The sequence below is a fragment of the Cuneatibacter caecimuris genome, from assembly GCF_004216775.1.
GTDB classification, from domain to species: domain Bacteria; phylum Bacillota; class Clostridia; order Lachnospirales; family Lachnospiraceae; genus Cuneatibacter; species Cuneatibacter caecimuris.
This window is the reverse complement of the sequence record NZ_SGXF01000004.1, coordinates 1-57,671: the sequence shown is the minus strand read 5'-3', so window position 1 is coordinate 57,671 and position 57,671 is coordinate 1. Positions and strand designations below refer to the sequence as shown.

Here is a 57,671-nt window from a genome sequence, read left to right as displayed (position 1 = left end):
TCCAGGAGAATATCCTGTATTAAAAGCTATACTGGTTATTACACATTTGGATTCAGTATGTCCATAATAAGAATAAACACTTCCATGATAGTTCTTAAAATTTCCGTTAAATTGAACACTACATCCAAAATGATATCCTTTGTAGGAGGGTAAATAAGTTGTACCGGTAACATCTGTGGCAACCCAAGTATCTTGAAGCTCATATCCAATTCCATGGATACCATCTCCATGAGTCCATGTACTATTATAGACTTGATATTTACTGGTTTTATCACTCATATATGAGGTTCCACCTATTGCATTACAACCAGCGCTAGAACCATATGTATTACTGAATGATAGACCAACAACGTCCCTGTTTCCAACATTTTGTTCTTTTCCTTCTGTAACAAATAACATATTAGGTTTTGGAATTCCAGCCGTGCTATTCCATGTTCCTCCTCCACCTACGATCCAAGTATCATTTTGTGCTAGATAACTTACTGTAGGAATTGACATGGAGACATCACTTGGGTTAGAATACATCTGAATTTCTGGATTACTTTCTGATTCCAACAAAAAGCAGCCATATGATTCTAATTCGTTTTTACACTCCTCTTCGCTTAATTCACCAGAACCTATTTTTGCAAGCAACTCAAGCAAATATCCATCATATGGCTCTTGTTTAAAAGTCCGTACTTTAGCTACTGCTTTTGCATGGTTTACAAGGGCTATTTTCTCTGCTACAGTTTCAGGTATATCAACATTTCCAGCAAAAACTCCTTGAGAAATGGAAATACACATAAATACGGCTATCAGCATAAAAGAAATTGTACGATATTTTTTCATAACTAAGTCTCCTTTCTAATGGGGCGCCTTTTCTTAGTTTAATTACTGCAAATATAGTTATCCATTGGACTCCTCCCCCTTTACCTGTAAATTAAATAATTGATTGTTAATTTTATTATATCAGCCAAAAATAAAAAGTCAATATACTATATAGCTAACAATATTCAATATTTATTATAAAACAAACAGACAAAATTCGACACAAATCAACAATATATTTGACTGAAAGAACTATGCTCTATTTTTTGATACCACTACTTTTTTTATTCTATAGATTTTTCCCCTCCATCAGATAAAATAAAACTATCAAAATGACAGGAGAAGGGCAATGAAAATTGAGCAGATGAGAATAAACCATATGACGCGGCCTCTGGGTTTTTGGTTCCGCACGCTGACGGCCTCCTATAAAGTGGAAAACAGAGAAGGCCGTTATCAGGACAGCGCCCGGATTCAGATATCCACAGACGAGAACTTCAGTGAAATCATCTGGGACACCGGCCGCAGCTCCCGGGTAAAGGGGACGGGAACCAGAATAGATCTGGAACTGAGCCCCCGTACCAGATATTTCTGGAGAGTGCAGGTTTGGGACGATCTGGGAAATACGGAAATGAGCCGGAGCGAATGGTTTGAGACCGGCCTGATGGAGCAGGGATTTCAGGGGATCAGCATTACGCCGTGTTTGGACGGGCAGGTGCAGCCGGTTTTCGAAAAAGATTTCCGGTTAGAGAGGAAACCCTCTTCAGCAAGGCTTTACATGACCTGCCTGGGCGTATATGAAGTCCGTATTAACGGAAAAAGATGCGGGAATGAAGCGCTGGCGCCGGGGCTGACCGTTTATGACCAATACGTCCAGTACCAGACGTATGATGTGGGGGAATTTTTGCAGGAGGGGGAAAACCTCATCCAGGTCGCGGCGGGGGACGGATGGTATAAGGGCAGGTACGGCTGCTGTCTGGGAGAAACCGGCCGCCGGAAGAACAAGTTTGAATGCCTGGCTGACCTGTACGCAGACGGAAGCTGCATTCTGAGTACCGATACTGGCTGGAGAGTCAGAAAAAGCCGGATTCTGAGCTCTGACATCTATGACGGAGAAATTCAGGACGGCTGTTTTGAGGATAGCGCCTGTTTTGCTGCTGAGCAGGGACATCTGGATTCCAGAAGGGTGAAAGAACGGCTGAGCGTGCCGGTCAGAGTGATGGAAAGGATTTATCCGGAAAAGATCATATGCTCCCCGGCCGGAGAGACCATTCTGGACATGGGTCAGAACATGGCAGGATATGTGCGGTTTTTCTGCCGGGAACCGGAAGGCAGCAGAATTGTTCTGGAACATGGGGAAGTGCTGCAGGACGGCTGCTTTTATCAAAAAAATTACAGGACCGCAAAAGCCAGGTTTGAATATATTTCAGACGGAAAGCCAGGATGGGTTCACGCCAGACTCAGCTTTTTTGGCTTCCGGTATGTGCGGATTACAGGAATAAACAGCCCCAGGCCGGAGGATTTTACCGGCGAAGTGCTGTACAGCGATCTTCCTTCCACAGGAAAAATTGCCACAGGGCATCCTTTGCTGAACCGTTTCCTGGAAAATGTGCTGTGGAGCCAGAAAGGAAATTTCCTGGATATTCCCACAGACTGCCCGCAGAGGGACGAGCGGCTGGGATGGACGGGGGACGCGCAGATTTTTGCGGAAACAGCCTGTCTGAATATGGAATGCTATCCGTTTTTCCGGAAATATCTTCATGATATCGCGCAGGAGCAGGAAAAAACAGGGGGACTGGTCCCCCAGATCGTGCCCGCTGTAGGACAGAGCGCCCGGACATCCGCGGGCTGGGGAGACGCGGCGGTGATCATCCCCTGGAGGCTCTATGAAATCTACGGAGATCCTTCTATTTTAGAAGAACAATATGAGAGCATGAAAGCATGGATCGGATATATTGACAGGGAGAATCAAAAGTTCGGGACAAACCCCTGCCTGTGGCAGAACGGCTTTCACTATGGGGACTGGCTGGCCCTGGACGGAGGGTTTGAGCACATGCCCACAGGCGGAACCCAGGTCTACTACATTTCCTCCGCGTTTTTCTTTTATTCCACTCTGCTGGTAGGGAAGACGGCCGGCGTACTGGGGGAAAAAGAGGACCAGAGGCATTATTTAGAAAAGGCTGAGAACATCAGAAAGGCCATTCTGAGAGAATACTTTACGCCCGCAGGAGAAACTGCTGTCCATACCCAGACAGCCGCAGTGCTGGGCCTGGTGTTTGGGATCGTAAGGGAAAAAGAGCAGCAGGAAAGGCTCAAAAGCCAGCTGGTGAGCCGGATTAGACAGGACGGATATAAGCTGAAAACAGGATTTGCGGGCACGCCATTTTTGCTGGAGGCTCTTTCAATCTGCGGAAGAGACGATATCGCATATGAAATTTTTTTGAATGAAGAATACCCCGGCTGGCTGTTCCCGGTGAAGCTGGGGGCCACTACTGTATGGGAGCGCTGGGATGCTCTGGGGAAAGATGGGAAAATACAAAAAAACAGCATGAACTCTCTGAACCATTATGCAAATGGAAGCGTAGCAGCCTGGCTCTACCGCCATGGGGCCGGAATACAGGCGCTGGAAGGAGGGGAAGGGTTTACAAAAGTCAGGATATCCCCTGTCCCCTGCAGAAAGCTGGGAAAATTATCGGCGGAACTGGATACTGCCGCCGGAAGGTACAGGATCAGCTGGGAAATCCTTACAGAAGGAGAGCGTGATGAATTAAAGCTGGACCTGGAAATTCCCTTTGGGGCCTGCGCCCGGCTGGAACTGCCTTATGCAGAAGAGAACAAAACAGGTTCAGAACTGCTGCCCGGAGGGGAGTACCATTACCGTTATGTGCTTCGCCAGGGCTGGAGCCCCTGCTATTCTATGGAGGAGCCCATCCGGGTGCTGGTACGCCGGCCGGAGATCAGAGAATATCTTTATAAAAAAGTCCCGATATTAAAAAAACTGGACGGAGATGAAATACAGCAGATGACCCTGGAAGAAATGAGCAAACTGCCCTTCCTCTTGGGAATGGGGACGCAGCTGGGACTTGGGAAAGAAACTCTGTGGGAGATCGAAAACTTTATCGGCCTAATTGAAAAATAAAAACAGGGCATCGGTCATATTGCATAATTATTTCTTTTTTTCGATATTGCCATTGTGGATATTCTATGGACTTTTTTGTCGAAAATGATAAGATGGGAGCATAAAATACACGAGGAGGTAACATTATGAAAAAATTTGCAGCAATTACACTGACTGCAGCGTTGGTAGCCAGTCTGGCCGGTTGTTCATCCTCCGGCACGCCAGGCACAACTGCGGCGGAGGGTGGAGCGAAAACCACTGAAGCCGCCAAGGAAACAAAAGGTAATGAAACGCAGGGAGAACAGCCCTCAGGGAAATGGGATTTTTCAGGCATTACACTGAATGTAGCCCACAGTACCACCGGCGACGTTTCAGACGCATTCGATGCTCAGTTTGCAGCGTTTGAAGAACTGACAGGAGCCAAGATTGAAGTAGAGCATCTGTCCAGCAATGCGGATGAATCCGAAAACACCCTTCAGGTGCGCGCGGCTACCGGGAATCTGCCGGATCTGTGGCAGACCTCCATCGGAGCCAAACTGCAGAACATTTCACCTCAGGACAATATCTATGATCTGTCCGGGCAGGAATGGCTTTCCAACATCGTGGACAGCTACAGGGAAATCGTAACAGACAAGGAAACAGGGGCTGTATACGTGGTTCCCTCCACTACATCCAATGTAGCGGGCGTGTTCTATAACAAGAAGGTGTATGAGGACATGGGGCTGGAAATCCCGGAGACCTGGGAAGAGTTCCTGGCAAACTGCGAGAAGATCAAGACCGGATCTGAAATTGATCCCTGCGCGTCTCCTTACAACACTCCGTCAGGCGTACAGATCCTGTTCCTGGCACAGTACTATTACGTACAGAATGAAAATCCTGATTTCGCAAAGCAGTATACCGCGAAGGAGCTGGAGCTGCATGAATCCGAGGCTTACATGAGGGGCCTGACTAAGATGTACGATCTCTGGGAAAAAGGATATCAGTGCGAAGATCCCCTGTCTCTGACCTTTGAAGACGCATCGGTTCAGCTGGCAAACGGAGAAGCCGCCATGCTGGTGTGCCGCACCAATGTAATGGCCACAGTGGAAGAACTGGCTCCGGAGGGAATCGATAACATCGGGTTCTTCCCTCTTCCTGACAAAGACAATAAGTCACTGGGCGTAGCCACCTGGATGCCTCCGGGATGGGCGCTCAACAAAAATGTACCCGCAGAAAAAGAAGAATGCGCTCTGGCGCTGATGGAATTCCTGACCACAGGTGAATCCATTGATGCGTACTGCACAAAAACCACGCCTACCGGCGCTTTCATGCTGAACGGAGTCGATCTGCCTGACAATGTATCCACAGCTGTAATCGAAGCGCAGAGCTGGGTGGATAAAGCTTCTTCGCCGGTAATGGAATACTTCAGCGACATTAAGGGTTCCAACATGGCGACAATTCTTCAGATGGTAGGAACCGGCGACTATACACCGGATCAGGCAATTACAGAAATTGAACAGGATAACGCGATTGATGCGCAGCAGAAAGGAATCGCAGGCTGGTAATCAGGGCTGTTCCTGAATATTCTGTAAAATCTGGGCAGTCCGGCTTTCAGGCCGGGCTGCCTTTCTATCAGAGAGGACGAAACGCATGAATAAAAAAAGATATCCGATGTGGCTGGCAGTTCCCGGCCTGCTCATCTATATTACGATATTTGTGATTCCTACCTTTGCGTCATTTTATTTTTCAATGACCACCTGGAATTTAAAATCATCAGTATTTACCGGATTTGAGAATTTTATTTCCTTTTTCACCATGACCAGCACCCGTTCCGCGCTGATCAATACGGCGATATACGCAACCGTGACCTGTTCCGCTAAAGTGATCCTGGGGCTGCTGATCGCGCAGTATGTGTGCAGCGGAATCCGCACCGGCAATTACCTGAAGATTGTGGTGTTCTTCCCCACATTGCTTGGCAATGTAGTGATCGGAACAGCTTTTCAAAGCGTCTTGGACCCCGGAGGAATCGTCAATCAGGCTCTGACCGGGGCGGGGCTCCCGGTGGTCCGGTTCCTGACAGATAAGACCATTGCGCTGGCCACCTGCTGCGCCATAGATATCTGGAAAGGCCTGGGAACTGCGGTGATTATTTTTGTGGCGGGCCTGAGCGCTATCCCCCGGGATTATTATGAGGCTTCAGCAATCGACGGAGCCACAGGCAGAAAGAATTTTACAAGAATTACCCTGCCGCTGATTATCCCCACCATCAATACAGTTCTCACCCTGTCCCTGATCGGAGGCCTGAGAGATTACGACCTGATCTATACCCTGACAGGCGGAGGCCCCGGATATTCCACAGAAGTGATTGGCTCTGTTGTGTATAAACTATTCTCCAGAGGAAGCTATGGATTGGCTACGGCAGGAAACGTGATTTTGTTCGTCATTGTTTCTATTATCGTATTTCCATTAAATTCCTTTGTCAGCAAGTGGGAGGAGCGGTTATAATGGTAAGAAAAAGAAGTCTGCTGAGTAAAATCGTGGAAGTCATCATTGTGCTTGCCACGCTCGTAACACACTGGATCATATTTTATTTTGCGATCCTTACCTCTGGAAAAGAGAAGGCAGAGGCGGCCCAACTGACTCTGGACCTGCCGGAGAAATGGAACTTTATTGAAAACTATACATATGTATTTCAGTACCAGAACGGCGCGATTCTGAAGGCTTTTAAAAACAGCCTGATTCTCACGGTATCCTCGATTCTTATCCTGGTTTTAGTGGCGTCTGCCACGGCTTATGTCCTTCAGCGCAGAACAGGCGGGATAGGAGCCATATCCAACAAATTGATTCTGGCGGGGCTCATTGTTCCTGCGGCGATCATCCCTACCTATTGGATGCTGGACAGGCTTCATATTGCCAATACCCTGCCGGGGCTGATTGTAGTAGAGGTGGCGACTTTGTTTCCTTTTGCAACGATGCTGTATAAAGGATATGTGTCCACCATTCCGGGAGAGATTGATGAGGCTGCCATCATAGACGGCTGCGGGCCGTTCGCTCTCTTTGCCAGGGTGATTTTCCCAATGGTCAAGCCGATCACTGCAACTGTTGTGATTCTGCGTTCCATTGTAGTGTATAATGATTTCCAGAACCCTCAGTATTATATGTCGGGTTCCGGTTCGCAGACAGTCCAGCTGTTCGTGTTCTCCCTGAAATCCGCCTGGACAACGGACTATGGACACCTGTTTGCGGCGGCAATTATTGTTTCATTGCCGATTATCATTTTGTATTTGTTTTTAAATAAAAAAATTCTGGAGGGGATGACGGCCGGAGCAGTAAAGGGATGATTATATGAAGCATGGAAGCTTTACCAGAAAACTGATCCTTTCATATCTGGTGCTGGCGGTGATACCGCTGCTGGTGCTGTTGGTTATTGTTGTGGTAAACACTACAAAAAGTACGGAGAAATCTTCCCAGGCCAAACTGGATTCCGCAGCTGCCCTGGCAGAGGCGCAGTTTAATTCACTGAAAGACACGATGGAATTCATTTCACTGGATGTGATCTGCAGGGACGGCTTTATTCAGATGGCCAAGGGGCTGACTTATAAAAACAATACCTCCTATGAAGAAAACAAATACTATCAGGGCCTTACAGCTTCCATCTGTACCTACTCCAATGTCATGTCCAACTACAACCTGGCCTATTTTAACCAGGAAGGACACTTTATCACTAACGAAAAATATAACAATAAATATTCCTTCCAATTCAGGCTGGGGCAGGAGCAGATAGACAGGCTGGAATGGAAGGAGGAGGCGGATCATAACAGCGGCGCCACAATTCTTCTTCCTGTGTCGGGAGACGCCGTCCCTGAATTTGGTATGGAGGCGCTGACACTGGTGAGGGCGGTGCGGGACCCGGGGAAAGTAGTGGGGTATCTGGCCGTGCAGATCCGGCTGGAGGACCTGAACTATATCTTCGGGATTGATGAGCTCAGTGATTCTGAAATCATGGTGCAGAGCGGAAACCGGGTTATTTATGCCACAGAAGGTTTTCCAAAACAGAAATATCTGCAGGAAGGGATGCGGGAGCTGAAAAAAGACTATCTGGTGGCTTCCGTTCTGAATCCGGGGAGCAAAATTACAGTGACGCTGGCCTCACCCATGAGCCTGGTTTATGAAATCGTGATCGGGACCATCTTTACATTCCTTCTGGAAGGGATTCTGCTTCTGGCGCTCACTGTGGGAGGCATTCTGGTATTTTCCAGGCAGTTGTCTATGCCGCTGGTAGCGTTGAAGAAAGAAATGCAGTCCACTACGCTGGAAAATTTGAAATCCGTGACCAGCAGAAAGCCCTTTGAACGATACGAAGAAACAAGATATTTATATGAAGAATTTGTACGGATGCGAAACCGCCTGGACACCATGATACAGAATGAAATAACCTTAAAAACCCTGCATGTTAGGGAATTGCTTCATTCTCTGCAGGGGCAGATCAATCCCCATTTTCTGTACAATACCCTGAATATTATCGGCATCATGGGCTCTGAAAACGGGGATGACCGGGTGTACGACGCCTGCCTGAAGCTTTCGGGGCTGCTCCGGTACTTTATTTCAGACAGGAACAGCACCACTGCCACAGTACGGGAAGAAATGGAGAATACAAGGATTTACCTGGAACTCATGAAGCTGAGGTTTGAGGACCGCATTACCTATGAGCTGGGATGTGAGGAAAAAGTTCTGGAACAGCCGGTGCTGAGGCTGGTGATGCAGCCTTTTGTAGAAAATATTTTTGAGCATGCTTTTGATACGGGACATGTTTCTATTGATGTCAGGATCAGGGGATACGAGGAAACAGGCCGCTGGGTAATCTCTATTGAAGACAATGGCGCGGGCATGGATCCTGAGGTCCTTTCCAGCCTTCAGGAAGAACTGCGCCTGGCCTGGGATAATACGCTGGAGGACGGAAGCGGCGTACGGGACGGAATAGGCGTGGGAAATACCATTTTGCGGCTGAAACTATTTTACAACGGGGACTTTGACTATATAATAGAAAATAAGCCCTCGGGAGGTTTCCGTGTGGTGTTGTCTGCAGTGATGAAGGAATGTGACGAAGAGAATGAGAGAGATCAAGGTACTGATTACTGAGGACGAACCTCCCATCGGCAGGTTTGTGAAGAAGATTACAGAAGGAATACCGGGCTTTTCTGTCTGCGGCGTTTGCTGCAGCGGAGAGGAAGGGCTGGAGCTGATTGAAAAAGAGCGTCCTGACGTGCTGATTACAGATATCAGGATGCCAGGTATGACCGGGCTGGAGCTGATCCGCAGAGCCAGAGCCCGGAACAGAGGAATGTATTTCCTGGTGATCAGCGGGTATAAAATGTTTGAGTACGCAAAAGAGGCCATTGAGCTGGAGACCACCGCCTATATTTTAAAACCTATCCACCCGGAAGAACTGAGGGAGAACCTGCTTTCTATCAGGACGGCCTGCCAGAAACGCAATGCGAGGCGGCAGCAGGAGGAACTGCAGATCGCATTTCGGAAAAGGGATGAGGCGGCCTTTTCCCGGGCGCTCTCCTGCAGGAACATACGCTTGCTGGCAGTGTATTACGGAAACGACCAGGAGGAAATTTGCCTTGTTGGTCCGGGAGTAAAACAGGGGATTCTCTGGCTGGTCTACAAAAACTGGGTCTTTTTTCTGCAGGATAGAGAAGAGGAAGACGGAGCGTTGGAGATTGTTTCCAGGAAAATTATGGCCCGGCCCGCAAGGAGGCGCACCTGCGCCTGCATCCTGATCCCGGAGGTGAATGGGGAGGACGGGCAGATCGAAGCCCTGCGCAGGCTGTACCGGGATGCTTTGAGACGTATGATAATCCCGGGGAAAACAGTACAGGCAGTTCTTCCGGCAAGTTATATGTGCTCTGAGGAAACAGTAATTCCCGATGAAACGCTGAAAAATCAGCTCAGGATTGATGTTCAGGCAAGGGACAAAAAAAGTTTCCAGAAGCATTTTTTTGAACTGTTCGCTGTCTGGGAGCAGAGCCAGGCGGATATTGCCCACATACGGAGCTGGATGCATGAACTTACAGTCCAGCTGATAAAAAATAACATATTAAAGGCAGAGAGCATCCCATATAATGAGGGGCTGGACGAGATCATCTGGCAGGGGGACTGCTTTACCGAAATACGGGACAGCCTGTGGAAAGAAATGGAAGAAGTCTTTTTGGAAGTACATATGGAGACGGAAACATTGAGGAAGAATGAAAAGCAATTATTTGATCAGATCTGCAGCCTGATGGAGAAAAACCCGGAAAAAAATAACTCTTTGCAGGAGATCTGTGAAAGATTCCATGTGAGCCAGCCTTATGTGCGGAAGATTTTCAGGATTTATACGGGGAAGACCTATAAGGAATATCAGTTAGAGCGGAAAATCCAGATGGCACGCAGCCTGATGGACGGAAACCCTTCCCTGCTGGTGCGCGAGGTGGCCGAGAAAATCGGTTTTGAGCAGCTGTATTTCGGAACCGTTTTCAGCAAGTATACAGGAATGACACCATCCCAGTACAAAGCCAGGAGGATGGCGGAAAAAAACGATGAATGAGGAGATGGAAGAATGCTGTACGAGAAAAACAGAGAAAAGACGCTGTCGGACGAGTTGTTCAAAAACCCCACCTGCGAATACCGGGGTACGCCATTTTGGGCGTGGAATGGGAAGCTGGACAAAGAGACGCTGCTGGAACAGATCGGGATCATGAAAAAAATGGGCATGGGCGGTTTTCACATGCATGTGCGTACAGGAATGGACAGCCCATATCTCAATGAAGAGTTTATGGACTTCATTAAAACCTGCGTGGAAAAGGCCAAGGAAGAGGACATGCTCGCCTGGCTCTATGATGAAGACAGATGGCCGTCAGGAGCGGCGGGAGGAATTGTGACCCGGGATAAACCGGAATATGCCGCAAAAAATCTGATGATCACCACGAGGCCATATGAAAACGGAAAAAAGCAGGAGAACCAGGGCTCTGTAGCGGGAAGAGGCCGGGGCGGCATGCGTCAGAACAACGGAGAGCTGCTGGCGGTCTATGACGTATCTCTGAATTCGGACGGCACGCTGAAGACATGGAAAATGATTGGGGAAGGGGACGAAGCAGAGGGAACCAAGTGGTACGCTTATCTGGAACACGGGATAGCCGATCCCTGGTTTAATGATGCTCCGTATGTGGACACCCTGTCTGACGATGCCATGAAATCTTTTATCGAAACCACCCATGAGGCGTATAAAAAGGCGGTGGGAGAGGATTTTGGAAAAACGGTTCCTGCTATCTTTACGGATGAACCGCAGTATAATAATAAAAATACCCTGAGCTTTGCGGGCGAGGAAAAAGATTTGTTTCTCCCCTGGACGGCGGATATCGAAGAAACTTTTTCCAGGGAATATGGGATGGATCTGCTGGCTGGCATTCCGGAGCTGTTGTGGGAGCTGCCGGAGGGAAAAGTATCAGAGCTGAGATATGACTACCACAACCATGTGGCGGACCGGTTTGCCAGAGCCTACTGCAGGCAGATCGGGGATTGGTGCAGGGAGAACGGAATCGCCCTGACAGGCCATGTGCTTGGGGAGGAGGAACTGAGAACCCAGACCCAGGTTCTGGGCGAGGCCATGCGGTGCTACCGGCATTTCGGGATACCGGGAATTGATATTCTCTGCGACCGGCATGAATATACCACGGCAAAACAAGCGCAGTCTATTGTTCATCAGATGGGGGCGGAGGCCATGCTGTCAGAGCTCTACGGCGTGACAGGTTGGGACTGCGATTTCAGGACTTATAAGCTCCAGGGGGACTGGCAGGCGGCGCTGGGCGTTACCGTCAGGGTGCCTCATCTGTTCTGGATGACCATGAAGGGAGAAGCAAAGAGAGATTACCCCGCGTCCATAGGATATCAGTCCCCCTGGTATGACCAGTTCTCTATGATTGAAGACCATTTTGCCAGACTGAATACAGCCATGACCAGAGGCGTACCTGCCGTCAGGGTGGCAGTGGTACACCCGATTGAGAGTTATTGGCTGCACTGGGGGCCTTCAGAGCAGACGGCTGCGGTGCGGGAACATATGGAAGAACAGTTTCATGAACTGGCTGAGACCTTGTTGTTCCATGGAATAGACTTTGATTATATCTCCGAAAACGAACTGCCCCATTTCTGTGACCGGGGCGGAAATCCTTTGCAGGTCGGGGAGATGGAGTATGACGTGGTGATTGTCTGCGGGTGCCAGACCTTGCGCGGCACCACCCTCCACCGGCTGAAAGAATTCCGGGCAGAGGGCGGAGAACTGCTGTTTATCGGAGAATGCCCTGAGCTTGTGGATGCAAAGCCTTCTGACGCAGTCAGAGACCTTTATGAGAACAGCAGCAGGGTGAGCTTCTCGGAAACCGCGGTGCTGGAGGCGCTGGAACCCTGGAGGTTCCTGGATATCCGCAGAGAAGACGGCAGCAGGGAAGACCGGATTCTGCACCAGATGAGGAAAGACGGAGAGTATCTGTGGCTTTTTGCAGCTACCGGAAAAAATCCCGTCTGCCAGGATGTGGACGACGCAGGTTATGTGCGCTTCCTGCTAAAAGGCTCCTGGAAGCTGACATTGTATGATACCCTTACCGGAGAGATCCGTCCGGTACAGGCATCTTACCAGAATGGAAATACTGTACTGGAACGGCGGTGGTATCACCATGAAAGTATGCTGCTGCGTCTGGAACCAGGCTGCGACCAGGGTTCCTTTGCAGACAAAAGCGAGGCTGCGGGGCCTGAGGATCTGATATTCGGCACTGTGCCGGTGGAACTGGAAGAGCCCAATATGCTGCTGCTGGATATAGCGGAGTACGCGCTCAACGGCGGAGAATTTATGCCGGAAGAAGAAATTCTCAGGATTGATAACCTGGCCAGGCAGGAGCTTGGAATACCTCTGCGCAGAAAAGAAGTGACGCAGCCATACTGCATCGCGCCGGAGGCCCCCAGGGATACGCTTACGCTGCGGTTTAGGATTTTCAGTGAAATCGCAGTGGAAAAACCGGAATTGGCCCTGGAAGATCTGGATGATACAGAAATCTGGCTGAACCTGATTCCTGTGAAAAAACAGCGCACAGGATGGTTTGTGGACCAATGTATTGAAAAAACAGCGCTGCCGCCTCTGGAGAAAGGCGTCAACCTGTTGGAGGTGAAGGTGCCGGTGGGAACCAGGACGAACCTTGAAAATTTCTATCTGCTGGGGGATTTTGGCGTAAATATAAACGGCACCAGAAAAACTATTATCCCTCCGGTGCGCCGGCTTGGATTTGGCAGTATTACCTGTCAGGGACTTCCTTTTTATACCGGCAACCTGCTTTATAAGTTCAGGGTCCGCGCCACGGGACAGCTGAAGATCAGGATTCCCAGATACAGGGGCGGCCTGCTGAAAGTTTTTGTGGACGGAGAGGACTGGGGCAATGTGGCCTTCTCCCCCTATCAGGCGGATCTGTCAGGAGTGGAGCCAGGGGAACATGAGATTGCGATAAGGCTTTACGGCACCAGGCAGAACGGATTTGCCCAGCTTCATCATACTCCTGGAATCTGGTTTTATCAGAGTCCCAACTCCTACAGGAGCACCGGCAGCAGGTGGTGCTATGAATATCAGCTGAAGGATGCCGGAATTTTGAGAAGCCCGGAGATCTACGGGGGATTTGTGATCAACGAGGATCAATCCACCAGAGAAGCAGTCCTTGGCAGTTCCTTTGGCATTGAGGATATCCTGCTGCTCTGATAAACACAGAATGTCTGAGGGAATATATGGAAAACTTGCGTGATCATTATTTGGTAAAAGAAGATTTTGGCGGATTTGCCATCGGAGAATTCCCTTATGATCCGGAGCATTCCGCCATGGGAGAATATCATTTTTATCCAGTGAAGGGCGATCGCGGGATCTGGTATGACCCGGTATGCAATTATGAATACCGGGGCCCTTCCTGGATTATCACAGAAGCAGAAGGAAAGCATTATATGGAACAAATGAGGGTGGATACAGACCACCCTCATACTATGTACCCTATGCTGGAAACAGGGGAGACGGATTGGAAGGATTATACGGCTGAAGCGCTGGTCCGGCCGCTGCATACAGGCGGAATGGCCGGGATAGGTGTGTGCGCGGCAAATTCCCTGAATATGGTTCTGGTCGTGCTGGAGGAGCAGAATCTCAGGGTATATGATCTGCATAAAGAAAAGAAAGAATTACTGGACAGCGCGCCATTCGTTTTTCATTGCGATACTTTTTACCGGATTTGTGCAGAAATCTGCGGGGACAGAATGCAGGTGCAGATTGACGGCCGCCTGATTCTGGAAATCTGTAATCCAAAACTCGGCAGAGGCGGCCGGTTTGCCCTGACAGCTACCAGGCCGGCCATGTTCGGAGAAGCAAGCCTGAGGGTTTCGGAGCAGACATGGCAGGAAATCACCCGCGCAAAAGAGGCAGCGCAAAAACGCCTGGAAGAAAAGAGGGCCGCTTTTCCTGGGATGAAACTGTGGAAAACCCTGGACCTGAAAAATTTTGGCTGCGGAAGGCAGGTGCGGCTGGGACATCTCACCGGGACAGAGGAATGGCATCTTGTGTTTGCCCAGTGCCAGAAGAGAGTATTCCAGGATGCGTATGCGTCTGTCAGCTGTCTGACAGCAGTATCTCTGGACGGCGAAGTGCTGTGGCAGAGGGGAGAACCCTCTGATAATCCTGATATGGGGCTGCTGTCTGCGGATGTTCCCCTTCAGGTCTGCGATATTGACGGGGACGGCGTGGATGAGGTGATTACTGCAAAAAATTTTGAACTGCTGATCCTGGACGGAAAGACAGGAGAAGTGAAGAAAAAAGCGCCTGCTCCGTACTCCACTGAGGATGGAAGCGAACTGCTGGGTATTCCAAACGGAAGATATGCTTTCGACCGGCTGAATCCTGACGGGATCCGGATCTGCAATATCTCCGGAAAAAAGAGGCCCTCAGATATCCTGCTGAAAGACCGTTACAGCCGTCTCTATGCCTATGATGAAAATTTAAACTTTCTTTGGAAATTCCAGAACGGAAAAAACACAGGACATTTTCCCTACACCCAGGATTTCAACGGGGACGGCAGAGATGAAATCTTCTGCGGCTACAACATGATCAGCGCGGACGGTGAACTGATCTGGACTTTGCCGGTACAGGCAGATCACACGGATGAAATTGCGGCCGGAAAGTTCAGAAAGGGAAGCGGCAGGGGATACCTGGCTCTGGCCAGCGGGACGGATGGATTCATTATTTCAGACCTTCAGGGGAATATTGTGTTCCGGGAAGGGATCGGGCATGCCCAGCGGATCAGCATTGGGAACTACACCCCGGAACGGAGAGAATTTGGAATCTGCCTGGTGAACTACTGGGGACATCAGGGAATCATCTATATGTATGATACGAACGGGAATACCCTGTGGGAGAAAGAGACAGGACAAAACGGCCAGCTGCTGACACCGGTAAACTGGACCGGAGACGGGAGGGATCTGATTCTGACCAATGCGCAGCCCGGACAGGGAGGACTTCTGGACGGAGAGGGAGACCTTGTGGTGCCCTTTCCGGAAGACGGGCATCCTATGCTCTGCGCGGAGGCGGCCAACCTGACAGGAGACGGCCGGGATGAGCTGATGGTATGGGATCACCGCCGTATGTATATTTACACCCAGGACAGAGACTCCGGAAGCAGTGTTCAGGTTCCGGTAAAATATCCCCATTATAATGGTTCTAATTACAGAGGGGAATATTCCTATCCTGACGGATGGTATCTGGATATTGCGGAGGAGCTATAGAAGGAAAAAATTTTCGGCAAGGAGGAAATATGTTCAAAATAAGAAAGGTCAAAGCATTTCTTACAGCCCCGGATGGAATTGATCTCCTGGTGGTAAAGGTGGAAACGGATGAACCCGGGTTATATGGTTGGGGATGCGCAACCTTTACTCAGCGCTGCCTGGCGGTGAAAACAGTAATTGACGAGTATTTGTCCCCTCTTTTAGAAGGCCGTGATCCCCAGCAGATCGAAGAAATATGGCAGCTGTGCAACGTGAACGCCTACTGGAGGAACGGGCCGGTTCTGAACAATGCCATGGCAGGGGTGGATATGGCCCTTTGGGATATCAAAGGAAAGATAGCCGGCATGCCCGTTTATCAGCTGTTTGGCGGCAAATGCCGCGAAGCGGCAGCCGCTTATGTGCACACAAATTCCCCTGTAAAGGAAGTCCTGTTAGAAAAGGTCAGAAAGAAAATGGAGGAGGGATACCGGTATATACGCTGCCAGGCAGGTTTCTACGGAGGCACTGAGGCGGGGGTGAAGCCGGAAAATGCCCCCCAGGGAGATTACTACGATCCTAAGAAATATATCAGAAAGACCGTGGAAATGCTGGACTATATCAGAACCAATACAGACAGCGGGCTGGAGATCATCCATGACGTCCACGAGCGGCTGTATCCTTCTGACGCCCTTGCGCTGGCTAAAGAAGTGGAAGGGCTTCATCTGTACTTTCTGGAAGACCCGGTTTCTCCGGAGCAGAGCGCCTGGCTGCGCAGGTGCCGGCAGCAGTGCGTAACACCCATTGGACTGGGAGAGCTGCTGAACAATCCGGCGGAGTGGAAAGATCTGATCTGCGACAGGCTGATTGATTTTATCAGGATTCACATCAGCCAGGCGGGCGGTCTGACTCCGGCGCGGAAAATAGCCGAATTTGCATCTTTATTTCAGGTGAGGACCGCCTGGCACGGACCGGGGGACGTATCCCCCGTGGGACATGCGGCCAATCTCCACCTGAATCTCAGCAGCCCTAATTTTGGCGTACAGGAATGGACGGAATTTTCCCCGGCCATGTACCAGGTATTTGAAGGGATTCCGGAAGTGAGGAACGGATATATCTATGCCAATGAACGGCCGGGGCTTGGGATCGAGTTTCATGAAAACGCGGCGAAAGCCTATCCTCCGGTGGGCGGCGTGGTGGAATGGACCCAGGCCCGTCTGCCGGACGGAACGATATTTATGCGGCAGCATTGTAAAAAATGTGAAGAGTGTGGTAGTGCCGGCCACAGGAGGAATGAAAGGGATAGAGACCGCTATAGCGGCAGGAATTACCGTAGGCCGCGAGGACTCTGCTCTGGAGGCCCTGTCCTGTGCGCCGCCGGATACCCGGAAAAGGGTAAATACATTTTTGAATGCCTGTCCTGTAGTCGTGAAACTGTCGGACTCAGGAAGAATATTTGATATTTTAATAAAAATGAGGGCAGGAGGACATACTTCGGAAGTACGGATTGTGGACACTCATACCAATGTGGTGCTTCTGAAGAGGGATCAGGAGGAAATTCTGAAACGAGAATTGGCGGAACCGGCTTCAGGAGACCAGGAGGACCCTGTAACTCTGGAAGTCCGGAAAGTGATTGATTACGCCAGAACCTGCAGGCTGGAAGACGTTGCAGAGACGATCGAGAATCAAATTATGTGCAATACCGCTCTTTCCAGAGAAGGAATGGCAGGAGGCTGGGGGGCGGAAATCGGGAAAAAACTGCTGCTTGGAGAAGAGAACCCCAGCGTCCAGATGCGTGCCATGGCGGCTGCGGCTGCAGGGTCCGACGCCCGGATGAGCGGCTGTGAGATGCCTGCAGTGATCAATTCAGGCAGTGGGAATCAGGGGCTTACAATTACCATGCCGGTGGTGGAATACGCAAAAGAGCTGGAATCCAGCCATGAGGAGCTGATCCGCGCGCTGGTGCTGGCAAATCTCACTGCGGTGCGGATCAAACAGTCCATCGGATACCTGTCCGCTTACTGCGGAGCTGTCTGCGCGGGCTGCGGTGCGGCGGCAGGGGTAGCATACCTTCATGGCGCGGATGATACGGTGATAGAACATACTATTGTGAACGGACTGGCGATTCTGTCAGGAACAATCTGCGACGGCGCCAAACCATCCTGCGCGGCTAAAATTGCCATGGCGGTTAACGCTGGGCTTTTGGGTTTCCATATGGCTCAGAAAGGAAAAGAGTTTGTCCACGGTGAAGGAATCATTAAAAAAGGGATTGAAAATACCATTGAAGAGGTGGGCACCCTGAGCCGGGACGGCATGAATTATACCAATAAGGTGATTTTAGATATTATGGTGAAGGATTGAAAAGGGCATAATACTGTTATGAGAGAAGGGGCCATCTATTTCCCGATAGCCCCCAGCTCTTTTTCAAATATTTTGTGTGATCTTATTGCAGCCTACCGTGTATCATTCGGAATTGTATTCTAAACTATTTTCTTGATTTTTCACCTCCAAAGAAGATATAGTACAATGAAAATGGAAGCCTTTTATGTACCCAAAAAAAGCGCAAAAAATTAACCGGAAGGAAATAATGATGATCCCGGCTTGCTTTTTGTGCTTCCAGCAAAATTTTTAAGAATATATGTTGCGAAACAAGTAAGACTGTGGTATTTTATAATAAAATAAAATGTGAGATTCATGTGAAGCTGAACGAGCGCCGGGAGCTGACGATCACGTTCCATTATCCCGAGGAAGGCGGGAACAGCGGACAGGCTCAATATCTCTCTTTCGCCCTAAAGGCAGACGCGGTACAGACCAAAAACAATCCGTATCAATTGTTTGACTGAAAATCCGGTGTCGACGGCAATGAGCTGATGACATAAAGCTGCAAGGCAGACCCAATGTGCAAGGAGGAAGATATATGGCAAACTGCACAACTGGCAAAATCCACCACGGGGGGGGTGCGTAACAACCCAACTTTAGGCAATTTGCCGAACTCCATGAAGAAGTGGGGAAGAACTAACACTTAACAGCGCCCTCTGAGTTTTGGCGGCATTTCTTTGGAGCGCGCTTATCACCGAAAAAAGCCGACAAAATTATATAAGGAGGCTAGAACAATGACACAAAGCAAACATACCAAGCGCGCACTGCTGGCAAGTGTTTTGTCAGTTGTCGTGTGCGCGGCCATGCTGGTGGGAAGCACCTTTGCATGGTTCACCGATTCTGTCACCAGCGCAGGCAACATCATCAAGTCGGGTAATTTGGACGTCACCATGGAATGGGCGGACGGAACAAAGGCGCTCAATACGTCAGAGTGGAAGGACGCATCCAAGGAGGCAATTTTCAACTATGACCTGTGGGAGCCGGGCTATACCGAGGTGCGCCATGTCAAAATCAGCAACTTGGGCAGTCTGTCGCTCAAATATGAGATTCGGATTGTACCGACCGGCGATGTCGGGGAGCTGGCTGACGTGATCGACGTGTACTACATAAAAGACGGTCAGCAGATTAGCGACCGCACTCAGCTTAACGATACAAATAAAATCGGCACTTTGACACAAATTCTTGCAAAGCCCTATGCCGCAAAGGGTCATATCCCTGCGGGCGATAATGCGGCGGATGTTGCGACCATCGCTTTTAAAATGCGGGAAACAGCGGACAACGAATATCAGGGTCTCTCCATCGGCAGCGATTTTGCCATTCAGCTTGTTGCGACTCAGTACACAGCTGAAAGCGACAGCTTTGGCTCAGATTATGACACGGACGCTGATTTTGCAGCTACTTACAGAGTGTCCCCTGGTAATATCGGGGAGTATCTCAGTGGTCAGCACGGCAGTATGTCAGACACTAAGCTGATCCTTGCTCCGGGTAATTACGGAAAGCTTGAAATCGGAACGGTTACCGCTGAATCGAAAGACGATACCGTATATATCTGCCCGAATGGAAATGGCCATGATGGAACATCGCTGACCTTTACCGATATAGATGAGTTCAAGGCGCATGTTGAACCCGATAAGTGGCACGGCCGCAGCACCTATATCAGGACAATTGAGAATCTGACCATTGCCGCAGAAGACGGTGTAAATGTTGAAGGCTTGTCGATTGTTTCCGGACATATGTATGACACCCAAGACCCGATTAATACTAGGCAAGGCGGATACTATTTAACGCAAAAACTGAGCAATATTAACTTTGTGAATATCAGCTTTACCGGGAATGTAGATATCGAAACCTCTCAGCTGGATACTGTGATTGACGGCGTAACATTTGACGGTTGCTCTTTTACAACCAAGGGTACAGCTTCAGCCAACGGTCAGGCACTGCGTTATTACAATGAGGCCAATAACGGGAATGTCAAAAATCTTACGGTTAAAAACTGCACCTTTAAAAACTGCTATCAGGGAATATATACATCGCATATCAACGGTATCTCCGTTACTGGCTGTACCTTTAATACAATAGGTCACAATGCGATTGCAGTTCAGTCCCAGTCGGTGACTGACCATAAAGCGGTTGTGATTGAAAACAATAGCTTTGAAGACATCAAAGACCGTATTATCCGGTTTAACGGTGTGGGCGCTGATACACAGTTTACCATTAAGAATAACACCGCAGTTAATTCTGGTGATCTGTGCAAAGAGGTTATCAAAGCGACTTCTCTTGCAGATGGTATTACCTATGACATTAGCGGAAATAATTGGGGCGAGGGAAGAAAAGTTGACAATGCTCAATTTCAAGACAGCACTGCCGGATGAAAATGAATTCCCGAATCCGTTCGATTAAAATTTGAACCGGTACACAAAGCCGTTCTCTCTTCGGAGAGGCGGCAATCAAAGGGCATGAGCCTTTGTTCATGCCTTTTGATTGCCGATAAAATAACTAAAACGAAAGGAGGCGGTTGTTTTGAAACAATGGCTGAAATCTGCCATATATAATCCAAAACACGCTAAGCTAACTGATAAAAATATTTTACAGTTACTTTTACTCTCTTTTGCAGGGATTATCATCTGTATGGTCTGCCTTACGGGAATGACTTGGGCTTGGTTTTCTGTGAGCATTCAAACCACGCCGCAGACAATCAAGGCGGCCAGCTTTACTATATCCGCTGCGCTCACTGACGAGGGCGGCGAGCCGGCGGCCCCCGGCCAGATGCTGAATGCCGGACAAGCCTACAATGTCACACTGACTGCGGACGGCACCGCGCCAAGTGGCGGATATTGTGAGGTGGAAGGCGGCGCTGCACCTCTTTATACGGATTCGCTGTGCCCTGGCGATAGGCTGACCTTTATCCTGATTCCCGAAAAGGATGGAGTATATACCTTTACCGGCGTGTGGGGGGAGTATTCCGGTAAGGCAGATATAACTGAAGGCTGTACTATCGGCCAGAAACGTGCCGATCCCCCAGAAAACCAAATTACAGTCGCTCCCACCATGCCAGCGGCTACCGCTGATCCAACGCCAGTGAGTAAACCAGCCGAGGAAGAAACAACGTCGCTGCCCGCCGAATCACATGGGGGAATTTCCGGTCAGGATCCAGAGGAAATCCCTGAAGCCAGTGAAACTCCAGCAAAGGGACAGGAAATCGAACAAGAAGGATAAATATTTCTCCTGGACAAGCAGCGGGCCTGCCTTGCGTTTCTGCCCGAGGATGATACGGCAATCATAAACGCCCTGTTCTATCAGGGGCAGACTGAGCGTGAGCTGGTCCAGCAGTATGGCGTATTCCATTAGCAACTCTCTCGCTTTTTCTGTGAAAAACACATAAAACAGCGTCCTGACAGATATTCGGCCAGGGCGCTGTTTTTTACGTAGAACTCCTGACAACAATATCCGTATTCAGAACAATTTTACGGCTGACAGCCGGAATCCCTTCCAGCTGATCGATGAGCAGGTTGCAGCTCTGCCAGCCCAACTGATGCATGGGCTGGTTCACAGTGGAGATCGCCGGAACTGTCATATTGCAGAGGCTGACATTATCAAAGCCCATTACGGCGATATCTCCCGGCACAGACAGCCCCAGCCGACCGGCAGCCTTGATGGCGGCGCTGGCATATACGTCAGAAACACAGAATACAGCGTCCGGACGGTCGCTGGCGGACAGCATGTTGATGGCGGCGGAATAAGCCATTTCATAATCAATGCTGGCGATATGGGCAATCCAGCCGGGCCGGGCCGAAACGCCGGCCTCTTCCAGAGCGTCCATATAAGCTCTCTCCCGCAGCTGGGCATAGCTGTGGTGAAGTTTGGCGTTAATCATAGCGATCTGTGTCCTTCCAATAGAAAGGAGATAGGAAATAGCGCTTTTTGCGGCGGCATAGTCGTCGATGATCACGCAGGGGGTGTCGTCAGAAACATTATATTGAGAACACATCACAACGGAATACCGCATTTTAATAGCGTCCATAGTTTCCTGGTCAGGGAGGGTATGGGTAAAGATGATCCCCCGAAACATGGAGCTGTTCATAAGAAAATCATAGGAGCGGGGATTTTTCGGCTCCTCAATTTGCTGCAGCAACAGCTGATAACCACGTTTCCTGGCGGCTCCCTGCATTCCCTTTATGCAAGATCCGTTAAATGGGTTTGTAAAATCAGGGAAGGTAGCCAGAAGCAGCTTGCTGCTGTTTTGCTTTACCTGGTAATTCAGCTCCTTCATCGTCTGCAGCACCCGGTTCCTGGTCTCTGGTTTAACGCTGCCGGGCTGATTAATAGCTCTTGAGGCTGTGGCGGTAGACACATTTGCTTTCAGAGCGGCGAAACTGGCGAAACAGGTGATAGAGTATTCTGTTTCATTAAAGCCGGGTGAAAAGGTATTGATCGAAGCCTGGGACGGTTCGGAAGATTTTGTGCAGGAATTTGTCAAAGCGGCCTATCGCGCGGGGGGTTATCCCTATGTATCGCTTCAGAACGCGCAGGTGAACCGGAGCTTTATCTTGGGCGCTTCAGAGGCGTCTATGGAGGCCTGGTATGAATATGAAGCGGTCCGGATGAAGGATATGGACGCCTATATAGCAATCAGGAAACAGGACAATATCAATGAATATGCTGATGTCCCTGCAGAAAAGATGGCGTTGTATAACAAATACCACGGAAAGCTGCATTATGGACACAGGCTGCCCCATACGAAATGGTGCGTGCTGCGTTACCCTAATCCATCCATGGCCCAGCTTTCAGGAATGAGCACAGAGGCATTTGAAGATTATTACTTTAACGCCAACTGCCTGGACTACAAAAAGATGAATGAAATTGCGGAGGCGCTGTGCAGGCGCTGTTCCGTGGCGGATCAGGTGAGGATCACCGGCCCGGGCACAGACTTGACGTTCTCAGTGAAAGGGATGAAGGATGAAAAATCCTACTGCGGAATTTTCAACCGCCCCTGCGGAGAGATGGGCACCAGCGTAGTGCAGGGAACTGCAAATGGAAAGATCCGCTACAATATTCCTTCCAGCTTTCAGGGGTTTGTGTTTACCGGCGTGGAGCTGACACTGAAGGATGGCGTGGTGGTGAATGCTGTTTCGAATAATACGGAGCTGATGAACCGGATTTTAGATACAGACGAAGGGGCCAGGAGAATCGGTGAATTTGCGATAGGCTTTAACCCATGATCACAAAACCGATCACAGATACCCTGTTTGACGAGAAAATGGCGATGTCCCTGCATTTCACCCCCGGTAACGGCGGCGACAATAAATCGGCGATTCACTGGGATCTGGTGACCTCCCACGCACCGGAGCTTGGCGGAGGGGAGATCTGGTTTGATGGTGAACTGATCCGTAAGGACGGAAGATTTGTACCGGAATACCTGCAGTGCATGAATCCTGAAAACCTGACCCGGGAGCTGATAACGGAGGACTGATCATGAATCAGATGTATTTTAACCGGCTGACAGAGGAAATCAACCGGCAGGGGCTGGACGCAATGCTGATCGCGCCTTCTGCGGATATGCAGTTTCTGCTGGGCCGCGTGCCCAGTTCAGACTGGAGGACGGAAGAGGCGTTCAGTGCTGGCTGTACGAGCAGGAAGCGAAGGAGGTTTGCGATGAGTGATGAGAAGATATTGCTGAGTGCGAACCATGTGAAGAAATATTTTAAGGGGCGCGGAAAAAACGTAGTGAAGGCTGTGGACGATGTGAGCCTGACCCTGCATAAGGGTGAAACCTTAGGCCTTGTTGGGGAATCGGGCTGCGGGAAATCTACCCTGGGACGCACGCTGCTGCGCCTGATCGAACCAACAGAAGGAGAGATCATCTATAACGGGCAGGATTTGTCCAAGCTTTCGAATAAAGAGATGCGCCTGATGCGGCAGCATATGCAGATGGTGTTTCAGAATCCATACTCATCTCTCAACCCCCGCATGTCGGTTCTGGAAGCTGTCAGAGCCCCCCTGGATATATTTAAGATCGGGACCAAGGACGAAAGATTTGAAAAATGCCGGGAAATGCTGCGGTATGTGGGTTTTGAGGAGTATCAGATTTACCGTTATCCCCATGAATTTTCAGGCGGACAGAGGCAGCGTATCGTGATCGCAAGAGCATTGATTTCAGACCCGGACTTCATCGTCTGCGACGAACCGGTATCCGCGCTGGATGTATCGGTACGTGCCCAGGTGCTGAATCTGATGAGAGAGATCAACCTGGACCGTGGGCTGGCCTACCTGTTCATTTCCCATGACCTGAGCGTGGTAAAGCACGTCAGTGACAGAATCGCAGTGATGTATCTGGGGAATCTGGTAGAATTGGCAGACTGTGACGAGCTGTACAGGAATCCCCAACATCCTTATACACAGGCTTTGCTATCCTCTATTCCGATTCCGGACCCGGATGTGAAGATCAACCGGATTCCTCTGGAAGGGGATCTGCCAAGCCCTATGAATCCGCCCAGCGGATGCCGTTTCCATACCCGCTGCAGATACGCAACAGACCGGTGCAAAACGGAGCGGCCGGAGTTTAAATTTGATGCTGGCGGACATGGCGTAGCCTGCCACCTGTGTGAGGGCGGCGGAGAGGAGCAGAAATGAATGATAAAGAGTTGTCCGCTGCGGTAGCGCAGTGGGCCAGAGACCACCGGGAAGAGATGGTGCAGGACCTGATTTCTATTGTCAACCGTAAATCCATCAGCGAGCCGGGAGAAGGCGGTTTTGCCTTCGGAACGGATTGTAAGGACTGTGCTGACGCCATGGCGGAAATGGGCCGGAAATATGGTTTTGATATTGAAAACGACGATTACTATACCCTGAGCGTTCTGGCTCCGGGCGGCAGTAAAAAGGAGAAGGAAATAGGCATCCTGGGGCATCTGGATGTGGTGCCGGAAGGCACCGGCTGGCGGTTTGAGCCCTATCAGGCAGTGGAAAAGGACGGATTTGTTATTGGCCGGGGCAGCAGCGATAACAAAGGGGCGGTGATCATGTCCCTCTATGTCATGCGCTGCATGCGGGATCTGGGCGTCAGCCTGGACCATACCCTGCGCCTGATCTGCGGTTTTAATGAAGAGGCAGGCATGCAGGATGTGGAGCATTATCTGAAAGTCCGCGAAGCGCCGGAATTCACCATTGTCTGTGACGGCGGATGGGCTATGATTATCGGAGAAAAAGGCCTGCTGACTGCAAACCTGAATCAGAAGGTGAGCACCGGCAACCTGATCGCCATGGAAGGCGGCGTAGCCTCAAATTCTGTCCCTGATACCGCCTGGGCAAAGCTGGTGGACGCCGACAGGGAATCGGTTGCGAAACTGGCGGCAGAGCATCCTGACGATGTACAGGTGATCCGGGAAGGTAGTGCCGTGATGATCGTAGCCAGAGGAATTGCCGCTCATGCCGCATTTCCTGAGGGAAGCGACAGCGCTATCGGCAAGCTGAACCGGCTGCTAACGGAATACGATTTGGTGACAGGAGACGGGGCAGAGGCGGTCCGGAACCTGGCAGAAATATTTACAGATAACTACGGCACAGGGTTGGGAATTGACTTCACGGACGATATATCAGGGCGGACCACCTGCGTGGGAGGCATGATTTCGCTGAAAGACGGGGTGCTGAGCCAGAACATCAACGTGCGTTACGCCATTCGTCAGAAAAGCGAAGAACTGCTGGAAAACCTGAAGGAGGTATGCGAAGGGCGAGGAATCGTTATAGAAGATCTGGAATACAGCGCCCCCCGGTATACAGACCCTGACGCGCCGGTGATAAAAATGCTTCTGGATACTTGCCATGAGTTTCTGGGAGAAGAATACGAACCTTATACCATGGGGGGAGGCACACATGCCAGAAAGTTCCCCAACGCGCTGCCCTACGGGCCCGGCGGGATAAAAGCAGAAAATCCCTTCGGCCATCCCCATGGCGCAGACGAGGCTGTGCATATCGACAGCCTGATACGTTCCATGAGCGTATACGCAGTAGCTCTGGTACGGCTGGACACGATGCTGTAAGTGCCCCGCCGGTACAAATAGAGACACCTTAATATCCCCGGAGAGGGACCACAAAAGGAGGAGAAATATGAGGAACAAAAAAGTAGCGAAAATTGCGGCGCTCCTGTTGGCGGCAGCTATGGTAGCAGGCTGTGGAAACGGCGGAAATGCGGGCACAACTGCAGCCGGAACCACCACAGGAACTACGGCAGGCTCCCAAGAGACCAAGGGAGGAGATGAGACGAAGGTGCCTTCCAAAGAAGGCGAAGAGAAGATCGTGACCCTTGCCGGTACAGGCCCCTGGGAAGCGCTTCACCCGTTCCTGTCCAACAGAGACACCCATGTGGCGTTCCTGTATCCCATGTATGAGTCCTGGGTTACCACAACAGCCAGCGGAGAGATCAAGCACCGTTTGTTTGAGAGCTGGGAGCAGTCTGAAGACGGTTCCACGCTGACCTGTAAACTGAATGAGAAGGCCACCTGGTCTGACGGCGAGCCGATTACGGCCCACGACGTGGAGTTCACCATGCAGCTGGCTTCCGACCCCAAACTGGACCCGGCAGGCGGCCGTCGGGTAGTGAACAATTTTACAGGCACTGACGATCAGGGCGTTCGGATTGAAGGCGAAGAACTGGGGGTAAAAGCGCTGGATGATCATACGGTAGAACTGAAATTTAAAGAAGATAAGACTTCCACCGTGCTGGCAGAGTTTTACAATCTGCGCTATACTTACACACTGCCGAAACACTGTCTGGAGGATATCCCGGTAGAAAAGGTGCTGACCGACAAGTTCTGGGAAAACCCTGTTACATCCGGCGCTTTTACTCTGGATAATATCATTTCCGGAGAAAGAATGGAATATGTGGCAAGAGAAGACTACTATCTGGGAAAACCTCAGATGGACCGTCTGATCATCCGCGTGATTCCTGCAAACAACATCCTGTCCGCTATGCTGGCGGGCGAGGTGGACGGCACGGTATACGGCTCCCTGATGTCCTACAGCGATTATCTGCTGGCGAAGGATAACGCGGATCTGGTATGTACTGAAAAGCCTGGCTTCGGCAACTCTCATATCTTGCTGAACAACGAGAAACTGGATCAGAATATGCGTCTGGCCATTGACCATGCCATCAATAAAGAGAGTATAATCAACGACGTTCTGTATGGATATGCAAGACCGGCCATCAGCGCAATCGTTCCTGAAAATCCTTACCGCAACGAAAATGTAGAAGGAAATCCTTATGATCCTGAAAAGGCAAAAGAGTATCTGGCACAGTCCAGCTATGATACCAGCAAGCCCCTGACCTTTATCATGAGTTCCGCAAATACCCTGGGCCAGACTATTGCCGTTCTGGTACAGCAGCAGCTGGCAGCCATTGGCCTGCAGATGAACATCGAGACGTATGACGCGGCGACGATCAACTCCAAACTGTTTGACGGCGAGTTCGATCTGGGCCTGATGGGCTCGGCGTCCACTCCTTTTGAACCCTCCGAAAGCCGTTTCTACTTCCAGCTGGCTCCCAATGGCTGGAACCGCATCACAGATGAAAAGTGGCTGGATGTGTATGCAGAAGGTCTGAAGGGCCTGACAACAGAGGAAAGAAAGCCTGCTTACGACAAACTGCAGGAAATGCTTGTAGAAGAAGTACCGATGGTATTCCTGTACCATGCTGACATGCTGTTTGTAAACAGCAAAAAGATCAGCGGCATGCCTTATGACGACTTCTCTCTCAAGGGCTGGGCGTACGAAACCTGGACCGTTGAATAAAACGTTCTGACTTGTGCTTACAGCGGGGTCCCGGAGAAAGAGGCCTCGCTGTAAGGCCAAATGAGACTGACAACCGCAGAAAAAGGAGATTCTACCATGGAAACAATGACAAAAATGGAACGTGTAAAAGCGGTTCTGGAAGGAAAACCTGTAGACCGCCCGCCGTTTATCGCCTGGGGGCCTCATCTTAACCTGGAAGACAAACATATCGGTGATTTTACAAAGGCTGTGATCGCTTATGAGAACCAGCATGATTTTGATATTCTGAAAGTGATGCAGAACGGCCTGTACAACACAGAAGATTACGGACAGGTGATCGACGAGACCACAGACAGTGAAGACGCGTGCTTTAAAAAGACCCGTATCGCTGCGTTCACTAAAATCGAGGACCTGCAGAATGTAAAAACTACGGATGTGACCCAGGGCGCCATTGCCCGCGAGACGGAGATGATCAGGATTCTCTGCGATTACTATAAGGACACCGTGCCGGTGCTGCCCACCATATTTGGACCTTACCGCATGCTGTGCCAGCTGACCAGCTATGGAAATAAGGCCCAGCAGCCCGCGTTTCTGGACGGCGGTATGATGAAATTTGCCAGAGAAAACGAGGAATTGTATTTTCATGTGATGGACGTGCTGACACAGCAGGTGGTCAATATCATGGATGCATTCCTGAAGGTTGGAGCCGCCGGTTTCTTCTACTGCCCCGGAGGCACATATTTTGACAACATCGCGGAGGAAGATTATCTGAAATATATCCGTCCCTGGGATGAGGTGGCCCTGAAAGCCATTGAGGGCCGCGCATGGTTCACCATGCTGCACATCTGCAGCGCCAAGGTCTGCTTCATGGATCACATGCTGGATCTGCCCGCCCAGGCCCTGAACTGGGAAGACGCCTCTCCGGATAACCCTTCCCTGGAAGAGATCCGCGCGAAATGCGATAAGGTGCTGATGGGCGGAGTGGACCGCCACTCTGATTTCTACGGCGGAAATCGTGATAAAGTAAAAGCTGCTCTGAAAGAGAAGACAGTTGAGGCAATGCGCCAGGCGGGTCCGAAATTTATCGCGGCAGTAGGCTGCGAGAGCCCCAGAGAGATCACCCACCGCTTTGTGGTATGGCGTGAGGTAATGGCGGAGCTGGCTGAATAATTCATTTTCTAAAATACCTTCCCCTATGCATAAAGAAGATACAGGAACCGGCGGGGACGCAAGGATAGCGCGCTCCGCCGGTTTTGAAAACTGGAAGCAGACACCTTGCAGGGTGAGCAGGAGAAAAACATGAAGAAGACATTGGTAATCGGAGGTTTTGGAAATATTGGACTGGGCGTGACAAAAGCGCTTGTAAACGAGGGATATGACGTAACTGTAACAACACTTCCTATGGAGGGCGAAAACCCTGTGCCGGGTACAAAATGGGTCCAGGCGGACCGGAAGGACGCGGAAGGGTTCAGGAGCGCGGTAGGCGGCGGTTACGAGTATGTGATAGATTTTGCCTGTTTTACACTGGAGGACGCCGAACAGGATTACGAGCTGTTTTCCGCGGATGTAAAACATATGATTGCAGTTTCCACCGGCGCTTCCTATGGCGCGCTGCTGGGAAGGGAGATTCCCATCAGAGAGCATATGGTCCAGCGGCCCACCTGGGGCTATGGCGTGACGAAAAAGGCAATGGAAGAATTCTTTTTTGATAAATTCAGAAAAGAAGGGTTTCCTATCACTATTTTCCGGCCTACAGTAACCTATGGCAGGGCCGGAACACTGGTGAGACAGATCGGCATGGACAACAGCTGGGTGGACCGAATTAGGAAGGGAAAGCCTATTGTAACAGGAAATCCCTATATTCTAAGAAATTTCCTGTATGTGGATGATGCCCCGGGGGCTTTTCTGGGAGCGCTCAGGCATGAATGGTGCAAAGGCCAGGCCTATAACCTGGGAGCCATGAGAGGCTGGGACTGGGGAGCTTATCATACCGCCATGATGGAGATTTTGGGCAGAGAAGTGGAGATGGTGGAGGTCCCTTTAAAAACCCTGCAGTCCAGCCCGCATTTTGAAGTATCTCCTATGATAACCACAAATTTTATCTACAATGGGCTGTATGCAGGAGACAAGATCGCCAGGGATATTCCTGAGTTCTGCCCCTGCACAGACCTGAAGACCGGCCTGACAAAGGCGCTGGAATATCTGGAGGAACGAAATCTGATTCCGGACAGTGATGAAATGACATGGGAGGATGAGCTCATTGAAGCGCAGCGCCAGTCTGTCATCTATCTGTCCGGCCTGAAAAAATAAAAAAGGAGGCGCGGTATGAAAGTTGGATCTATGACAGTTCCTCTGCAGGGAATGCCCCTGAGAGATGCGCTGGCATACTTGAAAAATATCGGAGTGGAGGCAGTGGAGGTGGGCGCCGGAGGGTTTCCGGGAAAACATCACTGCGATCCCAAGGAGCTGCTGAAGGACAAGTCCAGGCTGCGGGAGTTTTCCCGTACCTTTGAGGAAGCCGGAATTGAGCTGAATACCCTGAGCTGCCACGGCAACCCTATCCATCCCAATAAAGAAGTAGCCGCCAGGGCACATGAAGAATTTACAGATACCTGCCGGCTGGCCTGTGAGCTGGGCGTAAAAAAAGTAGTAACTTTTTCCGGCTGCGCCGGCGATTCCCCCGCTTCCCAATACCCGAACTGGGTGACCTGCCCCTGGCCGGATGATTTTCTGAAAGTGCTGGATTACCAGTGGAACGACTGTCTGCTTCCCTATTGGGAAAAGGCAGGGGCGCTGGCAAGAGAAAACGGCGTGAAGGTAGCTTTTGAAATGCATCCTGGTTTTCAGGTATATAATACAGCCTCCATGCTGCGTTTTCGGGAAGCGTTGGGAGATACCTTCGGCGCAAACTTTGATCCGTCCCATCTGATCTGGCAGGGTAATGATATAGTTGCTTCAATCCGCGAATTGAAGGGGGCCATCTATCATTTTCATGCCAAGGATACAAAGATCGATGCGATCAACACTGCACAGAAGGGCGTTCTGGATACTGTACCTTACGGCGAGGAGTCAAACCGGTCCTGGATTTTCCGTACAGTAGGGTACGGAAACGGGCAGGACTTCTGGAAGGATGTGATTTCTGAGCTGCGCATGGCCGGCTATGATGATATTATCAGCATTGAGCATGAAGACAGCCTGATGTCCGTGGAAGAAGGCTTGAAGAAGGCTGTGGCGATGATACGTGAAGTAATTATTTCTGAGAAGCCCGCGGATATGTGGTGGGCGTGAGGACAGGAGGAAAAAAGATGAAGATCGGGTATGCGATGTATTCTGCAAGAGAACTGACCACAGATCCTGAGTCCATGAGAAAGGTGCTCTCAGAGATCGCAAAGATGGGCTACCAGGGTGTGGAGTTCTTTCTGTATCATGATACAGAGCCTGGCGAGCTGAAAAAAATGCTGGAAGAGTTTGGCCTGGAGGCGATTGGCACCCATGTGCATAAGCCCAGGTGGGACGCGGATGCCCAGGGCGAAATAGATTATGCGGTAAAAGCCGGCATTCCTTATCTGGTGTATCCGTATGTGGACGCATCCCTGCGGACAGAAGAATATTACCGCGCCCTGCCCGCAATATTAAAGGATCTGGCCGCTCAGTGCCGGGAAAAGGGTATTCAGCTGCAGTACCATAATCATGACTTTGAATTTGAGAAAATAGACGGCATGGCTGTGATGGACTACCTTCTGGAGCAGGAAAAATCCTTCACATTCGAACTGGATACCTTCTGGTGCCGTTATGCGGGCATAGACGCGATGGGCTACATGGAGAAGCTGGGGAGCCGCGTTCCCATGATCCATATCAAGGATTATCTGGGAGCCGGAAAAGACGGCGTGGAATTCACCGCCATTGGCACCGGGAAGCTGGACAATACACAAGTGATTCTGAAGGCCAGGGAAATGAATAAGGACTGGCTGATCGTGGAGCTGGACAACAGCCCGCTGCACCCGCTGGAAAGCGCGCGGATCAGCATTGAGGCGATCAGGAAAGTACTGGGCCTGACGGGAGTGGGAGACTAAAAAAAGCTTGTCAATCAGAGGATAATTGTATATAATCAATAGGCAGGGGCTGTTGCAAAGCGAAGAAGTTTTTGCAGCGCCCTTTTCCTGTAATTTAATGAAACAAGCTGCGGGGAAGGTTTCAGAGCATATGATATATCAAACGTCCTGTGGGAGGAACGCTATGGGGAAAAAGGGAAATCTGAAACGTCAGCTTCGTTTTCTGGGGTATGATAACGTGAGCCTGGACCGGTTTATGGTGCGGGTGGGACGTTCTCTGGATGAGGTAAAGAAGGAACTGGGAACGCCGGGAGGCGGAAAAGGGAACGGAAAATCCGGCAGAAAGTGACCGGGCAGGAGAATTTATGGAAGAAATGATATTATCTCTGAGGGGGATAAGAAAAAGCTTTGGGGATGCTGAGGTATTAAAAGGGATCAGCTTGGATGTGAAGCAGGGTGAATTTATTACGCTGCTGGGTTCCTCCGGCTGCGGCAAGACCACCACGCTGCGGATCATAGCGGGTCTGGAGCAGCCGGATGAGGGCCGGGTGATTCTGGAAGGGAAGGACGTCACCAGGGAAGAACCCCATAAGCGGGATGTGAACACAGTGTTTCAGAGCTATGCGCTGTTTCCCCATATGGATGTGGCTTCCAATGTGGCGTATGGCCTGAAAATCAGAAAGGTTCCCAAAGAGGAGCAGAAGAAGCGTGTGAAGGAAGTTCTGCAGCTGGTGCAGCTGGAGGGTTTTGGAAAGAGAAAACCTTCTGAGCTGTCCGGCGGACAGAGGCAGAGAGTTGCGATTGCAAGGGCGATTGTAAACAATCCCCGGGTTCTGCTTTTGGATGAGCCCTTGGGCGCTTTGGATCTCCAGCTGCGCCGCCAGATGCAGCTGGAGCTGAAAAGGCTGCAGAAAAAACTGGGGATCACATTTATTTACATCACCCATGACCAGGAAGAGGCAATTAATATGTCTGACCGGATTGTGGTGATGAATGCGGGCTCTTTTGAACAGGTTGGTACCCCGGATGAAGTGTATCACCATCCCCGCACCAGCTTTGTGGCAAAATTTGTAGGAAGCGCCAATATTATTCATGAAGAAGGAAAAACCCTGGCAGTGCGCAGTGAGAACCTGCTCTTCGCAAAGCAGGGCGCATCTGACAAATATTGCGTCCGAAATGGGGCTGTCAAGGAAAAATCCTTTGCGGGAGGCCTTCTCCGGGTGGTATTTGTGCTGGAGGACGGTACGGAGCTGACAGCCAGCCGTCACGGAATTGACACGGATGTAAGAGAAGGGGAACAGGTTAAAATCGGCTGGCTCCCTGAGCACGCGGTGGAGGTAGAGGACGACCTCCCGGAAGAGGGGACGGGAAACCCGGGGACGGGCGGGAGAATGCCCCGGGAGAAGCTGGAAGCTGCGGAGCTGAAGGGAGACCGGTCATGAGCCGCCCGGCGTCCGGCGCGGCAGCCGGAAAGATCGGCGGCGCGGGCAGAAGATCCCGCGGAGTTTGGCTGACGGCGCTGCCGCTGTATCTGTTCACTATTGTTTTTGTGGCCGGCCCGCTGGTCTATATGCTGGTGCTGAGCTTTCAGACAAAGGCTGAGGGCTGGGGGGTGGAACAAGTATTTACCTGGAACAATTATCTGCGCATTCTGGACCCTGTTTATCTGGATACCTTTCTGCAGTCTCTGAAGCTGGCGGTATCCACCACGCTGCTGGTGGTGCTGATCGGCTATCCCTTCGGATACTTTATGGCAAAATTATCACAGGCATGGAAAAGGCGCATGATGATGCTGATCATGATACCGTTCTGGACCAGCTCTCTGATCCGGCTTTACGGCTGGATGATATTGCTGCAGGCAAAGGGCGCCGTATATCAGACAGTCCGTTTTTTAGGATTTGACATTGATCCGCTGAAGGTACTGTATACATATCCTGCTGTGCTCATCGGCATGGTGTATGCCCTGCTGCCTTTTATGATGCTGTCGGTGTATTCCAGTGCGGAAAAGATGGACTGGTCGCTGGTGGAGGCCGCCAGGGATCTGGGCGCTTCGCCGATGAAAGCCTTTTTGTCTGTAACGCTGAAGCTGACCATGCCGGGCCTGCTTTCCGGCGTGATTCTCACCTTCGTGCCGTCCATGGGACTGTTTTTTATCGCGGATATCCTGGGGGGAAATAAGATCGTCCTGGTGGGCAGCCTGATTCAGGATCAGCTGACCCGGGGAGCTGACTGGCCCTTTGCCGCGGCGCTGGCCGTGGTACTGATGATCATGACCACCCTATTGATCTTTCTGTATCAGAAAGTGACCCACAGCACGGAATTGGAGGGATTATTTTGAGAAACAGAACAAAGCTTCCCGCCGTATTTCTTGCGGCAGTAATGGCGGTCATGTATCTGCCGATCCTGATGGTGGTGATTTATTCATTTAATGCTTCAAAGCTGACTGCCATCTGGGGAGGATTTTCTCTGGACTGGTATGGTAAATTGTTTCAGGACAGGGAAATCCGTGAAGCGCTGGTCAACAGCCTGGTGGTGGGCGGGCTGAGCTGTCTGGCAGCCGCGGTCATCGGCACTCTGGGGGCATTGGGGAATTCCAGGCTGCGGCTTCGGTCTAAAGGGGCGGTGGAATACATAGCGACGCTGCCCATTATGATCCCCGAAATTATCCTCGGCATGGTATTTCTGGCGTTTTTCAGCCTGCTGGACCTGCCAAATGGAATGCTGACCCTGGTAATCGCGCATACTGCATTCTGTATTCCATATATTTATATGATGGTGAAAGCAAGACTTGTGGGAATGGACCATTCTCTGGAAGAAGCGGCCAGAGATCTGGGCGCCACGCCGGTGCGGACATTTTTTACAGTGACCCTTCCCCTGCTGCTTCCCGCAGTGGCTTCCGGCTGCCTGCTGGCTTTTGCCATGTCTTTTGATGATGTGATCATCAGTATTTTTGTTACCGGGCCGAAGGTTACCACCCTTCCGGTGAAAATATATACCCAGATGAAGACCGGCGTTACGCCGGAGATCAATGCCCTCTGCACAGTGATGCTGGGCGTAACGGTGATGGTTCTGCTGCTGTCCGGGTTATTCCGGAGGCTGGGCAGAAGGACCGGACAGTGAAGGAGGAAATTTTTTATGAGACTAAAAAGAAAATGGATTGCTGTTGTAATGGCTGCGGTATTGGCCATAGGAACATTGGCTGGCTGCGGAGGTTCTCCGGCAGAGCCGTCCGCGCCCGGAGGACAGGAAACAAAAGCCCCTTCCGGCAGCGATGAGACAAAGGCTTCAGGAGACAGGGAGCTGGTGATTTTTACCTGGGATCTGATGTTCCCGGAGGAACTGCTGAAAGATTTTGAGGAAAAAACAGGGATTAAAATTGTCTACTCCAAATTTGATACGGATGAAGCCATGCTGCAGAAGCTGAGTGCGGCAAAGGGCGGGGACTATGACCTGGTGATCGCGGACGATTATATTATTGAAAACGCCATTGCCCAGGGGCTGGTACAGAAGCTGGACACCTCCAAGCTGAAAAACTATGGGAATATCAATCCTGTTTTTCAAAGCCAGTTTTTCGATCCGAAAAATGAATACACGATCCCCCATGGGGCAGGTATTCCTTTAATTGTTTACGATCCGGAGCAGGTGGATTTTGAAATCAAAGGCTATAATGACCTCTGGAATGAGTCGCTGAAGGGCAGCGTCGCGCTGACGGCCAATTCCCGGGTGATTATCGGCATGACCCTGCAGGCCATGGGAGAATCCATGAATACAGAAGATCCTGCGGTTATTGAAAAAGCCGGTGAAAAGTTAAAAGAACTGGCGCCTAACGTGAGAATGATTCAGGACGACAATACCCAGAATGCGCTGTTGAACGGAGAGGCCAGCGTGGCATACCTGTATACTTCCCAGGTTTATGCTGCGCTGAACGCGAACCCCAATCTGAAGGTCTGCGTGCCGGAAGAAGGCCTGGGCTTTGGCGTGATGGGAGCGTTTATCCCTTCTGCGGCCCCCAATTCCGCAGAGGCGTATGAGTTCCTGGACTACATGCTGGACGCCGAAGTGGCGGAGCAGATGTTTGAGTTTTTGGGCTACTACTGCACCAACAAGGCGGCGGAAGCCCTGATTCCGGAAGAACTGCGGGAACTGCTGGTGGCGCCGGAAGGCCGTACCATGGAAATGGTAGAGAATGTGAATAATGAGGCGACGGAAACATATAACAAGGTGTGGACCGAATTTAAAGCGGCCTGCAACTAAAATAAAGGGCCGGGGCAGCTGCATCAAAGCGGCTGCCCTGCCCGTCTATAGAATAAGAAAATTTTTCTGTTTCATGACAGGACAAAGGAATTCATATGGATGAAAAAATTGCACGCCTCTTCCAAGGCTGGGAGGAAACCATGATATGGTCCTGCCTGCAGGGGCACATGGGATATGTGATTACGGACGGCAGGGAAACCCCTGCTGCTGCGCAGATCGTGGTTGGAGATTTTTGCTTTTTTGCGGGAAATCCGGATAAAGCGCTGATACGCCGGGCAGCGGCGCCGATTGTGACGCCGCAGAATGAAGACTGGTGCAGGGCGATAGAGGAAGAGCTGGGGGAGAAGGCCCAAAAGGCTCTGCGCTATGCGATCCGCAAAGAGCCGGATGTATTTGACAGGAAGAAACTAAAGGGATACACTGAGGCCCTCCCGGCAGGATTTTGCCTCCGGCGGATTGACGAAAGCCTGAATGAAGCGCTGATGGGGGAAGAATGGTCCAGGGATTTCTGTTCCCAGTTTCTCGGGGCTGAGGACTTTGTGAACAGAGGGCTGGGGATCGTGGCCCTGTATCAGGGAAAGCCGGTGGCAGGTGCATCTTCCTATACAATTTATACCGGCGGGATTGAAGTTGAAATCGATACCAGGCCGGATTTCCGGCGGATGGGTCTGGCTTTGGCCTGCGGAGCCAAGCTGATTCTGGAATGTCTGGACCGTGGCTGGTACCCCAGCTGGGATGCCCACGATCTTCGCTCCGTGGCCCTTGCCGAGAAGCTGGGATACCATATGGATGGCCCCTATCCGGTGTACTTTATTTAAGCTGGGGGATGTGATATAATAGGGATATCTTACCATTAAGGAGGAGAAGGCGATGAAATTATCATTTAGTTCACTGGGGTGTGTGGAGAAATCACTGTCAGAAACCATCGAACTGGCAGCGCGGCTGGGGTTTGACGGCGTAGAATTGCGCGGGGCCAACGGGACCATGAACCTGTGGGAAAACGAAGAATTTTCTCGGGAAAATTTGCCGAAGCTGAGGAAATATCTGGCTGATGCCGGGATTGCGCTGACAGATGTGGGGACCAGCGTGAATTTCAGCCAGGGCACAAAGGAGAGCACCAGGAAAGCGCTGATGGAGGCGCAGAGATTTGCGGAGATTGCCGCAGAGCTGGAAAGTCCTTATATCCGCATTTTCGGAGGCAGGATTCCGGAGGGGATGGTACGGGCGGAATGTGAAAAATGGGTAGCGGAAGGCTGCGCAATGCTGGGAGATCTGATGGAGCTGTATGAGGTAATGCCGCTTTTGGAAACCCATGATGATTTTTCTACAGGCGTGTCTGTGAGAAGGGTGTTGGACATGTCAGGCCAGAAAAATCTTGGCGTTGTGTGGGATATTCTGCATCCCTACCGCTGGGGCGAAGCGCCGGAGGAGACCTGGGAGCTTTTGAAAGGCAGAGTCCGTCATGTACATATCAAGGATGCCAATCAATTTGACCGGGATGGCTTTGATATCGCCATGGTAGGAGAAGGGCGCGTGCCTGTGAACCAGATGCTTCAGACTTTGAAAGAGAATCAATACGACGGATTCCTTTCCCTGGAATGGGAAAAATGGTGGCATCCGGAAATTGCGGACGGGGAAGCTGCATTTGCGGCTTATATGGAGTTTATGAAGAGCTGGAAGTAGGATTTTATTTGCGGGGAGAGTCGCAAAGAGGCGGCAGAGAAAACTCCGGAGACTCGATGCCTGACGGCTATAGTCTCCGGAGTTTTCTCTGCTGCCTCTCTGCCAAAGGACCTCCGGCCGCAATTGTTTTTTAGATACTGGGATCTAAGGCATGGTGTTATTTTGGGGACAGATATGGGCTGCAGCACATTTTAGTGCGGCAGCTCCTTTTTATGATACAGAAAATTTTACCAACTCTTTTACATATAAAGACGCTCCGCAGAAGAGTGCAGGCGGGCATTTTTTCTGTGTTTCTGAGAAAAACACACCCTGAAGTATCTTCAAAATGAACTGTATGCTCTCATTTCTAAGATAAAGTATCCTTAAAATTAAGAGATTCTTGTAGCTATCCCCCCAAAATGATATGTTGGGAACAGAAATTGACGGAGAAAGAGGGGGTAACTGGAATGAATCAGAAAAAAAGGCGTCTTTACCGGAACAGGTATCTTTTTCTCATGATGCTTCCTGCGCTGGTACTGCTGATTGTCTATCGGTATATTCCTATGGCGGGGCTGGTTATTGCTTTTAAAAAGTTTAGCTTTGCCAAGGGCATTTTTGGAAGCGACTGGGTGGGCTTGGATAATTTTATATTTCTGTTCACCAAACATCCTCAATTCCTTCAGTTAGTCTGGAATACGCTGGCAATCAATTTACTGAAGCTGATGTTTTATTTCCCTGTGCCGGTTATTCTGGCGCTGCTGCTGAATGAACTGAAAAGCGCCAGATTAAAAAAATGGATACAGACTACGATCTATCTGCCGCATTTTGTATCCTGGGTTGTTTTTGGCTCTATTATTATCCAGTTTTTGATGCCTTCCACTGGAATTGTGAATGCAATTATTAAGATGTTTGGCGGCGAACCGATTTTCTTTCTGGCCGAGCCAAAATACTTTCGGGGTATCGTGGTGATTACAGAGATTATAAAATCTGCCGGGTGGGGAACGATTTTATACCTGGCGGCGCTGACCTCCATCAACCCGGAATTATATGAAGCCGCTTCCATAGACGGAGCCAGCAGGTGGCAAAAGATGAGATTTGTCACCCTGCCGGGAATATCAGGCACCATTGTGGTGCTTCTGCTGCTGGAAATCGGCAGGATGATGGATGTGGGCTTTGAACAGATCTATGTGCTGGCCAACACACAGGTGTATTTGGTGGGAGATGTGCTCAGCACTTATATCTACCGGATCGGCGTCGGCCAGGCCCAATTTTCCATAACCACTGCCATAGGCCTCTTTCAATCGGTAGTAGGCCTGATTTTAATTGCCAGTGCGAATTTCACCTGCAAAAAACTGTTTGATAAAAATCTTTGGTAGGGAGGCTGGAAGATGATTAGGAAGAAATTGGATTTTGGCAGGATTATCATTGGGATTGTGCTGATCGGATTTGCCTTTTTGTGCCTGATTCCTTTTTACTACATTCTGATGGTTTCATTCAGTGATCCGGCGCTGGTTAAGGAAGGAGAGGTGATTTTGTTTCCAAAAGGCTTTTCCACAAAAGCCTATGAGATGATCATACGGGACCAGAAATTTTTCAGGGGCTTTGGCGTAAGCGTGTTCCGCACGGTGGTGGGGACTGCGCTGGCAATGATTGTGCAATGCATGTTTGCATATGCTGTGTCCAGAAAACACCTGGCAGGGCGCAAATGGTTTATGAAACTGGTAATATTTGCCGTGCTGTTTAACGGCGGAATTATTCCAACGTATCTGACAATCTGCTACACTGGTATTTTCGATACCATTTGGGCCCTGATCCTGCCCATGGCGGTGAATCCCTGGAATACCATTATATTGATCAGTTTCTTTTCCGCACTTCCGGAGGGGCTGGAGGAATCGGCGGTAATTGACGGGGCCAGCGACGTTAAAATATTCTTTAAGATTGCAATGCCTCTTTCAAAGCCTGCAATCGCAACCATCGGTTTGTTTACAGCGGTATCCCATTGGAACGCGCTGATGGACGCGGTCATTTATATTAATGATTCTAAGCTGAAACCGCTGCAGTCCTATCTGATTGATCTGGTCATGCGTTCCAGCACTCAGGAAATGTTCGGCAGCATGGCGGAACAGGAGATTCCCACACTGAGCATACAGACAGCGGCTATATTTGCCTCTACGCTGCCCATATTAGTAGTCTATCCCTTTGTACAGAAGTTTTTTGTAAAAGGGGTGATGATAGGAGCAATAAAAGGATAGGAGGAAGGAAATGGAAAAGATTTTATTGAAACAGGCTTTTGAACTGGATACGGGTCAGGAGCTGGGACAGTGCAGGGCAGTTCCGGTACGGCTGGGAAAGGTCCGGGCGTTTCTGGCGCTTTATGGGGCGGATTTTGATGTGGACCCATATGTGGAGATGTTTTTCTTCCCCAAGGATACCCTGAAAATGTTGGTATTTAATCAAGAGGGGCAGATCCTCTGGAAAAGAGATTTGGGAGAAGGAGTGATTCCGGGAGTGTGGTTCTGCCCCGTGCTGGCATTTGATCTGGATGGGGACGGCATTGATGAAATCTGGTTTGTCAACAATGAAAATGCGGATCATCCTCTGGGAACAGCCAGTTATACCCTTTGCGGCCTGAACGGGCTGACAGGGGAAAAAACCGCTGAAATCCCCTGGCCCAAAACAGCGGAATGCCGCAGCATGCAGCTCAGCCAGCAGTTCAGAAATTTTATTGTGGGCGGATACGCCAATGGCCGTCCGGTTCTGACGGCGGCTCAGGGAACCTATGGAGATATGTTCTTTGAGGGATTCGGGCCTGGGCTGGAACTGCTGTGGGAGACGCATATCCGGGCAGATGAGCCGGGAGCCAGAGGAAGCCACATGTGCCCTGTGCTGGATCTGAACGGAGACGGTACAGACGAACTTCTGTGGGGAGAACGGTGCCTGGAGCTGGCGGGAGGTAAGGAATTGTTTTGCGCGGACCGGAGCAGCTATCGCGGCCACTCTGATGTGATTCAGCCGGTGTTCCGGGACGGCCGGCCCTGGCGGCTGTTTACCTGCAGGGAAGGAGACCCGGGAGCATCTCCCCGCCTCTGCTGTTATGATACGGAAGGCAACAGGATTTGGGGAAACCTGGAACAGGGGCATATGGATCTGGGCTGGACTGCGCGGCTGGGAGAAAACAGAGAACATTACGCCATGGGAATTCGTATCGGGCATAAATCCTGCGGGCCGGACGGCAGGTATCACGACAGGTATGAGGAATTTGTTTACAAGGTTGAGGACGGAAGCGAGGTGGACTTGGGTTTCAGCGTCTATAAAAGCATGCCTGTGGATCTGAACGGGGACGGATATCATGAGATTGTTTACGGGCTTCCGGCTTCCACAGGAGATGTGCGGGACCGTTTCGGGAAGCTTGCGGGCAATGTTGGAGGAACTGTGGCGTTGTCCGGAAAACTGCTTTCCCGCGGCGGGGAACAGCTGCTGGTATTCACGAAGGATGGGAAAATCAGTATTTGGTACGATGCGAATGCCAGGGACACGGAAGAAGCCAGAGCAAGATATGAAAATCCATTTTACGAAAAGGCGATGGGAGTCAGCGGCAATGGATATAACTGGTGTATTTTAGGAGGAATTTAAAGGAGGGAACAAGATGCTAAGGAGAAGGATCGCTTTCATATTGGCAGCAGTATTGATTGTATGCGGCCTGGCAGGCTGCGGCGGCACAGGTTCAGAGGGAACCGGAACTCAAAAGGCGGAAGGCACGGAACCGGCGGGAGGAACACAGAACAGCGAGGAACGGATTCCGCTGACCTTTCTGACAAACGTCAATGTAGATACAGAAGGATATGATATTAACGACAGCCCTTATGTGAAATTTCTGGAAGATAAGTTTAACGTGGACCTGACGATCATCAGCGAGGCTTCCAAATATCCGGAAAAAGTAAACACCATTATGGCTTCCGGACAACTTCCGGATTATATGATGATGATGGACAAGGCCAGTCTGGCGAAATGGGCGGATGAAGGGATGCTCATGGACATCACAGATAAAATCCCGAAGTATGAAAATCTGTCCGGCCAGATCTCGGAACTGGGCTGGAACCTGTGCAAATATGAGGACAGAGTTTATGGAGTGCCGCTGCTGCGTTATGACCAGACGCCTCTTCTGACTTTTGCAAACAAGAAATTCCTGGAGAATCTGGATATTGACCCCAAGGAGGTCAAAACCATAGATGACTGGTATAACATGCTGAAGCGGTTTACATTTGACGACCCGGATGGAAACGGCAAGCAGGATACATATGGAATGATGAGCGGAGAGGGAAATTTTACGGCAACTACAACCACGTTCCTGGACGCGTTTAACGGCGCGGAGTCTCAGTATGTAAACGGGGAGCTGATTCCGAATTTCCTGACAGAAGGGTATAAGGATTATCTGAAATTTATGCACAAACTGTATGAAGACGGGATTCTGGACCCTGAATTTGTGGTCACCACCGGCCAGCAGATGTGGGACAAAGCCGCCAGCGATAAGTACGGCACGTTCCTGTGGTTTTGGATGACCACGGAGCTGCGGAGCAAAAATTATGATCCGGCAAACCTGGTGGGGCTGGCCCCCCCGCTGAAGGCGGACGGTACCCAGGCCAGAAATAAGTATGGTTCCCCGGTGAGAAATTATACTGCGATTTCCAAGGACTGCAAACATCCGGAAAAGGTTCTGGAAATTCTGGACTGGGGCTGCTCCGAAGAGGGAGGCGTGTTTGTATTCGCCGGTATAGAGGGACTTGACTATGAAAAGAAGGGTGATAAGATTGAAATTAAAGAAGAACGCCGCGGAATGAATACCTCCCTGCGATTTATTCTTCTGGGAACCCAGAAACCGCAGATTGATACGCCTTTGCTGGAAGATCTGCTGAGCCAGGCCTTTGGGGAAGCCAGTCTGGAGTTCCTGAAGCAGTCCACTGAATACGGAATGTTTGACGAGGTGGATTTGATTGCGCCATATTTCCCGGAACTGGCCATGTACGATCTGGAGCAGCCGGTATATGAATTCCGGGATAAAGCGATTATGGGTACTGTGGATATTGACGCGGAGTGGGATAATTATGTGAGTAGCTGGAGAAAAGCAGGAGGAGACGTAAAGATCCGTCTTATGACGGAATGGTATGAAAATGAGTATATGAAAGATAAGAAATAAATAAGATAGGGGAACAGGCTGCCGAAGGGCAGCCCATTCCTGCTTGTAACAGGGAGGCGCGAATGAGAAAACGGGTTGTTGCCGCGAAACAAAATTTTATCCTGAAATATCTGTTGTCCTACTTTGCAATTATGGTTATCTCCCTGATGTTTTCCTGGGGGTTATATGGATATACAGCGGGACTGCTGAAGAAAAATGCTGAAAAAAACAGCCTGCAGGCCCTGGAGCAGACGAAAGAAGTGATGACAGGGCATATCCGGGAGGCGGAACTATACCTGAATCAGCTGGCAAATGATCCCGAAATCCTGCAGTTTATGTATTTGAATAATAAATCCAAGACGGAAGAAATTGAAATGCTGTGGAATCTTTTGAGGGAGTTTTCCAGAATTTCGTTTGCGGATATCACCATAGACGGAATTTATGTCTGGTTCAGGAAGGACGACTACATCCTGACTCAGAATGGACGGTATACCACCCGGGAATATTATGAGAACAGGTATGCGGATACTGAAAAGTCCTATGAGGACTGGATGCGGCAGCTGATTCAAAAATCTCCTTACTTGGGATATTTCCGGTCCTGTACAATGATAGAGGAGGGAGTGCCGCGGAAAATGATGGATTTTTCCTGGTCTGTCCCTATGGGATTCAGCAGCGATACCCTGGGATCTGTCCATGTGCTGATCGGTCAGGAAAAAGCTTCAGAGCTGCTGAAAACTGCGTATGGGCAGAATCATGGTTATGCTTATATTGCAACCTCCGACGGGAAGCTGGTGGCCTCCTCCGGTATGGAGGAAGAGCTGTGGATGGTGGATCTCCGTTCACAGGAAAGCGAGGGGGTGGAGCACCGGGAGGTTCGGGGCGTCAATTCTATTATTTCCTATACCAGGTCGCCCAGAAACGGCTGGCAATACGTTTCCGTACAGCCCATCAGCGACGTGCTGCGGGATGTACAGGGCCTGCGGAATGTGTTTTTTCTGCTTTTCTTACTGTGTATGACAGTCACTACAGTCTTCATTCTGTTTTTCAGCGCCTGGGTCACGCTCCCCATACGTTCCATGCTGCGCCGACTCAGAGAATACCAGAATGAGAACAGCACGGTAAGAAGAGAAGATCCCCTGAATATTGAGACTGCCGTGGACCGGCTGATTCATGAGAATCAATATATCCGCCAGGAAATAGAAATATATGAACCGGTGATGAAAAATGTTTTTGTGACAAAGCTGATCCGGGGAAAGTTTTCTGATATGGAAGAGATTATTTCCGGGATGGAACAGACGGGAACCGCTTTCTCGGGACAGCGCTATGCGGTGCTGCTGCTCTATATCAGCGGTTACCGTGAGAAAGTTTCCAGAGAAATTTTAAAGGAAAGCAATGCGATGAAGGCGGTAATCCGCAGCGTCTGCTCCGTGGACCCGCTGTTGGGCGCAGCGCTGGAGGCTGATATCGACGACAACTGCATTGCCATGATCGCGGCATTTCATGAAACAGAAGAAGCTGCCTGTATAGAACAACTGGAGGAGGCGGTCAGAAATGTGAGCGATACCTTTGGGGAGTTCGGCAATGTTGCGCCTGTATTTTTTTATGGAGGCATTACTGATTCGCTGGTTTATATCGATCAGTCCTATATGGACGCGAAGCGGAAGATGGAACGGTATATTCTGAGCGGGGAAGCAGAAGGGATGGAAAATATAGAGGAAGGCCGGGCCAATGATTTCCACTATTTTTATCCCATGGAAATTGAATACAGGCTGCTCCATCTGTGCAGAGAGGGAAAGCTGCAGGAAATCAGAGAACTTCTGGAAAAAATCCAGCGAAAAAATTTCATGGAAACCTGCCTGGACTATGAATCCATGCGGCTGCTGCTGGAAGAAGTAAAAGGGACAATTTACAAAGCTTCTGAGCAGGCAATGCTGGAAGAGGAAAGGCAGAAACAAATTGTTGATGAATTGAGCAGGATGGGGCACTGGGATTTCATCCGTATTTTGGAATTGTTTCAAAGTATCTGCAGCCAGGTGGAGGAGAAACGGTATGGCAGGGAGTCTAAACTGAAACGGGAAATTGAAGCATATTTAAAAGAATCTTATACGGATGTGAACCTGTGTCTCCAGGCGCTGGCGGAACATTTTTCCCTGAATGAAAGCTATCTTTCCGTTTTTATAAAAGAAAGCTTTAAGGAGACATTTACAGCGTACGTGCAGCGCCTTCGCCTGTCCAAAGCCTGCGAACTTCTGAGAGGGAGCGCCCTGACGATTGATGAGGTGGCGGAAGCGGTGGGATACAGCAGCGCCCCGGTTTTCCGCAGAGCTTTTAAACGCCAGTATGGTATCCCGCCGGCGGTATACAGGGAAAATATGCAGGAATAATGCCAAATATGATATCCCGGGCAGGAGGAAAAAGACTGTCCGGGATTTGCTTCATAGGAAAGAATATTCGCAGCACAGGATTTATCTGTCCCACTTATCGCAGAGGGAATTGATCTGATCCGCAAATTTTGCCAGATCTTTATTTGCCCCGCCCTTATTATGCTGGATGACGGTGAGCAGCCTCTGTCCTGCGCTCACCAGCCTGCGGAACACCTCAGATACCTTGGCGGCCACTGCTGTTTCAGGCTTGCGCACAGGAGGCGCCTCGACCACAAAAGCATCCTGCAGAAGGTCATATTCTGAGCCGCTGTAAGGGGCGCAGGCGTCGTATCCGTATTCATTTATAAGGCATTCTGTAAACTCAGAGCAGACGGAATCGTCGCCATGGACCACAAAGACTTTTCCGGGTTTGGGTTCTATGGCGGTCAGCCATTGAATCAGGCCGTTTTTATCAGCATGGCCGCTGACGCCTGCCAGCTGCATGATATGGGCATGAATGCTGATGGTTTCGCCGAACAGCTTAATTTCCGGCGCGCCGCTTAAAATATGCCTGCCCGGCGAACCTTCCGCCTGGTAGCCTACAAACAGGATCGTACATTCCGGCCTCCAGAGGTTGTGTTTCAAATGATGTTTAATCCGGCCCGCATCGCACATGCCCGAAGCAGAAATAATCACCTTTGGCTCCTGATCAAAATTAATGGCTTTGGATTCATCACTGGTGACGGAGGTGCACAGGCCCGGAAAAGATATGGGGTTGATGCCTTTATTCACCAGTTCCATTGCCTCTTCGTCAAAACAGGTATGCAGATTTCTGTTGAACACGCTGGTGGCTTCCACTGCCAGCGGGCTGTCCACGTAGACTTTAAAACCTTCATGTCCACGGATCATCTGATCCGATTTAATCTGGCGGATAAAATACAGCATTTCCTGGGTGCGGCCAACCGCAAAGGAGGGGATGACCACATTTCCGCCCCGGTCGAAAGTTTCCTGAATTTCCTGGGCCAGGTTGTGAACGTAATCCGGCCTTTCCCCGTGGCTTCTGGTGCCGTAGGTGGATTCCATCACCACATAATCCGCTTCTTTCAGATACTGCGGATCGCGCAGCAGAGGCTGGTGGACGTTTCCGATATCCCCGGAAAATACTATTTTTTTGGTGATATCATCCTCTGCCATCCAGATTTCAATGCTGGCGGAGCCAAGCAGATGGCCTACGTCGGTGAACCGGGCCATCAGGCCGGGCGCCAGTTCCAGCTTTTCGTCATAATTGACAGGGACAAATTTGCGGATTACGCCTTCCGCGTCCTCCATGGTGTACAGCGGTGTGATTTCCTCTTTTCCCGCCCGGCGGTTTTTGCGGTTTCTCCACTCTGCTTCAAACATCTGGATATGCGCGCTGTCACGGAGCATGATGGCGCAGAGGTCGCAGGTGGCATAAGTGGCGTATACCGCGCCGCGGAAACCTCTGGCATATAAAAGGGGCAGCATGCCGGAGTGGTCGATATGGGCATGAGTGAGCAAAACAAAATCCAGTTCAGAGGGAGGAATCGGAATTTCCTGATTTTCGAATACATCCTTTCCCTGCTCCATTCCGCAGTCGATGAGGAATTTTCTGCCGCAGGCCTCCAGGCAGTGGCAGCTGCCGGTCACTTCGTGATCAGCGCCGATAAACGTCAGCTTCATAAGCAGTCCTCCAGATCATAGTCTTTTTTTCAGTATATCATAAATTACCGTAAAAATACAGAGAGACCTTTGCAAATTCAGCGTTTTCATGTATAATAAGCAGTATAGATTTTCAATGTAAGGAAGGGACCAGATGGAGAAACGGGTGGAAGAATCACAGACAGAGCAGACGCATCTGCTGATGCCGCAGCATATTAACGGATCAGGCAGGCTGTTCGGAGGCCAGCTTTTAGCCTGGATTGACGAGACCGCGGGGATTGTGGGCAGGCGCCACTCCGGCAGAGATGTGGTAACGGCTGCGATAGACAATCTGCAGTTTAAGGCCGGGGCATACCGCAACGAGATCATTGTTTTGATCGGGCGGGTGACCTATACCGGGCGCACGTCCATGGAAGTGCGGGTGGATACCTATGTGGAATCCCCGGACGGCATGCGCAGGCCCATCAACCGGGCGTTTCTGATGCTGGTGGCAGTGGATGAAAACCAGAAGCCCGTTCCTGTGCCCGGACTGACAGTGGAGACTGAAAGCCAGAAGGCAGAGTGGGAGGGTGCGGTAAAACGCAAGGAACTCCACAAAAAGAGAAGAACAGAAGGATTTTAGGAGGAAAAGCAGTATGGCAGAAACAATGGAAGATTTTAAAGAGGAACTGGAGGCGTCATTCCGCAAGATCCGCGTGGGAGACATTCTGACAGGAAAAGTGATCGAGGTCAGTGAAGAAGGCGTGCTGCTGGATTTTGATTACTATGCCCCGGGAAAGATTGCGCTGGAAGATTTGAGCGGTGATCCGGGCTTTTCCATTTTTGAAGAGATCCATGTAGGGGATGAGATTTCCGCAACGGTAGTGAAGATCGACGATGGAGCAGGCAACCTGGTCCTTTCCAGAAAAGAGGCTGATGATGTGCTGGCATGGGACAAATTAAAGCAGATGATGGAAGATCATGCTGTGGTGAGAGGCAGGATTGCGGAGGCTGTAAAGGGCGGCGCCGTGATGTTTGTGGAAGGCGTGCGGGGATTTATCCCGGCGTCCAAACTGGCGCTGCGCTATGTGGAGGATACCTCAGAATATCAGAATAAAGAGGTGGAGGCCAACATCATCGAGGTGGATGTGGCGAAGAAACGCCTGGTGCTGTCCTGCAGGGATATTCTGGTGCAGAAGTCTCTGGAGGAGAAGGCTGAAAAAGTGAAGGGCGTTGCGGTAGGAAGTATTGTAGAGGGAACTGTTGAGCAGCTAAAGGACTATGGCGCGTTTGTGGATATCGGGGACGGAATCTCCGGCCTGCTTCATGTGTCCCAGATCAGCGACAAGAGGATTTCTCACCCCAAAGCAGTTCTGAAAGAAGGTCAGAAGGTTAAAGTAAAAATTACAAAAGTGGAAAACGGTAAGATCAGTCTGAGCATGAAGGCGCTGATGGACGTGACACAGAAGGATTCTGAGCCGGCTTTTGACTATAAAGAGTCAGGACAGGCCACCACCGGACTGGGCGCTCTGCTGAAAGGAATCAAGCTGGACTGAGTCGATGCGAACGGAGGGATGGGATTGAATCCATTAGAAAGATTATCAGGATGGATTTCCGAAAGCAGAAATATTGTGTTTTTTGGAGGAGCGGGAGTGTCCACGGAAAGCGGGATTCCCGACTTCCGCAGCCAGGATGGGGTGTATCATCAGGAGTACCGTTATCCTCCGGAGCAGATTTTAAGCCACAGCTTTTTCCGGAGGAATCCGGAAGAGTTTTTCAGGTTTTACCGAAACAAAATGCTGTATCCGGATGCGCGGCCGAACGGCGCGCATCTGGCCCTTGCCAAAATGGAAAAGCAGGGGAAACTGGCTGCTGTGATCACTCAGAACATAGACGGGCTGCATCAAAAAGCCGGGAGCGGCAATGTACTGGAACTCCATGGCTCGGTGCTCCGGAACTACTGCCGCCGCTGCGGGAAGTCCTATGAGCTGGGTGAGATCCTGCGTGCAGAAGGCATTCCCCGCTGCGGCTGCGGCGGCGTGATTAAGCCGGATGTGGTACTCTATGAAGAAAGCCTGGATATGGAGGTGCTGAACCGTTCGGCGGCGGCTATCGCCCAGGCTGATATGCTGATTGTGGCAGGGACTTCCCTGACGGTTTACCCGGCAGCCGGACTGATTGACTATTATCAGGGCAGCCGTCTGGTGCTGATCAACAAGACGCCCACGCCCATGGATTCCAGAGCGGACCTGGTGATTGCCGGTTCTGTGGGAGAAGTGCTGCAGGAGGCGCTGGAGGAACATCAATATTGATATAGTATAAGGGCAGCGCTCTGGATCAATCCGGTTTGCGCTGCCCTCTCAGATTCTTTTCAACTAATTTTCTCGGAACCATAACCTGATGGCCGCAGCCCAGGCATTTGAGCCGGAAGTCTATGCCCACGCGCAGTACTTCCCACTCGGAACTGCCGCAGGGGTGCGGCTTTTTTAATTTAACAATATCGCCTACATCTATCTGCATGTTCTGCCTCCTTCACTCATATGCTATTATAGTGTAGAAAAAAAGGCTTGTCAATGAATCAGAGATGAATATGACCAGGAAAACAGCCAGTGAGGAAGGAAAGGTATATGAAAAAAGAAGTACGGAACTATCATGGGGATTTAGCTGCGATACAGGAAATTTTTATGAGTATGTCCGTCCGGTTTGATTCCATTTATTATATAAACCTGGTTGAGAATACTTTTTTTGCTCCGGCACAGACAGAGGCAGCAGCAGTTAATTACTCCCATTCCGGAAACTATACTGATATGGTCCATACTTATGCCAGGAAGATCGTCCACCCTCTTGACCGTCTGCTGTATGAAAAGGGCCTGATGCCGGAAGTTATTGGTAAAAAACTGGAGGGCCAGGGATTTGAAGAATTTGAATATCGGTCAAAAGTTTCTGATGGAAGCTATCATTGGTTCCGCCTGCAGATCGTCCCGGCAAAATTCCGGGAAGACGGCAGAGCTGAAATGGCCACTCTTTTTACTACAGATATTAATGAGAACAAGCAGCAGGAACTGGAGGCCAGGCAGCTTCTAGAAGAGCAGGCTGAACAGCTTCAGAGGCAGGCCAGGCTTTTGCTGGAGCAGAACAGGGAACTGCATATGGGGGCGGAGCGTTTTCGTATTGTTATGGAAAATTCAGATAAAATTGTGTTTGAATATGATATGCTTATGGGATGTCTGGCACTGATTGTGCCGGAAAAGCGGGAGGAACAGATAAACGTATCATTAGATCAGCTGGAACGAGGATGCGTGCTGTGGGGAAGAAAGATCATCAGGTTCCGGCCGGGGCTGAAGAATGTAATAAAACAAATAACAGAAGGAGAAAAGAGGACTTCCTGTGAAATGCAGATGCAGATAAAAAATGGGGAAGAGGCCTGGCAGCGGATCACTTTGGCCGGTATGAGAGACGAGAAAAGAAATGTCCGCCGCATTGTGGGCATGATGGAGGATATTACACTTCAAAAGGAAACAGAAAAGGCGGCGGCCATAGAGGAGAAATTCAGGCGCGCAATGAGACAGGAATGCCAGTCTGCCTATGAAGTGAATTTTTCCACCGGAGATTTTATTTTTTGCCAGGCTCATGGAGAGGGAGCCGCTCTTCCTGAAAAGGGAGAATCCTACGAGAATTTTGTGTTCCGGCTGGCAGAAGAACGGGTTCATGAGGACAGCTACCGGGAATTCATAGAAGCATTTTCATTGGGCAACATATGGAACGCGTTTCAGCAGAAAAAAAATGAGATTCATTTGGACTGCGAGATGCTGCAGCAGGATGGCAAGATGCGCTGGCATAATGCGGACATGCATCTATTTAAAGATCAGGTGCTGGGAGACCTGAAAGGATATTTCTATCTGATTGATATTGATAACCGGAAAAGAGAAGAATTAGAGCTGATTCGAAAAGCGGAGCGGGATTCTCTTACTGATGTATACAATAAAGGTACAACTGAGCGGGAAATCAGGAAACGCCTGAAGATGTCCAGGTATGTGAGAAGCGGCACCTTATTTATGATTGATATTGATTACTTCAAAAATATAAATGATACATATGGACATCTGACGGGGGACAGGGTGATCCGGGATTGCGCGGCAGCCCTTCGGTCTCTGTTCAGGGCAGAGGATGTGATAGGCCGGGTGGGCGGAGATGAATTCTGCATTTTTTTTGACGGATTTGAGACAGAAAATCAGGTCGCAGTCAGGGCAGAGGCGGTAAAAGAAAGGGTGGGAAGGGTCCTTCCCGCCAGAGAAGGAAAACCGGGCAGCTCCGTAAGCATTGGAATATCCAGAAACCATGGGAAAAGAAAAAGCTTTGAACAGCTTTATCAGGAAGCTGACAAGGCGCTTTACTGCCAAAAGCAGCATGGAAAAAATGGTTATTCTTTTTTTCGGGAAGGGGAGGAAGAAAATTGAAAAAAGTGCTTGCGTTTCTTTTTTAATTATGATAGAATAACCATTCGTGATATATTATCATTTCCTTGCTCCCTGCGATGGACAAGGGGCCAGAGACCAAAAGGAGGTACGAGACGCATGAACAAATATGAATTAGCTGTTGTTGTGAATGCAAAGCTCGAAGACGAAGAGAGAGCGGCTGTAGTCGACAATGTAAAGGCTCTGATTGAGCGTTTTGGCGGTACAGTGACTAATGTGGATGACTGGGGCAAGAAGAGACTTGCTTACGAAATCCAGAAGATGAAAGAAGCGTTCTATTATTTCGTTACATTCGAGAGCGATTCAGAGTGTCCGAACGAAGTCGAGAAGAGAATTCGTATTATGGAACCTGTAATCCGTTATCTTTGCGTAAAGAGCGAGGCTGAGTAATTCGCTTACAGGAAAGAGGAGATCGTATGAATAGAGTAATTCTGATGGGCAGACTGACAAGAGACCCGGAGGTTCGTTATTCCCAGGGAGAGCGTTCAATGGCGATTGCCAGATATACGCTGGCGGTGGACCGCAGAGGGCGCCGCGATATGAATGGAGAGAGCCAGCAGGCAGATTTCATTCCCTGCGTTGCATTTGACAGAGCAGCAGAGTTCGCTGAGAAGTATTTCCGCCAGGGAATGCGTGTGCTTGTATCCGGAAGGATTCAGACCGGCAGCTATACGAACCGCGACGGCCAGAAGGTCTATACGACAGAAGTGATTCTAGACGATCAGGAATTTGCTGACAGTAAGGGGGCTTCTTCCGGCAATGACGGGGGATTTCAGCCATCCTACCAGCAGCCTTCCTCCAGACCTGCACCTGCGAGCGCAGTCGGAGAAGGGTTTATGAACATCCCGGATGGAGTGGAAGACGAAGGCCTTCCCTTCAACTAAGATAAGGAGGCAATCACAATGGCATATAATAAGAGCGACAGACCGGACTCTCCCATGAAGAGAAGAGGCGGACGCAGGAGAAAGAAAGTCTGCGTATTCTGCGGAGAGAAGAACGGCGTAATTGATTACAAGGACGCAGCAAAGCTGAAAAGATATGTATCTGAGAGAGGAAAAATCCTCCCCAGAAGAATCACCGGCAACTGTGCAAAGCATCAGAGAGCGCTGACCGTAGCGATCAAGAGAGCGCGTCATATTGCGCTGATGCCCTATACAATGGAATAATTTAAGCCTATGAAAGGGGCTGCCCACTAAGCAATTAGTGCGCAGCCCCTTTATGATATTGAACTTTAAGCCGCAGCCAGATAGAAACCGGGCTAAGCGGGGGAAGAAAAAACGGAGAAGACTATAGCCGTAAGGCATGGAGTCTTCGGAGTTTTTTTCTTCCCCCGCGTTACGACTTTCTATTTGAAGCGACATTTTTAAAACTTTTTCCGCCAATGGGTTGTCTAATAGATATAAGACACATACACAGGAGGAAAAACAATATGAACTGCGTGAAGAAAAGAAAGAAAAAAGACAGAAGGTGGAACGACATAAAAGCCGGTGGAGTTCTTTTGCTTCTGGCCGCTTTTATGGCAGCAGCCTGGGGGGTACATGAAGTGTCCGGAATAGCTGCGCCGGAGAATAAAGAGGAAAGACCAATATTGCCGCAGGTTGAAATAACAGAGACTGCGGAGAGAGAACAGCCTCTTACCGTTACGGGGACTGGTAAAGAACCCTCTTCTCAAAAGCCGTCAGAATCGGCCGTTTCATCGGAAGCAGTTTCTGCGCCGCCGGTTCAGATAAAGCCGGCCGACGACTTTTCAGATGCGGTATTTATCGGAGACTCCCGGACAGAAGGACTGATGATTTATACAGGCCTGCATACCGCGACTTTTTATACTGCCACGGGTCTTATGGTGAACACGGCGCAGACAAAACCGGTAATCGGTCTGGAAAACGGGGCCAAAGGAACCGTGCTGGACGCCCTCCGGCAGCATTCCTTTGGCCGTGTATATATTATGCTGGGTATTAACGAGCTGGGATGGCCCTATGGGGAGCAGTTTAAAGGGGAATATACCAAATTAATCCGTGCTGTTAAAGAGATTCAGCCGCAGGCCCAAATATATATTCAGTCAATCCTGCCGGTATCTCAGAAAAAGTCAGAAGGAGATTCAATTTATAATAACATGAATGTAAGAAAGTTTAACGGGTGGATCCAAGAAGTCGCAGCGCAGGAGAACGCTACCTTTCTGAATGTATCAGAGGCGGTTCAGGATGCTCAGGGGAACCTTCCGGAAGGAGCCTCCAGTGATGGAATCCATCTGACAAAAGAGTACTGCAGAATTTGGTTGGAATATCTGCGGGAAAAGGCGCAGGGTAACTGATTGGATAACACAGGAAAGGGGAGGGCAAATGAAGCATTTTAAATTGAGATACTCAGCAGCCATAATATTGGCCGCATGCCTGATTTTATCGGCATGTGCGGATAAAAAGCCAGAGGCAGTCAATGTGCAGGAATTGGGAACAAAGATAGCGTCAGCGGCAGACTTTCCAGATACCATGACGCCAGTGGAGCCGGAAATGATGACAGTACTTTATGGGCTGAATTCCGGGCAGTGGGAGGAATACTTTGCTTTGGCAAGCGGAGGCGCGACGGCGGATGAATTGGTAGTGGTCCGGCTTAAAGATGAAAAATCGGCCGGAGAAGTAAAAGAGTAACTGGAAAAACGCAGGAAGGACAGAGAAGAGAGTTTCACTTCCTATGCCCCGCAGGAAGCAAAAAAGGCTGGTAATGGCTGGATTAAAATTTTGGGCAGCACAGTGATCTATTGCGTTTGCCCTGATGCTGAGGCGGCAAAAAAGATGGCGGGATGATAAAATAATGTGGAAAAGGAAATCAACGGCGTCCAAAAACTATGAACTTTTTGTGGAAATGATAGGCTCCTGCCAGGAAGATTTTTACCGATTCGTCTATATGTATGTAAAAAATCCTGACAACGCCATGGATATCGTCCAGGAAGCGACGATAAAGGGGCTGGAAAAAATAGAAACGCTGCGGGACTCTTCCTATATGAAAACCTGGTTCTTTCGTATTTTGATGAATGAGAGCCTGAATTTTCTTAAGAAAAATCAAAAACTTGTCAGCTCAGGAGAGGTGGAAGACAATGTGCCGTACCAGTGTGAGGAATCTCAGACAGTGGATAGAATTACCTTGTATGAAATGGTTGACCGTCTGCCTGAAGATATGCGTTCTGTAATTATACTGAGGTTTTATGAAGACATGAAAATCAGCGAGGTGGCGCAGACGCTGCAGTTAAATGAAAATACCGCGAAGGCCCGGTTGTATAAGGCGATACGTATTCTAAAACGTCAGATGGAGAGGGAGTGAGGAATGTTGGATTGGAAGGAAGCAAAAAAACAATATGACGAGATACCGGTGCCGGAAGAATTGTCAGAGAGATTAGAAAGAGTTATTCTGGCCCACAGCCCGGCAGGAAAACGGCGTCCATATAGATACAGGATCTTACTTGCGGCTGCTGCAATCCTGATATTATTTATAACGGAGCTGAATGTTAATACAGGTTTTGCAGCGCAGGTGGACAGCATACCTGTTTTGGGTCAGATTTCAAGAATATTTGTCTTTAAAAACTATGTACAGCAGGATGAACGCAAGATATTGAACGTTACGGTACCGGAGCTTAAAAATACCGGCAATGATGATCTGGAAAACAGGGTGAATAATGAAATACGAATGAAAATTAATGAGATTATCCGAGAGGCGGAGAAGAATGTAGAAGAGTGTATGGAGGCATATCTGAAGACCGGGGGAAATGAATCGGAATTTACGCCCTGGATTATTGATATTAATTATGACATTAAATGTTCAGACGAACAGTTTCTTTCTTTTGAAATCTGGAAGACGGAAAGCCTGGCCAGCAGTTATTTTGAACGGTATTTCTATAATATAGATTTAGAAACAGGCAAAGAGCTGACATTAAGGGATTTGCTGGGGCCGGATTATGCAGAAATCGCCACTGCAGAGATAAAAAGTCAGATTGAACAGAGGACAAAGACAGATCCGGACCAGCTCTTCTATGATTATGGCAAAGAGGAACCGGAAGGGGTAAAAGGATTTGAGAAGCTGTCGGAGAATCAGATGTTTTACATTAACAAGGAAGGGAATGTAGTGATTGTTTTTGAAAAATATTCTATTGCCCCCGGATACATGGGCTGTCCGGAATTTGTTATAAGGTAGTGATGCCGCCGTGCCTTAAAGAAAAAATACTTGCATTTTAACCTGCTTTCTTCTATGATAAATAAAAAATAAAAAGGACGCTTATGAAAAGAAAGGATTACAAATGAGGGAAGTGGACTGCAGCTTGATTATTAAGAACATAAAGGAGATGTGCATAGAAGCCAATCATTTTTTGTCGGAAGATATGAAAAACGCATTTAACCGGGCTCATGAGGAAGAAAAGTCCCCGTTGGGCCGTCAGGTCCTGGACCAGCTGTCGGAAAATCTGCAGATTGCGGCAGAAGATATGATTCCGATCTGTCAGGATACCGGAATGGCGGTAGTATTTCTAAGAATTGGACAGGAAGTCCATATTACAGGAGGAGATCTGGAAGCAGCAGTCAATGAAGGCGTGCGTCAGGGGTATTCTGAAGGGTACCTGAGGAAGTCTGTAGTCTCAGATCCTGTTTTGCGGGAAAACACGAGGGACAATACCCCGGCGGTGATTCATTATGAAATTGTTCCAGGGGATAACCTGGAAATTACGGTTGCGCCCAAAGGTTTTGGCAGCGAAAACATGAGCCGCGTGTTCATGCTGAAACCTGCGGACGGAATTGAAGGTGTTAAAGACGCTGTGCTTCAGGCAGTCAGGGACGCGGGGCCAAACGCCTGCCCCCCGATGGTTGTGGGAGTGGGGATCGGGGGAACATTTGAAAAATGCGCGCTTTTGGCGAAAAAGGCGCTTACCAGAAATCTTGAGGTGAAGCCGGATATTCCCTGGGTTCAAGATCTGCAGGCGGAGCTGCTGAACAGGGCCAACGGACTTGGAATAGGCCCCGGAGGGCTTGGGGGAACCCAGACTGTTTTAGCTGTAAATATTGAAACGTTTCCCACGCACATTGCGGGGCTCCCGGTGGCTGTTAATATCTGCTGCCATGTGAACCGTCATATCACACGTACGATTTAAGGAGGAATAGCATGGACAGAAAAATAACCACGCCTCTGACAGATGATAAAATAAAAGAGCTGCGGGCCGGAGATTATGTTTACCTGACGGGCGTTATTTATACAGCCAGGGACGCAGCCCACAAAAGAATGCAGGAGGCGCTGGATGTACAGAAAGCGCTGCCTGTAGAGATGCAGGATAACGTGATCTATTATATGGGGCCGTCACCTGCAAGAGAAGGGAGGCCTATTGGCTCCGCGGGCCCCACAACCGCCAGCAGAATGGATAAGTACACCCCCGCGCTGCTGGATTTGGGGCTGAAGGGTATGATCGGGAAAGGAAAGCGCAGCCGGGAAGTAAAAGAAGCCATTGTGCGCAATGGGGCAGTTTATTTTGCGGCAGTGGGGGGAGCGGGCGCTGTTTTGTCCCGGTGCATCACCAGATCTGAAGTGGTTGCATATGATGATCTGGGCACAGAAGCGATCCGCAAGCTGCAGGTGGAGAACTTTCCTGTGATTGTAGTTATTGACAGCCTGGGGAACGATCTCTATGAGTCGGCGGTTAAGAAATACCGCAGAGAGAAATAAAAAAAACAGAAATTGTAAAAAAGAGGTTGACAAGCTCGTCCCTTTCGGGTAAAATATACCATGCACTCTGAGAGTGCGATTGAAAAGATGGCATTTGGAGAAATACTCAAGTGGCTGAAGAGGCGCCCCTGCTAAGGGTGTAGACCGTTCACGCGGTGCGAGGGTTCAAATCCCTCTTTCTCCGCTTTTCTTTTCAGAAAAGATTCTTTGAAAAAAGAATAAAAAAGTGCTTGACAGCTAATACGGGTTGTGATAGAATTAATAACCGTTGCGGCAAAGCGCAGGAGCAAAAGAGGTCGAAAAACCTCAAAAAAACTTTCAAAAAGTAGTTGACAAACCCGAGAGGGTATGATAGACTAAGAGAGTTGCTGCTGAAGAGCGGCGAGCACAGGAACCTTGATAACTGAACAATAAGACAACCCTGAAAATTCTTAAAGAAGTCAGCGTGAGACAATCACGCGGCTGAATTGAGACATTCAGAACAGA

Annotated in this window: 49 protein-coding genes, 1 tRNA gene and 2 pseudogenes (1 of these 52 running past the window's edge); 48 read left to right on the top strand and 4 right to left on the bottom strand. The window is 49.8% G+C overall.

Features of this window, described 5'->3' with window-relative positions:
* On the bottom strand, positions 1 to 828 hold the 5' portion of the coding sequence (locus EV209_RS10400) for a hypothetical protein (RefSeq protein WP_130435402.1). Its footprint begins 66 nt before the window's first position; only the first 828 of its 894 coding nucleotides appear in the window; its start codon is at positions 826 to 828; the stop codon falls past the left edge of the window.
* A gap of 328 nt (positions 829 to 1,156) precedes the next feature.
* On the opposite strand from EV209_RS10400, the gene EV209_RS10395 reads away from it, so the two are divergent.
* From EV209_RS10395 to EV209_RS10340, 13 genes and pseudogenes are all read left to right on the top strand, one after another.
* Positions 1,157 to 3,943, top strand: coding sequence for an alpha-L-rhamnosidase (locus tag EV209_RS10395; RefSeq protein ID WP_130435401.1), 2,787 nt, complete (start codon positions 1,157 to 1,159; stop codon positions 3,941 to 3,943).
* Between the two features lie 125 nt (positions 3,944 to 4,068).
* Positions 4,069 to 5,466 (top strand): ABC transporter substrate-binding protein, encoded by a 1,398-nt coding sequence (locus EV209_RS10390; RefSeq protein WP_130435400.1) that lies wholly within the window; start codon positions 4,069 to 4,071, stop codon positions 5,464 to 5,466.
* An 85-nt stretch (positions 5,467 to 5,551) separates the two neighbouring features.
* Positions 5,552 to 6,406 (top strand): carbohydrate ABC transporter permease, encoded by an 855-nt coding sequence (locus EV209_RS10385; protein ID WP_130435399.1) that lies wholly within the window; start codon positions 5,552 to 5,554, stop codon positions 6,404 to 6,406.
* The gene (locus EV209_RS10380; RefSeq protein WP_130435398.1) at positions 6,406 to 7,242 is read left to right on the top strand and encodes a carbohydrate ABC transporter permease; all 837 of its coding nucleotides are present in this window, start codon (positions 6,406 to 6,408) and stop codon (positions 7,240 to 7,242) included. The genes EV209_RS10385 and EV209_RS10380 overlap by 1 nt, the downstream gene beginning before the upstream one ends.
* Before the next feature lie 4 nt (positions 7,243 to 7,246).
* A complete protein-coding gene (locus tag EV209_RS10375; RefSeq protein WP_130435397.1) occupies positions 7,247 to 9,040 on the top strand; it encodes a cache domain-containing sensor histidine kinase in 1,794 nt (597 codons plus the stop codon).
* Positions 9,012 to 10,493, top strand: coding sequence for a response regulator transcription factor (locus tag EV209_RS10370; protein WP_130435396.1), 1,482 nt, complete (start codon positions 9,012 to 9,014; stop codon positions 10,491 to 10,493). The genes EV209_RS10375 and EV209_RS10370 overlap by 29 nt, the downstream gene beginning before the upstream one ends.
* Positions 10,494 to 10,505: 12 nt before the next feature.
* Positions 10,506 to 13,682, top strand: coding sequence for a glycosyl hydrolase (locus EV209_RS10365; RefSeq protein WP_130435395.1), 3,177 nt, complete (start codon positions 10,506 to 10,508; stop codon positions 13,680 to 13,682).
* Positions 13,683 to 13,708: 26 nt separating this feature from the next.
* Positions 13,709 to 15,739 (top strand): hypothetical protein, encoded by a 2,031-nt coding sequence (locus tag EV209_RS10360; protein ID WP_130435394.1) that lies wholly within the window; start codon positions 13,709 to 13,711, stop codon positions 15,737 to 15,739.
* A 29-nt stretch (positions 15,740 to 15,768) separates the two neighbouring features.
* Positions 15,769 to 16,950: pseudogene (locus EV209_RS10355) on the top strand (enolase C-terminal domain-like protein); the annotation flags it as partial.
* Positions 16,951 to 17,188: 238 nt separating this feature from the next.
* The gene (locus tag EV209_RS10350) at positions 17,189 to 18,076 is read left to right on the top strand and encodes an L-serine ammonia-lyase, iron-sulfur-dependent, subunit alpha (RefSeq protein ID WP_165388898.1); all 888 of its coding nucleotides are present in this window, start codon (positions 17,189 to 17,191) and stop codon (positions 18,074 to 18,076) included.
* Positions 18,077 to 18,375: 299 nt separating this feature from the next.
* Positions 18,376 to 18,558: a hypothetical protein gene (locus EV209_RS16360; protein WP_165388897.1), complete on the top strand. Its 183-nt coding sequence runs from the start codon at positions 18,376 to 18,378 to the stop codon at positions 18,556 to 18,558.
* Positions 18,559 to 18,828: 270 nt separating this feature from the next.
* Entirely contained in the window at positions 18,829 to 20,466 is a 1,638-nt protein-coding gene (locus tag EV209_RS10345; protein WP_130435391.1) for a TasA family protein, read from the top strand.
* 148 nt (positions 20,467 to 20,614) lie between these two features.
* On the top strand, positions 20,615 to 21,310 hold the full coding sequence (locus tag EV209_RS10340) for a hypothetical protein (protein ID WP_130435390.1): 696 nt from the start codon (positions 20,615 to 20,617) through the stop codon (positions 21,308 to 21,310).
* 205 nt (positions 21,311 to 21,515) lie between these two features.
* Here EV209_RS10340 and EV209_RS10335 read toward each other — a convergent pair whose 3' ends face one another.
* The gene (locus tag EV209_RS10335) at positions 21,516 to 22,445 is read right to left on the bottom strand and encodes a LacI family DNA-binding transcriptional regulator (RefSeq protein WP_243647572.1); all 930 of its coding nucleotides are present in this window, start codon (positions 22,443 to 22,445) and stop codon (positions 21,516 to 21,518) included.
* Here EV209_RS10335 and EV209_RS10330 point away from each other — a divergent pair.
* The 21 genes from EV209_RS10330 to EV209_RS10240 all read left to right on the top strand — a co-directional run bounded on the left by EV209_RS10330 (position 22,432) and on the right by EV209_RS10240 (position 45,378).
* Positions 22,432 to 23,313, top strand: coding sequence for an aminopeptidase (locus tag EV209_RS10330; protein WP_330521106.1), 882 nt, complete (start codon positions 22,432 to 22,434; stop codon positions 23,311 to 23,313). The two genes, EV209_RS10335 and EV209_RS10330, sit on opposite strands and share 14 nt — an antisense overlap.
* The gene (locus EV209_RS16875) at positions 23,310 to 23,564 is read left to right on the top strand and encodes a hypothetical protein (protein ID WP_330521105.1); all 255 of its coding nucleotides are present in this window, start codon (positions 23,310 to 23,312) and stop codon (positions 23,562 to 23,564) included. The genes EV209_RS10330 and EV209_RS16875 overlap by 4 nt, the downstream gene beginning before the upstream one ends.
* Positions 23,565 to 23,746: 182 nt before the next feature.
* Positions 23,747 to 24,724 carry an ABC transporter ATP-binding protein gene (locus EV209_RS10325; RefSeq protein WP_130435618.1) on the top strand — a complete coding sequence of 326 codons (978 nt, stop codon included), beginning with the start codon at positions 23,747 to 23,749 and terminating at the stop codon, positions 24,722 to 24,724.
* Positions 24,721 to 26,127, top strand: a complete 1,407-nt coding sequence (locus tag EV209_RS10320) for a Sapep family Mn(2+)-dependent dipeptidase (RefSeq protein ID WP_130435389.1) — start codon at positions 24,721 to 24,723, stop codon at positions 26,125 to 26,127. Before EV209_RS10325 ends, EV209_RS10320 begins: the two co-directional genes overlap by 4 nt.
* Positions 26,128 to 26,194: 67 nt before the next feature.
* Complete coding sequence (locus EV209_RS10315; protein WP_130435388.1) at positions 26,195 to 27,874, top strand: ABC transporter substrate-binding protein; 1,680 nt, start codon at positions 26,195 to 26,197, stop codon at positions 27,872 to 27,874.
* Between the two features lie 60 nt (positions 27,875 to 27,934).
* Entirely contained in the window at positions 27,935 to 29,023 is a 1,089-nt protein-coding gene (locus EV209_RS10310) for a uroporphyrinogen decarboxylase family protein (RefSeq protein ID WP_130435387.1), read from the top strand.
* A gap of 129 nt (positions 29,024 to 29,152) precedes the next feature.
* Positions 29,153 to 30,163, top strand: coding sequence for an NAD-dependent epimerase/dehydratase family protein (locus EV209_RS10305; protein WP_130435386.1), 1,011 nt, complete (start codon positions 29,153 to 29,155; stop codon positions 30,161 to 30,163).
* Between the two features lie 15 nt (positions 30,164 to 30,178).
* The gene (locus EV209_RS10300) at positions 30,179 to 31,141 is read left to right on the top strand and encodes a sugar phosphate isomerase/epimerase family protein (protein ID WP_130435385.1); all 963 of its coding nucleotides are present in this window, start codon (positions 30,179 to 30,181) and stop codon (positions 31,139 to 31,141) included.
* 17 nt (positions 31,142 to 31,158) lie between these two features.
* Positions 31,159 to 31,926, top strand: coding sequence for a sugar phosphate isomerase/epimerase family protein (locus tag EV209_RS10295; RefSeq protein ID WP_130435384.1), 768 nt, complete (start codon positions 31,159 to 31,161; stop codon positions 31,924 to 31,926).
* 163 nt (positions 31,927 to 32,089) lie between these two features.
* Entirely contained in the window at positions 32,090 to 32,254 is a 165-nt protein-coding gene (locus tag EV209_RS16355; protein ID WP_165388896.1) for a hypothetical protein, read from the top strand.
* A gap of 16 nt (positions 32,255 to 32,270) precedes the next feature.
* Positions 32,271 to 33,347 (top strand): ABC transporter ATP-binding protein, encoded by a 1,077-nt coding sequence (locus EV209_RS10290; protein WP_130435383.1) that lies wholly within the window; start codon positions 32,271 to 32,273, stop codon positions 33,345 to 33,347.
* Positions 33,344 to 34,243, top strand: coding sequence for an ABC transporter permease (locus EV209_RS10285; protein WP_243647571.1), 900 nt, complete (start codon positions 33,344 to 33,346; stop codon positions 34,241 to 34,243). Before EV209_RS10290 ends, EV209_RS10285 begins: the two co-directional genes overlap by 4 nt.
* Positions 34,240 to 35,025, top strand: coding sequence for an ABC transporter permease (locus EV209_RS10280; protein ID WP_330521103.1), 786 nt, complete (start codon positions 34,240 to 34,242; stop codon positions 35,023 to 35,025). Before EV209_RS10285 ends, EV209_RS10280 begins: the two co-directional genes overlap by 4 nt.
* A 15-nt stretch (positions 35,026 to 35,040) precedes the next feature.
* The gene (locus tag EV209_RS10275; RefSeq protein WP_130435382.1) at positions 35,041 to 36,159 is read left to right on the top strand and encodes a polyamine ABC transporter substrate-binding protein; all 1,119 of its coding nucleotides are present in this window, start codon (positions 35,041 to 35,043) and stop codon (positions 36,157 to 36,159) included.
* A 95-nt stretch (positions 36,160 to 36,254) separates the two neighbouring features.
* A complete protein-coding gene (locus EV209_RS10270; RefSeq protein WP_130435381.1) occupies positions 36,255 to 36,977 on the top strand; it encodes a GNAT family N-acetyltransferase in 723 nt (240 codons plus the stop codon).
* 52 nt (positions 36,978 to 37,029) lie between these two features.
* Positions 37,030 to 37,842: a sugar phosphate isomerase/epimerase family protein gene (locus tag EV209_RS10265; protein WP_130435380.1), complete on the top strand. Its 813-nt coding sequence runs from the start codon at positions 37,030 to 37,032 to the stop codon at positions 37,840 to 37,842.
* 446 nt (positions 37,843 to 38,288) lie between these two features.
* Complete coding sequence (locus EV209_RS10260) at positions 38,289 to 39,197, top strand: ABC transporter permease (RefSeq protein ID WP_243647569.1); 909 nt, start codon at positions 38,289 to 38,291, stop codon at positions 39,195 to 39,197.
* A gap of 12 nt (positions 39,198 to 39,209) precedes the next feature.
* A complete protein-coding gene (locus EV209_RS10255; protein ID WP_130435379.1) occupies positions 39,210 to 40,073 on the top strand; it encodes a carbohydrate ABC transporter permease in 864 nt (287 codons plus the stop codon).
* Between the two features lie 10 nt (positions 40,074 to 40,083).
* Positions 40,084 to 41,454 (top strand): hypothetical protein, encoded by a 1,371-nt coding sequence (locus EV209_RS10250; protein WP_130435378.1) that lies wholly within the window; start codon positions 40,084 to 40,086, stop codon positions 41,452 to 41,454.
* Between the two features lie 13 nt (positions 41,455 to 41,467).
* Positions 41,468 to 43,015, top strand: coding sequence for an extracellular solute-binding protein (locus EV209_RS10245; RefSeq protein ID WP_130435377.1), 1,548 nt, complete (start codon positions 41,468 to 41,470; stop codon positions 43,013 to 43,015).
* Positions 43,016 to 43,077: 62 nt separating this feature from the next.
* Positions 43,078 to 45,378, top strand: coding sequence for an AraC family transcriptional regulator (locus EV209_RS10240; RefSeq protein WP_130435376.1), 2,301 nt, complete (start codon positions 43,078 to 43,080; stop codon positions 45,376 to 45,378).
* A gap of 81 nt (positions 45,379 to 45,459) precedes the next feature.
* On the opposite strand, the gene EV209_RS10235 is transcribed toward EV209_RS10240, so the two are convergent.
* On the bottom strand, positions 45,460 to 47,058 hold the full coding sequence (locus EV209_RS10235; protein WP_130435375.1) for an MBL fold metallo-hydrolase RNA specificity domain-containing protein: 1,599 nt from the start codon (positions 47,056 to 47,058) through the stop codon (positions 45,460 to 45,462).
* A gap of 133 nt (positions 47,059 to 47,191) precedes the next feature.
* Between EV209_RS10235 and EV209_RS10230 the strand changes: the two genes are divergently transcribed.
* Genes EV209_RS10230 through EV209_RS10220 form a run of 3 tightly spaced genes read left to right on the top strand, consistent with a single transcriptional unit; the run spans position 47,192 to position 49,328 of the window.
* Complete coding sequence (locus tag EV209_RS10230) at positions 47,192 to 47,659, top strand: acyl-CoA thioesterase (RefSeq protein ID WP_130435374.1); 468 nt, start codon at positions 47,192 to 47,194, stop codon at positions 47,657 to 47,659.
* A 13-nt stretch (positions 47,660 to 47,672) separates the two neighbouring features.
* Positions 47,673 to 48,572, top strand: coding sequence for a 30S ribosomal protein S1 (locus tag EV209_RS10225; RefSeq protein WP_130435373.1), 900 nt, complete (start codon positions 47,673 to 47,675; stop codon positions 48,570 to 48,572).
* Positions 48,573 to 48,596: 24 nt separating this feature from the next.
* Positions 48,597 to 49,328, top strand: a complete 732-nt coding sequence (locus EV209_RS10220; RefSeq protein WP_243647568.1) for an NAD-dependent protein deacylase — start codon at positions 48,597 to 48,599, stop codon at positions 49,326 to 49,328.
* A gap of 25 nt (positions 49,329 to 49,353) precedes the next feature.
* Here the strand turns inward: EV209_RS10220 and EV209_RS10215 are convergent, their stop codons facing one another.
* Positions 49,354 to 49,536, bottom strand: coding sequence for a DUF951 domain-containing protein (locus tag EV209_RS10215; RefSeq protein ID WP_130435371.1), 183 nt, complete (start codon positions 49,534 to 49,536; stop codon positions 49,354 to 49,356).
* Positions 49,537 to 49,643: 107 nt separating this feature from the next.
* On the opposite strand from EV209_RS10215, the gene EV209_RS10210 reads away from it, so the two are divergent.
* The 11 genes and pseudogenes from EV209_RS10210 (at position 49,644) to EV209_RS10155 (ending at position 57,369) form a co-directional block, all read left to right on the top strand.
* Complete coding sequence (locus tag EV209_RS10210) at positions 49,644 to 51,473, top strand: diguanylate cyclase (RefSeq protein WP_130435370.1); 1,830 nt, start codon at positions 49,644 to 49,646, stop codon at positions 51,471 to 51,473.
* Positions 51,474 to 51,590: 117 nt separating this feature from the next.
* Entirely contained in the window at positions 51,591 to 51,881 is a 291-nt protein-coding gene (gene rpsF / locus EV209_RS10205; protein WP_130435369.1) for a 30S ribosomal protein S6, read from the top strand.
* Positions 51,882 to 51,907: 26 nt separating this feature from the next.
* Positions 51,908 to 52,375: a single-stranded DNA-binding protein gene (locus EV209_RS10200; RefSeq protein WP_130435368.1), complete on the top strand. Its 468-nt coding sequence runs from the start codon at positions 51,908 to 51,910 to the stop codon at positions 52,373 to 52,375.
* An 18-nt stretch (positions 52,376 to 52,393) separates the two neighbouring features.
* A complete protein-coding gene (rpsR, locus tag EV209_RS10195) occupies positions 52,394 to 52,657 on the top strand; it encodes a 30S ribosomal protein S18 (RefSeq protein WP_130435367.1) in 264 nt (87 codons plus the stop codon).
* Between the two features lie 263 nt (positions 52,658 to 52,920).
* Positions 52,921 to 53,802 (top strand): GDSL-type esterase/lipase family protein, encoded by an 882-nt coding sequence (locus EV209_RS10190; protein WP_165388895.1) that lies wholly within the window; start codon positions 52,921 to 52,923, stop codon positions 53,800 to 53,802.
* Positions 53,803 to 53,830: 28 nt separating this feature from the next.
* Positions 53,831 to 54,292, top strand: a pseudogene (locus tag EV209_RS16800) (DUF4358 domain-containing protein).
* 7 nt (positions 54,293 to 54,299) lie between these two features.
* Positions 54,300 to 54,806: an RNA polymerase sigma factor gene (locus EV209_RS10175; protein WP_165388894.1), complete on the top strand. Its 507-nt coding sequence runs from the start codon at positions 54,300 to 54,302 to the stop codon at positions 54,804 to 54,806.
* 3 nt (positions 54,807 to 54,809) lie between these two features.
* Positions 54,810 to 55,673, top strand: coding sequence for an RsiV family protein (locus EV209_RS10170; RefSeq protein WP_130435363.1), 864 nt, complete (start codon positions 54,810 to 54,812; stop codon positions 55,671 to 55,673).
* A 103-nt stretch (positions 55,674 to 55,776) separates the two neighbouring features.
* Positions 55,777 to 56,619, top strand: coding sequence for a fumarate hydratase (locus EV209_RS10165; RefSeq protein WP_130435362.1), 843 nt, complete (start codon positions 55,777 to 55,779; stop codon positions 56,617 to 56,619).
* Positions 56,620 to 56,630: 11 nt separating this feature from the next.
* Positions 56,631 to 57,185 carry a Fe-S-containing hydro-lyase gene (locus tag EV209_RS10160; RefSeq protein ID WP_130435361.1) on the top strand — a complete coding sequence of 185 codons (555 nt, stop codon included), beginning with the start codon at positions 56,631 to 56,633 and terminating at the stop codon, positions 57,183 to 57,185.
* Positions 57,186 to 57,281: 96 nt separating this feature from the next.
* Positions 57,282 to 57,369, top strand: a tRNA-Ser gene (locus tag EV209_RS10155).
* Positions 57,370 to 57,671: the final 302 nt, after the last annotated feature.

What these genes read in the sequence shown, in the direction of transcription:
- EV209_RS10360 (WP_130435394.1), top strand. Translation starts at nt 13,709, where the DNA reads ATGGAAAACTTGCGTGATCATTATTTGGTAAAAGAAGATTTTGGCGGA.
- EV209_RS10270 (WP_130435381.1), top strand. Translation starts at nt 36,255, where the DNA reads ATGGATGAAAAAATTGCACGCCTCTTCCAAGGCTGGGAGGAAACCATG.
- EV209_RS10200 (WP_130435368.1), top strand. Translation starts at nt 51,908, where the DNA reads ATGAATAGAGTAATTCTGATGGGCAGACTGACAAGAGACCCGGAGGTT.
- EV209_RS10385 (WP_130435399.1), top strand. Translation starts at nt 5,552, where the DNA reads ATGAATAAAAAAAGATATCCGATGTGGCTGGCAGTTCCCGGCCTGCTC.
- EV209_RS10325 (WP_130435618.1), top strand. Translation starts at nt 23,747, where the DNA reads ATGAGTGATGAGAAGATATTGCTGAGTGCGAACCATGTGAAGAAATAT.
- EV209_RS10350 (WP_165388898.1), top strand. Translation starts at nt 17,189, where the DNA reads ATGAGGGCAGGAGGACATACTTCGGAAGTACGGATTGTGGACACTCAT.
- EV209_RS10225 (WP_130435373.1), top strand. Translation starts at nt 47,673, where the DNA reads ATGGCAGAAACAATGGAAGATTTTAAAGAGGAACTGGAGGCGTCATTC.
- EV209_RS16875 (WP_330521105.1), top strand. Translation starts at nt 23,310, where the DNA reads ATGATCACAAAACCGATCACAGATACCCTGTTTGACGAGAAAATGGCG.
- EV209_RS10345 (WP_130435391.1), top strand. Translation starts at nt 18,829, where the DNA reads ATGACACAAAGCAAACATACCAAGCGCGCACTGCTGGCAAGTGTTTTG.
- EV209_RS10275 (WP_130435382.1), top strand. Translation starts at nt 35,041, where the DNA reads ATGAGACTAAAAAGAAAATGGATTGCTGTTGTAATGGCTGCGGTATTG.
- rpsR (WP_130435367.1), top strand. Translation starts at nt 52,394, where the DNA reads ATGGCATATAATAAGAGCGACAGACCGGACTCTCCCATGAAGAGAAGA.
- EV209_RS10260 (WP_243647569.1), top strand. Translation starts at nt 38,289, where the DNA reads ATGAATCAGAAAAAAAGGCGTCTTTACCGGAACAGGTATCTTTTTCTC.
- EV209_RS10230 (WP_130435374.1), top strand. Translation starts at nt 47,192, where the DNA reads ATGGAGAAACGGGTGGAAGAATCACAGACAGAGCAGACGCATCTGCTG.
- EV209_RS10250 (WP_130435378.1), top strand. Translation starts at nt 40,084, where the DNA reads ATGGAAAAGATTTTATTGAAACAGGCTTTTGAACTGGATACGGGTCAG.
- EV209_RS10240 (WP_130435376.1), top strand. Translation starts at nt 43,078, where the DNA reads ATGAGAAAACGGGTTGTTGCCGCGAAACAAAATTTTATCCTGAAATAT.
- EV209_RS10300 (WP_130435385.1), top strand. Translation starts at nt 30,179, where the DNA reads ATGAAAGTTGGATCTATGACAGTTCCTCTGCAGGGAATGCCCCTGAGA.
- EV209_RS10305 (WP_130435386.1), top strand. Translation starts at nt 29,153, where the DNA reads ATGAAGAAGACATTGGTAATCGGAGGTTTTGGAAATATTGGACTGGGC.
- EV209_RS16355 (WP_165388896.1), top strand. Translation starts at nt 32,090, where the DNA reads ATGGGGAAAAAGGGAAATCTGAAACGTCAGCTTCGTTTTCTGGGGTAT.
- EV209_RS10290 (WP_130435383.1), top strand. Translation starts at nt 32,271, where the DNA reads ATGGAAGAAATGATATTATCTCTGAGGGGGATAAGAAAAAGCTTTGGG.
- EV209_RS10365 (WP_130435395.1), top strand. Translation starts at nt 10,506, where the DNA reads ATGCTGTACGAGAAAAACAGAGAAAAGACGCTGTCGGACGAGTTGTTC.
- rpsF (WP_130435369.1), top strand. Translation starts at nt 51,591, where the DNA reads ATGAACAAATATGAATTAGCTGTTGTTGTGAATGCAAAGCTCGAAGAC.
- EV209_RS10310 (WP_130435387.1), top strand. Translation starts at nt 27,935, where the DNA reads ATGAGACTGACAACCGCAGAAAAAGGAGATTCTACCATGGAAACAATG.
- EV209_RS10370 (WP_130435396.1), top strand. Translation starts at nt 9,012, where the DNA reads ATGAGAGAGATCAAGGTACTGATTACTGAGGACGAACCTCCCATCGGC.
- EV209_RS10265 (WP_130435380.1), top strand. Translation starts at nt 37,030, where the DNA reads ATGAAATTATCATTTAGTTCACTGGGGTGTGTGGAGAAATCACTGTCA.
- EV209_RS10390 (WP_130435400.1), top strand. Translation starts at nt 4,069, where the DNA reads ATGAAAAAATTTGCAGCAATTACACTGACTGCAGCGTTGGTAGCCAGT.
- EV209_RS10245 (WP_130435377.1), top strand. Translation starts at nt 41,468, where the DNA reads ATGCTAAGGAGAAGGATCGCTTTCATATTGGCAGCAGTATTGATTGTA.
- EV209_RS10320 (WP_130435389.1), top strand. Translation starts at nt 24,721, where the DNA reads ATGAATGATAAAGAGTTGTCCGCTGCGGTAGCGCAGTGGGCCAGAGAC.
- EV209_RS10255 (WP_130435379.1), top strand. Translation starts at nt 39,210, where the DNA reads ATGATTAGGAAGAAATTGGATTTTGGCAGGATTATCATTGGGATTGTG.
- EV209_RS10175 (WP_165388894.1), top strand. Translation starts at nt 54,300, where the DNA reads ATGTGGAAAAGGAAATCAACGGCGTCCAAAAACTATGAACTTTTTGTG.
- EV209_RS10395 (WP_130435401.1), top strand. Translation starts at nt 1,157, where the DNA reads ATGAAAATTGAGCAGATGAGAATAAACCATATGACGCGGCCTCTGGGT.
- EV209_RS10165 (WP_130435362.1), top strand. Translation starts at nt 55,777, where the DNA reads ATGAGGGAAGTGGACTGCAGCTTGATTATTAAGAACATAAAGGAGATG.
- EV209_RS10285 (WP_243647571.1), top strand. Translation starts at nt 33,344, where the DNA reads ATGAGCCGCCCGGCGTCCGGCGCGGCAGCCGGAAAGATCGGCGGCGCG.
- EV209_RS10295 (WP_130435384.1), top strand. Translation starts at nt 31,159, where the DNA reads ATGAAGATCGGGTATGCGATGTATTCTGCAAGAGAACTGACCACAGAT.
- EV209_RS10380 (WP_130435398.1), top strand. Translation starts at nt 6,406, where the DNA reads ATGGTAAGAAAAAGAAGTCTGCTGAGTAAAATCGTGGAAGTCATCATT.
- EV209_RS10375 (WP_130435397.1), top strand. Translation starts at nt 7,247, where the DNA reads ATGAAGCATGGAAGCTTTACCAGAAAACTGATCCTTTCATATCTGGTG.
- EV209_RS10190 (WP_165388895.1), top strand. Translation starts at nt 52,921, where the DNA reads ATGAACTGCGTGAAGAAAAGAAAGAAAAAAGACAGAAGGTGGAACGAC.
- EV209_RS10235 (WP_130435375.1), bottom strand. Translation starts at nt 47,058, where the DNA reads ATGAAGCTGACGTTTATCGGCGCTGATCACGAAGTGACCGGCAGCTGC.
- EV209_RS10160 (WP_130435361.1), top strand. Translation starts at nt 56,631, where the DNA reads ATGGACAGAAAAATAACCACGCCTCTGACAGATGATAAAATAAAAGAG.
- EV209_RS10315 (WP_130435388.1), top strand. Translation starts at nt 26,195, where the DNA reads ATGAGGAACAAAAAAGTAGCGAAAATTGCGGCGCTCCTGTTGGCGGCA.
- EV209_RS10215 (WP_130435371.1), bottom strand. Translation starts at nt 49,536, where the DNA reads ATGCAGATAGATGTAGGCGATATTGTTAAATTAAAAAAGCCGCACCCC.
- EV209_RS10210 (WP_130435370.1), top strand. Translation starts at nt 49,644, where the DNA reads ATGAAAAAAGAAGTACGGAACTATCATGGGGATTTAGCTGCGATACAG.
- EV209_RS10170 (WP_130435363.1), top strand. Translation starts at nt 54,810, where the DNA reads ATGTTGGATTGGAAGGAAGCAAAAAAACAATATGACGAGATACCGGTG.